Source organism: Bradyrhizobium sp. STM 3562 (assembly GCF_045571435.1).
GTDB lineage: Bacteria > Pseudomonadota > Alphaproteobacteria > Rhizobiales > Xanthobacteraceae > Bradyrhizobium.
The window spans coordinates 1366283-1423953 of the sequence record NZ_CP120694.1; the positions used below are offsets into that span (position 1 = coordinate 1366283).

Consider the following 57671-nt stretch of genomic DNA (forward strand, 5'->3'; position numbering starts at 1 on the left):
GATCGTGCGCTCTTAGCGCCCGGCTCAGCCGTTCAAAGCCTTTCTCGCCGCCAAGCTCCGGATTGAGCCTGGTGTGATCGACAATGTCATAGCCGTGTGTCGAACCGTGGCGCGCCTTCATGAAGGGCGAGGCATAGAGATGCGTGATGCCGAGCGCTTGCAGATAGGGGATGATGTCGGCCGCTTTGGCGAAATCGAAATCGGCGGAGAGCTGCAAGCGGTAGGTCGCCCGCGGGATAGCGGGAGGCATGTCACCCTCCGAGACGCCAGAACACCGACCAGGGCGGCAGACGGTCGCCGGGTTCGCCGCCCCAGATCGGCGAGCCCTGGCTTTGTGTTGCGTGGTGGGTGATCTCGGCGGAGGACAGGTTGGCCAGAAGATGCAGGCGCGCACCATCGCCCATGCGCCAGCTCGCCGTCAACAGGCCGTCCTCGCGCGCCTGAGCCTCGCCAAGGGTCGCGCCCGACAGCCGCGGTGCGATCTCGCGTTGGCGCACCTTGAGCAGCCGCTGCACCAGCGCCAGCCGCGTCTGTCCTGCCGGCGTGTGGCGCGATTGCCAGTCGAGCACGGCGGATTGGAAGGTGGTGATGTCGAGCGGATCGGGGACCTCTTCGCCATAGCGCGCATAGGCCCAGGCATATTCGCGGCGACGTCCCTTGCGGACCGCCTCGGCGAGTTCGCCGTGAAAGTCGCAGAAAAAGGGAAATGGCGCCTTCGAGCCCCATTCCTCGCCCATGAACAGCATCGGCGTCATCGGCGCGAGCAGGGTTACCGTCAGCGCCGCCTCGATGCCCTTTGCGCCAGCCAGTGACTCGAGCCGATCGCCCAGCGGCCGGTTACCGATCTGATCATGATTCTGCAGGAAATTCACGAAGGCCGTGGGCGCGAGATGGCCGCTCGGCTCGCCGCGTGGCCTGCCACCCCAAAACTCCGAGACTTCACCCTGATAGACAAAGCCGGAAGCAAGCGAGCGCGCCATGTCGGTGAGCGGCGAACGCTGATAGTCGCCGTAATAGCCGTGGGATTCGCCGGTCAAGAGCACGTGCCAGACATGGTGGTAGTCGTCGTTCCATTGAGCGCGGTACTTGCCGCGCGGCGGCTCCTCGGCGGTGTCGAGCAGGCTTGCGATATTGTCGCCATTCTCCAGCACAAGATGGATGTGCCGGCCGGTTTCGGCGGCGAGTTCGCCGGCCGCCCGGCTCAAGTCATGCAGCATCGGGACCTCGCCCGGCTCGGTGAGGATCTGGTTGATCGCATCCAGCCGCAAGCCGTCGAAGCGATAGTCGCGCAGCCAATGCAGCGCGTTCTCGATGGCAAAGGCGCGCACCTCCGGCACGCGATAGTCGATCGCGCTGCCCCAAGGCGTATGCGCGTCGGTGAAGAAGCCGGGCGCGTAACGCCCGAGATAATTTCCCTCGGGTCCGAAATGGTTATAGACCACGTCAAGAAACATCATCAGTCCGCGCTGATGTGCGGCATCGATCAGCGCCTTGAGATCGTCGGGATGGCCATAGGCGCTGTCGGGGGCGTACCACAGCACGCCGTCATAGCCCCAGTTGCGCTGCCCCGCGAAATCGGCGAGCGGCATCAGCTCGAGCGCGGTGATGCCGGTCTCGACGAGATGGTCGAGCTTGCCGATCATGGCGCGGTAGCCGCCTTCGCGTGTGAAGGTGCCGACATGGCTTTCCAGTAGCACAACCTCGTGCCAGGGACGTCCGCGCCAGTCGCTTGCGTGCCATTGGAAGCGGTTGTGGTCGATCACTTCGCTCGGCCCGTTGACGTCTTCCGGCTGGAAGTCGGAGGCCGGATCGGGCACATCGATCTCGTCATCGATGCGAAATTTATAACGCGTGCCGGCCTTGAGTCCGGCAACGTCGGCGGAAAACCAGCCGTCCCCGCCGCGCTGCATTAGCTGCGGTTGGTCCAGGATCAGGTCCACGCGGCTTGCGGCCGGCGCCCAGAGGCGAAACATGGCCCCAGCGTCGGTCAGGCTGGCGCCGAATTGCCGCGTTCTCATGCCGAACCCGCAAAGGCCAGCACCGAGCGGGGTGGCGCCTTGTGATCGGCGCCCGCGGTAAAGTCGGCCGGGGCTTGTTTGGCCTCGGTCGTGTTGAGGACCTGTCGCCAGCTCTTGTATTCGGTCATCGTCGGCAGCTTGAAGGCGATCTCTTCGAGGGCGGCATTTAGGACGATAAAGATCGGCGGCCGTCCTTGTTCCAAAGGAGCGAGCACATAGGCGAGAAAACGCCCTTCGGGAAATTTCCAGTCTTCCTCCTTCATTTCTTCGGCGTCCGGCCGCAGCCACAACACGCCGAACGAGCCATCGGAGCGCCGCCCGTCGAGCCAGCGCCGGTTGCGCAACTGCGGAAAGCGGCGGCGCAACTCGGTCATGTGGCCGATAAAATCTATGAGATCGTCACCTTCGCGGCCGAGCCCATCCCACAATACCCAGCCAACCTCATTGTCCTGGCAATAAGCATTGTTGTTGCCGAATTGAGTGTTGCCGACCTCGTCGCCTGCCAGGATGAGAGGCACACCTTGCGCCATAAAAAGGCAGGCTAGCTGGTTCTTCCGAAGCTGACGCCGCAGCGCGAGGATGTCGGGATCGTCGGTCGGCCCTTCGACGCCGCAATTGTTGCTGAGGTTGTCGTTGGAGCCGTCGCGATTGTCCTCGCCATTGGCCTCATTGTGCTTCTGGTTGTAGCTGAACAAATCGGCCAAGGTGAAACCGTCGTGGACGGTGATGTGATTGATGCTTGCGCGCGGCACGCGGCCATCGTGGTTGAACAGGTCGGAGGAGCCGGTCATTCGTCCCGAGATCTCCCCGATCAGGCTGCCTTCGCCGCTCCAGTAACGCCGCATCGCGCTGCGATAGCGGTCGTTCCACTCCGACCATTGCGAGGGAAATGCGCCCACCTGGTAGCCGCCGAGCCCAAGGTCCCACGGCTCGGCAACGAGTTTCACGCTTGCCAGCACCGGGTCCTGGCGCACTGCAGTCAGAAAGGAAGAGCGGCGATCGAAGCCGTTCGGGCCGCGGCACAGCGTGGTGGCAAGATCGAAGCGAAAGCCGTCGACATGGCAAACCTCGACCCAGTATCGCAGCGAATCCATCACCATTTGCAGTACGCGCGGATGACTGAGGTTGACCGACGAGCCGCAGCCGGTGAAGTCGTCATAATAGCGCGGGTTGTCCGGCATCAGCCAGTAATAGGAGGCATTGTCGATGCCGCGGAAGCAGAGTGTGGGGCCGAGATGATTGCCCTCGGCGGTGTGATTATAGACGACGTCGAGCATCACCTCGATGCCGGCATCGTGCAGGCGCGCCACGGTGGTGCGAAAGGCATCGAGCGCATTGTCCTGCGCATAGCGCGGCTCCGGCGCGAAGAAGGCGAGCGTGTTGTAGCCCCAGTAATTGGCAAGCTTCCGCTCCACCAGCGCCCGATCGTCGATGAAGCCGTGCATCGGCAACAGCTCGATCGTGGTGACGCCGAGCCGCTTCAGATGCGCAATCATGGCTGGCGATGACAGGCCGCCATAGGTGCCGCGCAGATTGGGCGCCACGTCTTCGCGCTTCTGCGTCAGTCCCTTGACGTGCGCCTCATAGATGATGGTCTCGTCGAAGGGAATGCTCGGGCGGATTTCGCGGCGGCCCCAGTTGAAGGTCTCGTCCACCACGACGGCCTTCGGCATCCCGCGCGCATTGTCACGACGATCGAAGGAGAGGTCCTCGCGCGGGCTCCCGGTGCGGTAGCCGAAATGCGCGTCACTCCACACCAGCCTGCCCGCGAGGCGCTTGGCGTAGGGATCGAGCAGGAGCTTGTTGGGATTGAAGCGATGCCCATGCTCCGGCTCATAGGGGCCGTGGACGCGATAGCCGTAAAGCTGTCCCGGCGAGACGTCGTTGAGATAGCAGTGCCAGACGTCCTCGCTGCGTTCGGGCAATTCGATACGTTCGAGCTCGCGACGACCCTGGCTGTCGAACAGGCATAGTTCGACCTTGGTGGCGTTGGCGGAGAACAAGGCAAAATTGGTGCCCCGGCCGTCCCAGCTTGCACCGAGGCGGGCATGGGTTCCGGCGCTCAATCGCATGTTTTAGTTTTCCGGTACCAGGAATATCGCTGCCAGCGGCGGGATCGTGAGGCTGAGCTCCGGCACCAGCTCCTCTGACGCGAGAACCTCACCGATATTTCCGACATTGCTGCCGCCGTAATGCGCCGAGTCCGAATTGAAAACCTCGTACCACTTGCCGGCAAACGGCACGCGGACGCGGTAATTATAGTACACGTTTGGCGAGAAATTCACCACGACCAGGCAACGCGCCCGCGCCTCATTGCCCTTGCGCATCCAGGCAAACACGTTGTTGTCGGCGTCATCCGTGATCAGCCATTCGAAGCCAGCGGGATCGCAATCCAGCTCGTGCAGCGCGGGCAGTGCGCGATAGAGCCGGTTGAGATCGCGGACCAGCGACTGGATGCCGGCGTATTTCTTTTGCTCGAGCAGGTGCCAGTCGAGCGAATGTTCATGCGCCCATTCGCGCTCCTGGCCGAATTCGCAGCCCATGAACATCAGCTTCTTGCCGGGATGGCCGAACATGAAGCTGTAATAGGCGCGCAGGTTGGCAAAGCGCCGCCACTCGTCGCCGGGCATGCGTCCCAGGATCGAGCGTTTGCCGTGGACGACCTCGTCGTGCGACAGCGGCAGGATGAAATTTTCCGAGAAGGCGTAGTGCAGGCCGAACAGGATGTCGCCATGGTGATGTCTGCGATAGATCGGATCCTTGCCGATGTAGCGCAACGTGTCGTGCATCCAGCCCATGTTCCACTTGTAGCCGAAGCCCAGGCCGCCGAATTCGACCGGGCGCGACACCTGCGGCCAGGCGGTGGATTCTTCGGCCGCCGTGGTGGCCTGCGGAAAACGGGCGAACACTTCGGTATTGAAGCGGCGCAAGAACTCGATGGCCTCGAGATTTTCTCTGCCGCCATATTTGTTCGGAATCCAGGCCCCGGCCGGGCGGCTGTAGTCGAGATAAAGCATGGAGGCTACGGCGTCGACGCGAAGCCCGTCGACGCCGTAGCGCTCGAGCCAGAACAGCGCATTCGACACCAGAAAATTGACCACTTCGGTGCGGCCATAATTATAGATCAACGTGCCCCAGTCGAGGTGCCGGCCCTGCAGCGGGTTGGCGTGCTCGTAAAGCGCGGTGCCGTCGAAATGTCCGAGCCCGTGCGGGTCGTCCGGAAAATGTCCGGGCACCCAGTCGATCAAGACGCCAAGCCCCTCGCGATGGCAGGCATCGACCAAAGCGGCAAAGTCCTCCGGCTGGCCGAAGCGGCTGGTCGGTGCGAACAGCCCCGTCGGCTGATAGCCCCAGGAGCCGTCGAAGGGATGCTCGCTGACGGGCAGAAACTCGACATGCGTGAAGCCGAGATCGCGGGCATAGGCGGGTAGCTGCTCGGCCAGCTCGCGATAGGTCAGCCACTCATTGTTGCCCTTGCGGCGCCAGGAGCCCAGATGCACCTCATAGATCGAGATCGGTGCGCCCAGCGCGTTGATTCCCGCGGGCAGCGGACGCGGATGCCGAATCTTGGTCTCGTCAAAAACGATCGATGCGGTCTTGGGGCGCACCTCCGTCGCAAAGGCCAGCGGGTCGGCTTTCAGCGGCAGCGGCTGACCCTGCGGGCCGACAATGTCGAACTTGTAGTGATCGCCGACCTTGGCGTGCGGGATGAACAGCTCCCAGTAGCCGACGCCGCGCACGCGCATCGGATGCCGCCGCGCGTCCCAGAAATTGAAATCGCCGACCACGCTGACCCGCCGCGCGTTCGGCGCCAGTACCACGAAGGCGATGCCCTCGACGCCGTCGACTACGAGTGGGTGGGCTCCGAGCTTGTCATAGAGCCGTTGATGCGTGCCTTCGCCGAGCAGATAGAGATCGAAGTCGCTCAAGACGGGAGGAAAGCGGTAGGGATCTTCGAGATCGACGACGTCGTCGCCGAACTGGGCGCGCAATTGATAGCGCTCGGGGCCGTTCGGCAGCGCGCCGGCAAACAGGCCGGCATCATGAATGCGGGCAAGCGATGCGACGTCGCCGCGCTCGCCGATCGCCTCGACCTTGGAGGCTTCGGGCAGGAATGCGCGCACCACGGTCTTGTCGCCTTCCTTGTGCAGGCCGAGGTAGCGGAAGGGATCGGAGTGGCGGCCTTCGATGATCGCGTAGGCCTCCGCGGAGAGCTTGTTCATGAGGCCTCGTGGACGGGTTCGGGGGTCAAGATGCGAATGGCTCCGGTGAGCGGGACGCGCAGCCATTCCGGCCGGTGCGACAGCTCATATTCGATCTCGTAGAATGCTTTTTCCAGCAGGAAGAAGTTCAACAGGTCTTGCGCGGCGCGCGGATCGGCGGGCCACAGCCGCTGGTTGGTCATGATCTCGCGGTAACCGGCTATGAAGGCGGCGGTCGAGCGGTCGCGCCAGTCGGCCAGCGCTGCGGCCAGCTTACCCTGTTCGTCCGCCGCCACCTTCAGCGCGCGCTCGAGCGCGGCCGTCACGGAATAGTCGATGGAGCGGATCAGGCCCGCGACGTCGCGCGCGGCCGGGGCCTTGCGCCGCCGTTCGATCAGCGACCGGCGCGGCTCTCCTTCGAAATCGATGATGAAGATATCGTCCTTGACGATCAGCATTTGGCCCAGATGAAAATCGCCGTGATGGCGGATGTTGAGCCCGTCGATATCGGGCGGCAACAGGGCGCGGAGCTGGTCTTCCAGGCTGGGGTGCTGCGCGAGCAGTTGATCGACCAGCGGACGATCGGCCTCCTTGAGGCTATCGCGGCGCTGCTTCAGCGTGTCGAATACGCGCTCGACCCGCGTCATGACGTCGGCGATCCAGCGCTCGGTATCCTCCGGGCGGGTCGGCTCCGGCGCGAAGTCGGCGAGCTCGGAATTGCTCGCAAGCGCCAGGTGCATCTCGGCGACCCGCCGCCCGGTTTGCGCGATCAGGCGCAGATAGGGCGGCAGTTGTTCGCTTTCGCTCGGATGCTCGCTCGCGGCCAGCACCCGCTGCTCGTCGACGAAGCGATCGAGATAGGCCGACGTCACGGTCCAGCCGTCACCCTGGTTCTGCACGAAGGCATGCACCACGCCGATCGCGCTGTGCTGATCGCCTTCGATGAATTCGCAGCTCCCGAGCAGCGCCGGGGTGTTGGCAAAGCCCGCGACTTCGGTGAGAAAGCGGCCGACCTCGATCTCGGGATTAATGCCAGGCTCCAGCTTGCGATAAATCTTCACGACATAGTCGTTGTCGACCAGGGCGGTGGAGTTGGACTGTTCGGTCTCGACCGCGCGAACGCTGTGGGGCTGATGGATCGGGCGGTCCGAAAATTTAGTGGTCGGCCGGAATTCCAATCTCAGGCCGTTCTCGTCGACTGCAAGGTGCTGCCGCAAATTGCGCAGGAACAGGGCGATGAAGATATGATCGCTCGCAACATCGAGCAGCGTGCCTTCGCGCGCGCCCTGGCGCACGGCCGCCAATGCCTTGGGATTATAGCGCTCGCGATCGAAGCGCACCCATTCGATCTGCATCGGCAGTACGTAGCGGCTGGTGACACCGTGCAGCGTGGTCTCGAAGAATGCGAGCCACGGGCGATTGTCGCCGATGTCGCAGAACGGCACGGCGGACGTCACGTGAGGATGGATTTCCTTCGGGTCGCGCTCGGGGAACCAGCGCGTCCGCGCCAAATGCCCCGGCAGCACGTCGCGCTCGAACACGCCGCGCGTGCGGGCGAGCGACACCCAGGTCGAATTGACCGGCACCACCAACGTCTCGAATTCGGGCAACGCGCGCGGCGGCGGCGGCTCCGATTTATCGCGCTCCTGGAGCTGGAACCAATAGAAGCCGTAGGGCGCGAGCGTGACCATGTAAGGCAGTTCGCCGATCGCCGGAAAGCGCGTGCGGCCGAGCATTTCCAGCGGAATGCGCTCCTTCCAGGGCGACAGGTCGAGCTCGGTCGCCTGCGCGGCGCGCGACAGGTTGGCGACGCAGAGAATGACCTCGTCCTTGTACTGCCTGACATAGGCCAGCACCGCGCGGTTGGTCGGGCGGATGAAGGTCATGCTACCGCGGCCGAAGGCCAGCGTCGATTTGCGCACCGAGATCAATCGCTTGGTGGCGGATAGCAGCGAGGACAGGCTGCGCGACTGCGCCTCCACATTGACCGCCTCATAGCCGTAGACCGGGTCCATGATCAGGGGAGCATAAAGCCGCGCGGGGTCGCAACGCGAGAAGCCGCCATTGCGGTCGGGACTCCACTGCATCGGCGTGCGCACGCCGTTGCGGTCGCCGAGATAGATGTTGTCGCCCATTCCGATCTCGTCGCCGTAGTAGATGATCGGCGTGCCCGGAAACGAGAACAGAAGCGAGTTCATCAGCTCGATCTTGCGCCGGTCATTGTCCATCAGCGGCGCAAGCCGCCGGCGGATGCCGAGATTGATGCGCGCGCGGGGGTCATGCGCGTAGGTCGACCACAGATAGTCGCGCTCGACGTCCGTGACCATTTCCAGCGTCAGTTCGTCGTGGTTACGCAGGAACAGCGCCCATTGGCAGTTCGGCGGGATATCCGGCGTCTGCCGCAGGATGTCGGTGATGGGAAAGCGGTCTTCCTGCGCGATCGCCATGTAGATGCGCGGCATCAGCGGGAAGTGATAGGCCATATGGCACTCGTCGCCCTGGCCGAAATACTCCTGGACGTCCTCCGGCCATTGATTGGCCTCCGCCAGGAACACCTTGTTCTTGGAATATGCGTCGAGCTCGACCCTCAGGCGTTTGATGATGGCGTGGGTCTCGGGCAGGTTCTCGTTGTTGGTGCCCTCGCGCTCGCACAGATAAGGAATAGCGTCGAGCCGGAATCCGTCAACGCCCGCATCGAGCCAGCGCTTCATCACCTGCATTATGGCGCTGACCACGCGCGGATTGTCGAAATTGAGATCGGGCTGGTGCGAGAAGAAACGATGCCAGTAAAACTGTCCGGCTTCCGGATCCCAGGTCCAGTTCGACTTCTCGGTATCGGTGAAGATGATGCGCGTGCCCGCATATTTCTGGTCGGTGTCGCTCCACACATACCAGTTGCGTGCGCTCGAATTGGGATGGCTGCGCCGGGCGCGCTTGAACCATTGATGCTGGTCGGAAGTATGGTTGATCACGAGCTCGGTGATCACCCGAAGGCCCCGCTTCTTCGCCTCCTGGATGAAGCGCTTGAAGTCCTTCATCGTCCCGAAATCGGGATTGACGGAGCCATAATCGGAAATGTCATAGCCGTCGTCGCGGCCGGGCGAGGGGTAGAACGGCAGCAGCCACAGTGTGGTGACGCCGAGATCCTGCAAATAGCCGAGCTTTTCCGTCAGGCCGGCGAAATCGCCGATGCCGTCATTGTTGCTGTCGGCAAAGGCCTTGACGTGCAATTGATAGATGATCGCGTCCTTGTACCAGAGCTCGTCGCCGTCAAGAGCGGTGACGGGTAGCTCTTCGGTATCGATGGCTGACAGCACGTTCATGACGCCACTCATGCAAGGCAGCGGAAGAACAGCGCGGGGTCGCGATCAGGATCGATCCGCAAGCGGATGCCGCCCCAATCCAGCGCGGATCGTTCGCCGGTGACAAGGTTCTCCACTGCGGCCGCGTGCCGGCGCTCGCCGTTCACGGTGACCATCGTATCGCCAAGCGGCAGCCAGAATTCGTGGACGCCGCGCGACAGCGCGACCGCCACCGCCACCGTATTGGTCTGGTCGACCGACTGCTTCACGAACCCCGTGACGTTGCCGTCTTCGATCCCGACGAAGCGCAGGTTGGAGGTCTGCTGCAGCGCCGAGTTCTCGCGCCGGATGCGGTTGAGCTCGCTGATATAAGACTTCATGTTGCCGGGCTTATTCCAGTCGCGCACCTTGATTTCGTATTTCTCGGAATCGAGATACTCCTCGCGGCCCGGGATCGGCTCGTATTCCAGCAGTTCGAAGCCGTTATAGATGCCGTAGGTCGACGAGAGCGTGCCCGCGAGCGCAACGCGCGATTTGAACATCCAGGGCTCGCCGCCCTGCAGATGGTAGGGCAGGATGTCCGGCGTGTTGGTGAAGAAGTTCGGGCGGTAGAAATCCCGCTCTGGGTAGCCAGTGAGCTCGTTCAGATATTGCTCGATTTCCCACTTCTGCGTGCGCCAGGTGAAATAGGTGTAGGACTGGGTGAAGCCGAGCTTCGCGAGGCCCTTCATCAGTTTCGGGCGGGTAAAGGCTTCGGCCAGGAAGATGACGTCGGGATGGCGACGCTGCACCTCCTTGATCAGCCATTCCCAGAACCGCAACGGTTTCGTGTGCGGATTATCGACCCGGAAGATCTTGACCCCCTGATCGACCCAGAACAGCACGACATCGCGCAGCGCGTTCCACAGACTTCCGGCGTCCTCCGATGCAAAATCGGGGTTGACGATATCCTCATATTTCTTCGGCGGATTTTCCGCATAGCGCATCGAGCCGTCGGGCCGCCGCTTGAACCATTGCGGGTGCTCTTTCAGCCAGGGATGATCGGGTGAGCATTGCACCGCAAAATCAAGCGCGACTTCCATGCCGAGCGCGGTGCAGGCTGCAACGAACTCGCGAAAATCCTGCAGGGTGCCCAATTCCGGATGCACGGCATCATGGCCGCCCTCGGCGGCACCGATGGCATAGGGGCTACCGGGATCGCCGTCCGCAGCGGTCACCGAATTGTTACGACCCTTGCGGTTGATCCGGCCGATCGGATGGATCGGGGTGAAGTAGATCACGTCAAAGCCCATCGCCCCGACATCCGGAAGGCGCGCGATGCAGTCCTTGAAGGTGCCGTGTCGGCCCGCGACGGTGCTCTGGCTGCGCGGGATCATCTCGTACCAGGTGCCGTAGCGCGCCCGCGGGCGGTCGATGACGAGGGGAAAGAGCTGCGACCGCGTCAGGTCTGGCCGCGCCTGGCTTGCAGCCATGGCATCCTGCAACTCTGCCGTGAGCAGCGCGGAGGTATCGCCATTCTGCAGGAACAGCTCGCATTGCCGGACGATGAGGGCAGCCGTCTCCGGGTCCGGAGCCTCCGCCTTCGTCAGCATGCCCGCGCCTTCGATGGCATCGACGCTGACGTCGACCCCCGCCTTCTGCTTCAACTCGAAACCGTGGCGCCAGGTCGCGAATTCATCGGTCCAGGCTTCGATGGCATAGACATGGCGACCAAGCGTGTCGGGCACGAAAGCGGCGAACCAGCGATCGTTGCTGTGCAGAGTCATCGGCGTGCGGCGCCACTCGCGCTCATTCTCGGGCCGCCAGATCAGCGCCGCCGCAGTGACGTCGTGTCCGTCACGGTAGATATCGGCCCACACCTCGATCCGCTCGCCGACGATCCGTTTCACCGGAAAGCGGCCGCCGTCGATCAATGGATAGACGTCTTCAATATGGAAGGCGCCGCTGGTCGTGGCGCCCTCGACAATTTGAGCAGTTTTGTTCACGGTGATGCCATAGACATGGAATTGAGGTCCCGTTTCGTCAGACAGACAAGGAGACGCTCGCAACCCATATAAAAAGCCTATTCCCGGCCATTGGTTCCCCGGGGAACGTCGAGGATATCTGAGAGTTAAACACGGCTATCCTCTTCCGGTATTTGGAGAAATTTGCGACGGCCCGCGAGGGCCTCGCGTGCAAAGCGCGTGCCGAATGGACATCTACGCTACAGCCAGAAATCTCGGAATCCAGAGCGAATATATCGACGGTCAAGGTCGCGCCCGTGTGACGGATCAGGCCGCGCTCCAGCTTATTGTCGACGCCATGCCGGCGTCGGCGCCGTGTCGCGTCTTGCCGGGCCCGGTGGTGATCCGACAGGGTCATCCCTCGCAAAGCGAGTTCAGCCGGGAGGCTGCCTTCCCCTTGCGCTGGAAAATTGTCGCGGGCGGGCAAACTGTCGCAGAGGGGCAGGCGGCGGAGCCGGCCGTGCACTGGCCCAATGATCTCGCAATCGGCGTCTACCGCCTGCATCTGGCCGATGCTGCGGGGAGCAGGGAAGAGCTGCCGCTGATCGTAACGCCGCGCCGGGCGTTCGAGGGTGATTTCGACCGCTGCTGGCTGCTCGCGGTCCAACTCTACGGCGTTCGTTCCCAGCGCAACTGGGGCATTGGCGATTTCACCGATCTCGAAGCGCTTCTGAACCTCGCCTGCCACCTCGGCGCGGATGGCGTCGGCCTCAATCCGCTGCATGCGTTGTTCGATGATCGCCCCGCGGATTGCAGTCCTTATGCGCCGAACAGCCGGCTGTTTCTCAATCCGCTCTATGTCGATGTGGAGAGAATCCCCGAATTGCCGCGTGATACGGCTTCGCGCAACGGCGAGACGCTGACGCGGCTGCGCGCGCTCGACGTTGTCGATTATGTTGCGGTTGCCGACCTGAAGTGGTCGGCGCTGCGGCTTGCTTTCGAACATTTCACGTCTAGTCCTGCGCTCGAACGTCGGCGTGATTTTGACCAATTCCGCAAAGAACGTGGCGCGCTCTTGCAGCGCTTCGCCTGCTTCGAAGTGCTGCGGCACCGTTTCGGTATCCCATGGTGGGAATGGCCGGAGCAGTGGCGGCGCCCCAGCGAGGCCCAATGCGCCGACATGCGCGCGGGTGCCGATGGGCGGGAAATCGAATTCATCGAATTCGCGCAATGGACGGCCGATCGGCAGCTCCAAGCCTGCAAGGATTTTGCCGGCCGGCTCGGAATGAAGGTCGGGCTCTATCTCGATGTTGCCGTCGGCGTGCAATCAGATGGGTTTGATGCCTGGAACGAGCAGGACGCGATCTCGCGACAACTCGCCGTTGGCGCGCCGCCCGATGCCCTTAATACCCAGGGCCAGGACTGGGGCTTGGCGGGTTTCAATGCGGCGGGCCTGGAGCTCCACGCGTTCCAGCCGTTCCGCGACATGCTCCGCGCCTCAATGCGCTATGCCGGCGCAATCAGGCTCGACCACGTGCTCGGGTTGAAGCGGCTTTATCTGGTGCCGCACGGCTTCAGGCCCGACAATGGCGCCTATGTGCAAATGCCCTTCGAGGCGCTGCTCGCCGTCACCGCGCTGGAGAGTGTCGCGCACGCCTGCGTCGTCATTGGCGAGGACCTCGGCACGGTGCCGGCGGGCTTTCGCGAGCAGATTGCCGATTGGGGCGTCTGGTCGTACCAGGTGATGATGTTCGAGCGCGACGAGCAGGGACGCTTTCGCGGTATTGATCATTATTCGCCCAATGCGCTCATCACCTTCAACACCCACGATCTCGCAAGCTACGCCGGCTGGCGCTCGTTCAGCGATCTCAAGCTGAAGCGTTCGCTCGGGATCGATCCGGGCGAAAGCGATGAGGCGCGCTGGCACGCGCTCGGCATGCTGGACGAGGCGCTGCGCAGTTGCGGCATCGGAAGGCATGACCTCTATTCGGTCGTGAGCTTGCTGGCGCGGACCAGATCGCGCCTGCTTGCGATCTCGTTGGAGGATTTGTTGGGCGTCATCGACCAGCCCAACATTCCCGGCACCATCAATGAACACCCAAACTGGCGGCAGCGGGTGCCCGTTGCGGTCGATCAGATCGCCTCGGCCGTTGACGTCGCGGCGCTGAAGGCGGCAACGGGGGAACGCACGCACATCAAGGACTAAATCGGGACGGCATCGGTGAACGACATTGTCCTCGAGAATTGAAGATTATGGCCTGATCGGCGATTGCGAAACCGCGGCTCTCGTGGGCCGCGACGGATCGATCGACTGGTTATGCTGGCCTGCTTTCGATTCCGACGCCTGCTTTGCCGCGCTGCTCGGCGACAGGAGAAACGGCCGCTGGAGGATCGCACCAGCCGATCAGATCACGAGATCTTCGCGCCGCTATTGGGACGACACGCTGATTCTGGAGACTCAGTTCGAGACCGCCGATGGCGCCGTCGCGTTGATTGATTTCATGCCGCCACGCGGGAAGGCCTCCGACATCGTTCGTCTGGTGCGGGGCTTGCGCGGAAAGGTCAAAATGCGGATGGAATTGATCATCCGCTTCGGCTTCGGCAACGACATTCCTTGGGTCAAGCGCAGCGAGGACCGCTCCGCGCTGCTTGCGATCTGCGGGCAAGATATGACGGTGTTGCGTACGCCCGTGGAGACGCGGGGCGAGGACCTGACCACGGTCGCCGATTTCGATATCGGCGCGGACGAGACCATTCCCTTCGTGCTCTCCTACGGTCCGTCGCATCTGCCGCCGCCCGACCCGATCGATCCCGCAACTGCGTTGCAGGAAACCGAAGATTTCTGGACCGACTGGTGCGGCCGTTCCACTTACCGGGGCGAGCACCGCAAGCTCGTCATGCGGTCGCTGATCACGCTGAAAGCGCTGACCTACGATCCGACGGGCGGCATCGTCGCCGCACCCACGACCTCATTGCCTGAAAAGCTCGGCGGCGCCAGGAATTGGGATTACCGCTTCTGCTGGCTGCGTGATGCCACTTTCACGCTGCTGGCCGCGATGAATTCGGGCTACACCGAAGAGGCCATGGCCTGGCACAATTGGCTGTTGCGTGCCGCCGCGGGCAGCCCGGCGAACATGCAGATCATGTACGGCATCAAGGGCCAGCGCCGGCTCTGGGAGTGGGAGGCGGATTGGCTGCCCGGCTACCAAGGCGCCCAGCCGGTGCGGATCGGCAATGCCGCGCATGCGCAGCTTCAGTTGGACGTGTATGGCGAGCTGATCGACGTGTTTCACCAGTCGCGCATGACCAAGCTGCAGCTCGGCGAGGAAAGCTGGGGCCTGGAATGCGCGGTGCTCGACCATCTCGCTGATGTCTGGGACAAGCCGGATCACGGTATTTGGGAGCGGCGCGGCGATCCCAAGCACTACGTGTTTTCCAAGATCATGACCTGGGTCGCGTTCGACCGCGGCATCAAGAGTGCCGAGACTTTCGGATTCAAGGCGCCGCTCGAGAAGTGGCGGTCGCTGCGCGAGACCATCCATCGCGACGTTTGTGCGAAGGGCTTCGACAGTGCGCAGAACACGTTCGTCGAATCCTACGGCTCGCGCCTGCTCGATGCCAGCATCCTGCTGTTGCCCTCGGTTGGTTTCCTGCCGCCGTCGGACCCGCGGGTGCGCGGCACGATCGCCGCGATCGAGCAGCACATGATGCGCAATGGCTTCGTCCTGCGCCACGATCCGCGCGAAGCCAGCGACGAGCGACAGCCGATCGAGGGCGCCTTTCTCGCCTGCACGCTATGGCTTGCCGACGCCCATGTGCTGGCAGGAAATATCGAAAAGGCGCAGGTGTTGTTCGATCGGATCGTGAAGATCGCCAACGATCTCGGGCTGCTCGCGGAGGAGTTCGATTCGGACGTCGGCCGTCAGCTCGGCAATTTCCCGCAGGCGCTCACGCACATCGCGCTGATCAACACCGCCCACAATCTGGACGAAGCGCGCATTTCCAGCGAAAAACCCGCGATGCAGCGCTCGCAATAGCTGCCGTATCAGGCTATTTGCGCTCCATGTGCCAGGAGCCGTCCCAGTCGGCCGGCGGCGGCTTGCTCTGGAAATCGTCGATCCGCTTCAAAAGTGCCAGTGAAGGTCCGTCGTTGTCGACCGCCTTGAGCGCGGCCGTGACGGCGCTGCGTGCCTGCGCCCACTTCTGAGCTCTGTAGGCGGCAAGTCCTTCGGCATAACTGTCGCGCAAAGCCAATTGGTCTGGCGTAAGCGCCCCCTTCCTGCCCATGATCTCGAACACCGGCTGCGCATGGGTTTGTCCGACCACGGCCAGGCGGTCGATTTCCCTTACCTCGACCATCGAGCCCGCCGCGGTGATCGTGGCCTCCGAGACCAGCGCGCGGGTGCCGTATTCCTTGTTCACCGCCTCGAGCCGGGATGCGAGATTCACCGCATCGCCCATCACGGTGTAACTCATCATGAATTCCGAACCGATGCTGCCGGCAAGCACCTCGCCCGTGGCAATGCCGATCCGGATATCGCATTGCAGGGAGATCGAGCGCACGTCGAGCAGATCAGGCAGTCGCTTGTGCAAGGTCTCGAGGCTGTCGATCATGTCGATCGCGGCGAGGCAGGCCAGGCCGGCCTGGTCCTTCTCGTCGACGAATGGCGGGCCCCAATAGGCCATGATCGCGTCGCCGATATATTTGTCGATAATTCCCCGGTGCTTCCGGATCGGACCGGACATGGTCGACAGATAGCAGTTTATGATCTTGACGAGGCCTTGCGGCGTGACGCCCTCGCTCAGCGGCGTGAAGCCCTTCATGTCGCAGAACAGCACCGTCATGACGCGGCGCTGCCCCTTGGTGGCGCTCAGCTCGCTGTCACCAGTCATTCCCTCGGCGATCTTGGGATCGAAATATCTGCCGAAAGTTTCCCTGATCTTTTCGTTGCGACGGAGCCGTTCGACCATACGATTGAACGCGGCGGAGAGCTGGCCGATTTCGTCTGTCGTCGAGATGCTGATCGGCCGATCGAGATGACCGGCCTCGACCTCGCGCGCGCCTTGCAGCAGACGGAGCACCGGGCGAGTGATGCCGCTGCTAACCAGCAGGGCAAAGCCCAATCCGATGGTTGCCGCCAGCGCGGTGACCGCCGTGGAGATCAATATGGCTTGTTGCTGCTTGCCGATGATGGTCGACGTGCTGGCATAGACCTGCTTCAGCATGTCGGCGCGTATTTCATCGATCTTCTGCGTGTATTCATCGCGAAGCGAATCGGCTCGTGCAAGCGAGTTTCTGACCTCCGTATAGTTCTTCGCCTCGAGTTGCCGCATCAATGCCGCATCCTCGTCATTCAAGTGACGACGGAAATCGTTGGTGACGTCTTCAATTCGGGTCTCGATGCGGCCCAACGCAGCGTTGTCGGAAGGCGTGCTGGGGTCTTCGATAATGGAGATGATGAGCTTGCGCGCCGCTTCCGCCTCTTGCTCGACCTCCGCATTCTTGCTCTGAAACATACGCAGCCGCGCCGTATAGGCCTGCTCGTCCGGCGGGTTCTGCATCCGGGCGATCATCATCTGGCGCAACGCGAGCGCGCGCTCGAGCGAGCGGATATCGACCCGGGCCAGATGGCCATAGGCGGGTATGTATTTTGCGAGCAGTTCGTCCAGCAGATGGCCGACCGTGTTCGCCATGAACACGGAAAGAACGGACGTAAATATCATCAGGGCGATCAGCCCGATCGCGATTCCGACGATCTTCCTCCTGATCGACGGGCGAAATATCCAGTTCATTGGGCGCCCTGAGGAGCTATCTTGGTAAAAGGCTGGCGCCCGTGACAATGCCTGAATTCCGCTCGCCGGCCAATGAATAGAAGCCCATCCCCAGGGGGCGTGGCGCGCCCGGGCGGCTGATTTTGTGCGATGCAAGGAATGCGAAAGGCGACAGCTACCGCTTCGAATTTTCTTCCAGGATCATCTCCATCGCCATCGCAAATCCCTCCTCGTCGTTGGAGGCGGTGATGCGATCGGCGTGTTTCTTGACCTCGTCGGTGGCATTGCCCATTGCGATGGAAAAGCCGCTGACGTCGAACATCGCCAAATCGTTCTGCATGTCGCCGATGGTGGCAACGGCGTTGGTCGCAATGCCGAGCCGCCTTGCGATGGCCTGGACGAAGGTGCCCTTGTCGTGGCCGGGCGGAGTGACGTCGAGATAGTAGCTCTGGGAGCGGGCGGCGGTCGCCTGGCCGCCCAGGGTTTCTTGCATGATCTGCTCACAGCGGATCAAGAGGTCGGGGTCCGAGCTCGAGCCGACCACCTTGCAGGCGCGCGTGACGTAGGGCGTGAAATCGTCGATCACGGTCGGATCGGCCTTGATCGCGCGTTTCTCGTGCGGAACGTATTCGCCATGGCCGTTGCGTGTGAGCCACTGCTCGTTCGTGAATAGCCAGATGTCGATGCCGTACTGAGCGAACAGATCGAGGCTGCTCTGCGTGGCGGAGGCCGGCAGCAGGTGCTGCTCGATGGGCTTCATCTGTGGGTCGACGATCGAGCTGCCGTTGAACGGGCCGATCGGCAAACTGATTGCCAGCGGTGCGACGAGAAAATGCATGCCGATGGTCGGCCGGCTGGAGGTGATGGTGAAGCCGATGCCGCGCTGGTGCAATTGATACACGGCGGCCTTTGCGCGGTCGGTCAGGGTCTTGTCTCTGGTCAACAGCGTGCCGTCGACATCGGAGACCACGAGTTCGATGCGGTTCATGTGCGGCTCCGGCGCGGCAGGATGGTCTCGGGATGGCCAAAACCGAGCTGGTCCAGGATAGCGTCGACGATGTCCTCCACCGGCGGCTCGATCGAGACCGTCACCGGGCGCTCGTCCCCGCCTGGCGGCTCCAGGGTGGCGAATTGGCTCGCCAGCAGGCCGGCTGGCATGAAGTGCCCCTTGCGGCGCCCGAGCCGCCTCGCGATCACGGGTTCCGTGCCGTTGAGATAAACGATCCGGACGTCAGTTCGACCGTGCACGAGGGTGTCGCGATAGGCCCGCCGTAGCGCGGAGCAGGCGATAACGACGCGCTCGCCGGCGGCGGAGGCACGGTCGATCTCGGCGGCGATGGCGCGCAGCCAGGGCCAGCGGTCCTCGTCCGTGAGCGGCTGTCCCGCGCTCATTTTGGCGACGTTGCTCGGCGGGTGAAAGGCGTCGCCATCCTCGAAACGCCAGCCCAGGCGCGCCGCCAAGGCCTGGCCGATCGTGCTCTTGCCCGATCCCGACACACCCATGACCACCAGCGCGCAGGGTATTTCCTCGCCCTCATTCACCGCCAAAGCTCTCCGGGAGCGCGCCCTTGTCGACCAGCCAGACCGTCTCGCCGATCGATTGCGCGCGATTCGCCGGCAGGTTCTCCCCGGCGAGCAGGCGCGTCAAGATCGCACGCTTCTCTCCGCCTGCCACTTCGAACAGCATTTCGCGGCAGGCGTCGAGTGCCGGGAAGGTCAGGGTGACCCTCGGCACGTGCGGTTCGACCGGCGCGGTCGGCACGCCCACCACCCAGCGCGCGCGCTCGTCAAGCGCGGCATAGCCCGGAAACAGCGAGGCGGTATGGCCGTCGGGCCCGGCGCCCATCAGCACGACATCGAAGAGCGGTTTTGCGCCCTCCAGGTGCTCGGCACCATAGAAGGATTTCAGCTCGCGCTCATAGCGGCGGGCGCACTCATCCGGGCTCGGATGGTCGGTCGGAATGGGATGGATGTTATCCGCCGGCGCGCACCGATCGAGCAGGATCCCTCGCGCCATGCTCATGTTGTGCAGGGGATCGCCGGGCGCGACAAGCCGTTCATCGCCGATGAACCAGTGTACGCGCTCCCAGGGGATCCGCCGGCGATACGGGTCCTTCGCCAAAAGACCATAGAGCCGCTTCGGGCTCGAGCCGCCGGTCAGACAAATCGCGATCCGTCCGGGATTGCTGGCAGTTCTTGTGAGCAGCCGCTCGGCGGCGGTTTGCGCAAGCGCGTCCGGATCCGAAACTGTAATCAGCCGCCGCTGGTCGCCCAAGCCCATTTCAGAGCTTCCGCCAGCTACGGCCGTCGCGCTTCAACAGGTCGACTGCGCCCTGCGGGCCCTCGCTGCCGGCCGCGTAGGATTCCAGCCCCTTCGCACCGGCTTTCTTCCAGGCGTCCAGGAAGGGCTGCACAGCCTGCCAGCCGGCTTCGACGCTGTCGGCGCGTTGGAAGAGAATATTGTCGCCGATCATGCAGTCATAGATCAGCGTCTCGTAACCCGTTGCTGGCTCGGCTTTGAAATAGTCCTTGTAGTGGAACTTCATCTGCACGCCGTCGATCCGGACCGTCGGCCCCGGCACCTTGGTGTTGAATTGCAGAGTAATGCCTTCGGTGGGTTCGATGCCGATCACGAGATAATTTTCGGTGAGCTGCTCGACCGGCGTGCATTGGAACATCGCGAACGGCGCCTCGCGGAATTTGATCGCGACTTCCGTCCGCTTGGCGCTGAGCGACTTGCCGGTGCGAAGATAGAAGGGCACGCCGGCCCAGCGCCAATTATCGATATTCAGTTTCAGCGCGACATAGGTCTCCGTCGTGCTGTCGGGTTTGACATCCTTGATCTTGCGATAGTCCGGGACCTCGGTGTCGCCGATCTTGCCGGCGGTGTACTGGGCACGCACTGAATTTTTCAGCGCGTCTTGTTGGCTCTCGGTCTGGATCGCGGCCAGCACCTCGCCCTTTTCCGTACGGACCGTGTGCGCGTCGAAGCGCGCCGGCGGCTCCATCGCGATCAGGGCCAGGAGCTGAAACAGGTGGTTCGGCACCATGTCGCGCAGCGCGCCGGTCGAGTCATAGAAGGTGCCGCGGTGGGGAACGACCGGAAGCTTCTCCTCGACGGTGATCTGCACGTGATCGATGTGATGCCGATTCCAGATCGGCTCGAACATGCCGTTGGCGAAGCGCAGGACCAGGATGTTCTGGACCGTCTCCTTGCCGAGATAATGATCGATCCGGTAGATCTGGTGCTCGTCCAGGATACGGAGCAGCTCGGCATTGAGGGCGCGCGCCGAGGCGAGATCGGTCCCGAACGGCTTCTCGACGACCAGCCTGCGCCAGGCGCCGTGATCTTCCTTGAGCAGGCCGACGCGGCCAAGCTGTTGGGCAATCGGCGCGAACGCATTGGGCGGCGTCGCGAGGTAAAACAGGCGGTTGCCGCCGGTGTTGCGGTTGGCCTCCAGCTTTTCGATCCGCTCCTTGAGGCGGTCGATCGAGGGTGGATCGCCGGGATCGGCCTCGACCGAGGTCACGCATTCAAGCAGGCGGTTCGCAATCTTGTCGTCCACGGGGCGGGTGGCGAACTGGCGCAGGCCCTTCATGAGGCTGTCGCGCAACGCATCATGCGACATGCCGCGGCGGGCGACGCCGACGACGCAGAATGGATCCGGCAAAAGCCCGCCGGCCGCGAGATTGTAGAGGGCGGGGATCACCAGGCGGTGCGTCAGGTCACCGGTGACGCCGAAGATGACGAAAGCGCAGGGCGGTGGCTTCTGGTTGGGCTGGAAGTCTGTCACGAACGGCCGGCCTTCGGTTTGACGATATCGGGTGCGTTCTGCCGCGCCGGATCGGCGTGCTGTTGCGGCTCCTTATGGCCGCCAAATCCGGCGCGCATTGCCGAGAGAATTTTTTCCGCAAAAGTGTGTTCCTTGCGGGAGCGAAAACGCGCAAACAGCGCCGCGGTGAGGACTTCGGCCGGCACCGCCTCGTCGATGGCCGCGTTCACGGTCCAGCGGCCTTCGCCGGAATCCTCGACATAGCCGGAATAGCCGCTCAGGCTGGGGCTCTCGGCCAAGGCCGTCGCGGTCAGGTCGAGCAGCCAGGAGGGAATGACGCTGCCGCGCCGCCAGACCTCGGCGATGTCGGCGACGTCCAAGTCGAAACGGTGGTCCGGCGGCAGCGCCTCGCTGTTGGCGTTCTTGAGGATGTCGAAGCCTTCCGCATAGGCCTGCATCAGGCCGTATTCGATGCCGTTGTGGATCATCTTGACGAAGTGACCGGCGCCGATCGGACCGGCATGGATGTAGCCCTGCTCGACACGGGGGTCGCGGCCGTCCCGCCCGGGCGTACGCGGAACGTCGCCGGCGCCCGGCGCGAGCTTGGCGAAGATCGGATCGAGCCGGTCGACGACGGCCTTGTCGCCGCCGATCATCATGCAATAGCCGCGTTCGATGCCCCAGATGCCGCCGGAGGTGCCGACATCGAGATAATGGATACCGCGCTCCTTCAGTGCCTTGCCGCGGCGGACATCATCCTGCCAAAAGGTGTTGCCGCCGTCGATGACGACGTCGCCGCTTTCCATCAGCTTCGACAGCGCGTCGATGGTGGCTTCGGTGATGGCGCCCGCCGGTAACATCACCCAGGCGGTGCGCGGCTTCTCGAGCTTTGCGACGAAGTCTTCCAGCGTGGCGGCGCCGGTTGCGCCGTCTTCCGCAAGGCTCGCGACCGCCTTGGCATCCTTGTCATAGACGACGGCCGTATGTCCGTTCCGCATCAGCCGGCGGACGATATTGCCCCCCATACGTCCCAAGCCGATCATACCAAGCTGCATGTGCACACCCCTAAGCCAGCGCCTGCTCGATAGCCGCATCGAGCATTTTCAGGCCCTTTTCGAGATCGCCCTTGAGGTGCACGCGCAGCGCGCGCCGGCCGCGCTCGGTCAGCACGTCGAAATCGCCGCGCGCCTGCGCCGCCTTGATCACGCCGAAGCTGGCCTTCTGGCCCGGGATTTTCAGGTCCTTCGCGTCATCGGCGGTGATCTGCAGGAATACACCGCTGTCCGGACCGCCTTTATAGGCCTGTCCCGTCGAATGCAGGAAACGCGGGCCGAACTCGGCGCAGGTCGCGACATGGCGGTTGTCGCGCAGCCTCAGCCGCATACGCTGGAGCGCATCGATATGTTCGGCGTCGCGCTCGACATAGGCGAGCAGCGCCACATAGTCGCCGCTCTGCACGCGCGACAGGTGCGCTTTCAGCCATGAGCCGAGCTCGCCATTGGCGCCGGCCTTGCGCAGCTCCGCCGCATTGCCGTCGTCGGTGAAGATATCGGCCGCCTTGGAGGCCACCACCGGTTTTTCCGCCGGCAGCTTGCCGGTTTTCTCAAACGCCCCGGTCAATTCGCGGGTCTTGATCTTGGCGCTTTCGACGTCCGGCTGATTGAAAGGATTGATGCCGAGGACGGCGCCGGCGACGGCGGTCGCCATTTCAAAGCGGAAGAATTCCTGGCCGAGGTGCTCGATCGACTTCATGACGATGCGCGCCACCGGGTGCCCCGCCTTCTCCAGCGCCGTGAGCTTGTCGTCGTGGGCGGGATCGTCTTCGCTCTCGGTGCGGATATCGATGAAGAAGCGGTCGTCGCCATAAAGGTGAGGTTCGCCGAGCGGCTCGCCGTCGATCGGGATCAGCCCCTTGCCTTCCTTGCCCGTGGACTCCGCGATCAACTGCTCCGCCCAGGCGCCGAAATCGGCGACCTTCTTGGACGAGATGATCGTCACCTTGTCGCGGCCTTCAAGGCCGGCCTGTCCCAGCGCCAGCCCGAGCTGCACGCCGGGATTTTCATGGGGCGGTACGTCGGCGGCGCAGGAGCGCACCATTGAGAGCGCGTGCGCAATCAGGCTGCGGACGTCGATGCCGGCGGCCGCCGCCGGCACGAGGCCAAAGGGCGAGAGCACGGAATACCGCCCGCCGATGGAAGGGTCGCCGTGAAAAACACGCGCAAAGCCCTGCCTGATCGCCGTCTTCTCCAGCGAGGAGCCGGGGTCGGTGACCGCGATGAAGCGGTGGCCGGCCTTCTTGGCGCCGATCGTCTTGGCGACGCGATCGAAGAAGTAGTCCTTCATCGCATTGGGCTCGGTGGTCGAGCCGGATTTGCTGGAGACGATGAACAGGGTCTTTCCGATATCGACCCGCGCCTCCATGGCGCGCACCTCGGCGGGATCGGTCGAATCCAGGATGTGCAGTTTCGGGAAGCCCGGCTTTTTCGGGAAGGTCATCGCGAGGACCTCCGGCCCGAGGCTCGAACCGCCCATCCCCAGGACGACAGCGTCGGAAAAATTTTGCCCCTTCACGCGCTGGGCAAAGTCCTCGTAATCGGCGACGTCGGCCTTGGCGGGACTGGTCAGCCAGCCCAGCCATTTGTCCTCGTCGGTGCCGGTCCACACTGTCTCGTCGTGGTGCCAAAGCCTGCGGACCTTCGCAGAGGCACGCCATTCCTCGGTGTCCTTGGCGACCGCCTTGCCAAGCTCGCTCGTCAGCGCAAGGTGCTGCGGATCGAGGGCGCCGCCCAATACGGTGGCCCGCTTGTGCGCGACCGCGCCATAGAGCTTGTCGGCGGAGTCGGCGAACAGCCTGACGCCATCCTTCACCAACTCGGCCGTGATGGCGTCAAGCGAGATGCCGGATTTCTCCAGCTCGCTGAGAACCTGCCTCGCCTCCTCGATGTTCTCTTCCAGGCTGTCGCGCAGCTTGCCGTGGTCGCGGAAGGCGTCGAGCGTCACCGGCGGCATGGTGTTGACGGTGTCGGGGCCGATCAGCTCTTCGATATAGAGGACGTCGCTGTAATCCTTGTTCTTGGTGCCGGTCGAGGCCCACAGCAGCCGCTGCGGCCTGGCGCCCTTGGCGGCGAGCTTCTCCCAGCGGGCATCCGCGACGAGCTTCTTGTATTCCTGATAGGCGAGCTTTGCGTTCGCGATCGCGACCTTGCCCTTGAGCGCGGCAAGCCGCTCCTTCTCGGTCGGATCGTTGGCCTTGGCGATCTTCTCGTCAAGCTGCTTGTCGACCATCGTGTCGATACGGCTGACGAAAAAGCTGGCGACGCTGGCGACATGGGAGGGATCGCCGCCGCCTTCGGTGTACTTCTCCAGTCCGGCCAGATAGGCCTCCGCCACCTGCAGATAGACCTTCTGCGAGAACAGAAGCGTGATGTTGACGCTGATGCCTTCGCTGGTCAGTTGCTCGATGGCGGGCAGGCCCTCGGGCGTGGCCGGCACCTTGATCATCAGGTTCTTTCGGTGAACGTCTTTCCAGAGCCGGCGTGCTTCCGCGATTGTGGCTTTGGTGTCGGTGGCGAGATAGGGTGAGACCTCCAGGCTGACAAAGCCGTCCTTGCCGTCCATCGCGTCATAGACCGGGCGCAGCACGTCGGCGGCGTGCTGGATATCCGCCACCGCGAGCTCCTCGAATAACTCAGTCACCGGCCGGTCGGCGCGCTTCAGCGCCTTGCCGATCGAGCCGTCATATTCGTCGGAGGAGCCGATCGCCTTCTCGAAGATCGACGGATTGGAGGTGATGCCTTTGACGCCATCCTCGTCAATCAGTTTTTTTAGGTCGCCCTTGGCGACGAAGCCGCGGGCCAAGAAATCCAACCAGACCGACTGGCCGTGCTTTTCGAGTGCTTTGACGGGATTCATGATGCCTTTTTCCGTTCGAGCTGGTTCTATTTCCGGAACTCCGCCAGCTTTCTGGCGCGACAATGGATTGTCAACCGGCCGACCGCCGCGGACGGAAAATAGTGCCCGAGGGAAGGTAACGCTGGTCGCGCCGCTTCGATCCAGAAAATCTGCCCCGACTTAGCGGCAATTGCGGAACAATTTCGTGACAATGGCGGCCTGCGGCTCTCTCGGCTGCAATCCGATTTCCAAGGCGGTAAGGCGGCCGGCCGCTGCAACTCAGCGATGCGCATCGCGCTGCCCATATCGGCGCGGACGGGATCGCGGGGCTCCCCGCGAGCGAAACGAATGTCGTCATTGTTTTGACGAACGCACAATTGCGGCCGTTGCCGGTATATGATGCCAAGCCGGAACGAATGGCCGGGATTTCGATGCTCTCCGGAGCGTCGCCGCGGCAACTTCCTGCTTGGGAGGTTGATGCCGGCGACCTGCGTCATAGCGGCGCATAAATGCGCGCACAGACCTTGCGGTTCTGTGCCGCGCCAACATTTGTTTATCGAACGCCTCGGCTTTGGTCGTCGCAATCATGTCCTAAGCGTGGCCCGTGCGTGCAGGCCGGCAAACGCCGGCTCCGCGAGAACAAAAACAAGCGCGACACTCCGCAGACATCTTATGCTAATCTTCCAGTATTGCTTCTCTTCCGCTCACCCATTTCAAAACTGGATTGGCGGTGACGAGCGATTGCGTAGGAAATTCGTCGTGCCGCGGGGCGCCGCGTTCGGCTGCCTGCCGCCGACGCTCAAAAGCGTTCATTTCGTGTTCATTTTGGTCGGGCGGAGGCGCCTTCACGCGTCTTCACAAACCGTTGTGCGGCGCAGGGAAAAGCCTCGGAAAAGCATATCTCCGGATTCGTACGGATGTTGCGAACCCGCTACAATAGGCCAAAACTAATGCGTTGGAAGGGTTTTTGCCGAACTATTGAGCGAACTGCTTGTTGATATGGCAATCACTGCATGCGGTTCGCATTGCGAAGAGGAGCTCGGCGAGCGTTCAATAGAGGCAGCGTGCTCAGTTTGATTCGTCGTTGAGCAGGAACGCACCCCTACTCAGCCCGTTTCAAAGTGCAGCGGGACATATCGCGGAGAGAGAGGGATCATGTACAACGATTCTCTATTCAATGCTTTCGCTCGATCGTTCGAGGCGCGAAGCCAGACCGACATGTCGATGGCGGAATATCTGGAATCGTGTCGAACAGATCCGATGCGATATGCAAATTCGGCCGAACGACTACTAGCGGCGATCGGTGAGCCCCAGATGATCGACACGGCCAAGGACCCACGCCTTGGCCGTATCTTTTTAAACCGCACGATACGCAGCTATCCGGCCTTCGCCGGCTTCCACGGCATGGAAGATACGATCGAGCGTATCGTCGGATTCTTCCGCCACGCCGCGCAGGGGCTCGAAGAGCGCAAGCAGATTCTTTATCTGCTTGGGCCGGTCGGCGGCGGCAAGTCCTCTCTCGCCGAGCGGTTGAAGCAATTGATGGAAGTGCATCCGATCTATGTGCTGAAGGCCGGCGATGAGCTGAGCCCGGTGTTCGAGTCTCCGCTCGGTCTGTTCGATCCCGATACGCTCGGGCCGATGCTCGAGGAGAAATATGGCATTCCGCGCCGCCGTCTCACCGGCCTGATGAGTCCGTGGTGCTATAAGCGGCTGGAATCCTTCGGCGGCGACATCTCGCAATTCCGGGTCGCCAAGATTCAGCCCTCGCGCCTGCGCCAGATCGCGATCTCCAAGACCGAGCCAGGTGACGAGAACAACCAGGATATCTCCTCCCTCGTCGGCAAGGTCGACATCCGCAAGCTCGAGACTTTCGCCCAGAACGATCCCGACGCCTACAGCTATTCGGGCGGCCTCAATCGCGCCAACCAGGGCATTCTCGAATTCGTCGAGATGTTCAAGGCGCCGATAAAGATGCTGCATCCGCTGCTGACGGCGACGCAGGAGGGCAATTACATCGGCACCGAAAACATCGGCGCCATTCCTTTCAGCGGCATCATCCTCGCGCACTCCAACGAGGCCGAATGGCAGAGCTTCAAGGCCAACAAGAACAACGAGGCCTTTATCGACCGTATCTGTGTGATCAAGGTCCCGTACGTCCTGCGTGTCACCGAGGAGCGCAAGATCTACGAGAAGCTGATCCAGAGTTCGGAGCTTGCGAATGCGCCTTGCGCGCCGGCGACACTCGATACGATGGCTCGCTTCTCGGTGATGTCGCGCCTGCGCAGGCACGAGAACTCGACGCTCTTTTCCAAGATGCGTGTCTATGACGGCGAGAGTCTGAAGGAGTCCGATCCGAAGGCCCGCAGCGTCCAGGAATACAGGGACGCGGCCGGCGTCGACGAGGGCATGGATGGGGTTTCCACCCGCTTTGCCTTCAAGGTTCTCGCGGCGACCTTCAACCACGATACCCAGGAGGTCGGCGCCGACGCCGTCCATCTGATGTATGTGCTGGAGCACGCGATCCGTCGCGAGCAGCTCCCCGAGGAACTCGAGAAGCGCTATCTGGAATTCATCAAGGCGGAGCTGGCGCCGCGCTACGCCGAATTCATCGGCAACGAGATCCAGAAGGCCTATCTGGAATCCTACTCCGATTACGGCCAGAACCTGTTCGACCGCTACGTCGACTATGCCGACGCCTGGATCGAGGATCAGGACTTCAAGGATCCCGACACTGGCCAGCTTCTGGATCGTGAACTGCTCAATCAGGAGCTGACCAAGATCGAAAAGCCCGCCGGAATCGCCAATCCCAAGGACTTCCGCAACGAGGTGGTCAAGTTCTCGCTGCGGTCGCGGGCCCAGAACGGCGGGAAGAATCCGAAGTGGACCTCCTACGAGAAGATTCGCGAGGTGATCGAAAAACGGATATTCTCGCAAGTGGAGGACCTGCTTCCCGTGATCTCGTTCGGGTCCAAGAAGGACGGCGAGACCGAGAAGAAGCACGCGGATTTCGTCGCGCGGATGATCGAACGCGGTTACACCGAGCGGCAGGTCCGGCGGCTGGTCGAGTGGTACATGCGCGTGAAGCAGGCCGGATAGGCGGAGGCGGATGTCACAGTGGCCTTTCATATCATCGATCGGCGCCTGAACCCGGGAGGCAAGAGCCTCGAGAACCGCCAGCGTTTTTTGCGGCGGGCCAAGGCTCAGGTTCAAAGCGCGGTCAAGAAGTCCTCGCAGGACCGCGACATCAAGGATGTCCTGGAGGGCGGCGAGGTCAGTATCGCGCTCGACGGCATGGACGAGCCGCGCTTTCGCCGCGAGGGCGGCACGCGCGATATGGTGCTCCCCGGCAACAAGAAGTTCGTGGAGGGTGACATCCTGCCGCGTTCGAACGAAGGCGGCGGGAGGAAATCCCAGCCGGGGCAGGGCGACAGCGAAGATGCCTTCCGCTTCGTGCTGAGCCGGGAAGAGTTCGTCAACCTGTTCCTCGACGATCTGGAGCTGCCGGATCTCGCCAAGCGCAAGCTTGCCGATACGGAAAGCGAGGGTCTGCAGCGCGCCGGCTATGCCACTTCGGGCTCGCCCGCCAACATCTCGATCAGCCGCACGGTGAGCCGTGCGCTGATGCGCCGCGTGGCGCTACGCCGGCCGCGGCCCCAAGAGATAGCCGCGCTTGAGGCGGAACTCGCTGAATGCGAGGATGAAGCGCGCCGCGCCGAGCTGATTGCCGAGATCGAGGCGCTGAGGGCTAAAGCCAAACGAATCCCCTTCATCGATCCGATCGACATCCGCTACCGCCGGTTCGAGACCATTCCAAAGCCGGTGGCGCAGGCGGTGATGTTCTGCCTGATGGACGTTTCGGGCTCGATGTCCGAGCACATGAAGGATCTTGCCAAGCGGTTCTACATGCTGCTCTACGTGTTCCTGAAGCGGCGCTACCGTCATGTCGAGATCGTCTTCATCCGCCATACCGACCGCGCCGAGGAAGTCGACGAGCAGACCTTCTTCTACGGTCCGGCCTCGGGTGGCACCCTGGTCTCGAGCGCCTTGCAGGCGATGCATGAGATCGTCCGCTCGCGCTTCCGTCCCTCGGATTGGAACATCTACGCCGCGCAGGCATCCGACGGCGACAACTCGATCTCCGACAGTGAACCCGTGTCCCGCATCCTGACTGAGCACATCCTGCCGGTTTGTCAGTTCTTCGCCTATCTCGAGGTCGGCGAGGCCGGCGGCTATTCGTTCGAAATGCCGGATTCCTCGCTGTGGTCGCTCTACGAGCGGCTGCGCGGGAACGGCGCGGAGCTCTCGATGCGCAAGGTGCGGGACCGCAGCGAGATCTTCCCGGTCTTCCATGATCTGTTTCAGCGCCGCGCCAAGCAGGAGAAGGCCGCTTCATGACAGGGCAACGTCTCTTCGAGGGTGCGGATTGGGACTTTGCCACGCTGCAGCGTATCCACGATGCATGCGAGGAGATCGCGCGCTCCGAGCTCGGCCTCGACACCTATATCAACCAGATCGAGGTCATTACCGCCGAGCAGATGCTGGACGCCTATTCGTCCGTCGGCATGCCGCTGTTCTACAAGCATTGGTCGTTCGGCAAGCATTTTGCCTTCCACGAAGCCTCCTACCGCAAGGGGCTGATGGGGCTTGCCTACGAGATCGTCATCAACTCGTCGCCCTGTATTTCCTACCTGATGGAGGAAAACACCGCGACGATGCAGGCGCTGGTGATCGCGCATGCCGCGTTCGGCCACAATCATTTCTTCAAGAACAACTATCTGTTCAAGCAATGGACCGACGCCGACGGCATTCTCGACTATCTGGAGTTCGCCAAGCGCTATGTGACCCAGTGCGAGGAGCGCCACGGCCATGTCGCGGTCGAGCAGACGCTTGATGCCGCGCACGCCTTGATGTCGCACGGGGTCGATCGCTATCCCGGCAAGAAGAAGCTCGACCTGCGTGATGAAGAAAAGCGCGCGGGCAAGCGCCGCCTGCATGAGGAACGTGCCTTCAACGACCTGTGGCGCACGGTTCCGACCGGACCTGCCAAGAGCAGGCAGGTGCTCAACATCGAGCGCCGCCGCAAGCTGCTCGGCCTGCCTCAGGAAAATCTCCTTTACTTCCTGGAAAAGAGCGCTCCGCGTCTCGCCCCCTGGCAGCGCGAACTCCTGCGTATCGTGCGCCACATCGCGCAATATTTCTATCCGCAGAGCCAGACCAAGGTCATGAACGAGGGCACCGCGACCTATGTTCATTACCGCATCATGAGCCGGCTGCACCAGCAGGAGCGCATCTCCGACGGCAACTTCCTCGAATTCCTGCAATCGCACACCAACGTGGTGTTCCAGCCGGAGTTCGATGATCCTCGCTTCTCCGGCTTCAACCCCTACGCGCTCGGCTTTGCGATGATGCAGGACATCGAGCGCATCGTGACCAATCCGGAGCACGAGGACCGCGAGTGGTTCCCGGAGATCGCCGGCTGCGGCGATGTCGAGGACGTGCTGCGCGGCATCTGGGCCAATTATCGGGACGAGAGCTTCATCGGCCAATTCCTGAGCCCCAATCTGATCCGTCAGCTACGGCTGTTCCACCTGCATGACGATCCGGAAGAGCGCGCCGGCATCAAGGTCGACGCCATCCACAATGAACGCGGCTATCGCCGGATCCGCCGCGAATTGTCGCGCCAGTACGACATCGGCTACATCGACCCCAACATCGAGGTGGTCGACGTCGATCTCGCCGGCGACCGCAGACTGATGCTGCGCCACACGGTCGTGAAAGGCTCTCAGCTCAACGAGCTGGATGCCAAGCGCGTGCTGCAGCATCTGGCGGACCTCTGGAGCTACGACGTGTCCCTGGTCGAAGTCGATGCCAGCACCGACAAGGTTCTGAAGGAGTACGTTCTCAATCCGCGGATACAACCGGCGGCCGCCTGAGTGGGCGGCCGCCTGACCGAAGCGGAAAGCCGGTCACGTAGTCGCCTTCCTGATCGGTCGGGCAGACGGCTCTGTTCACCTCGCCGAGCTTGCGGGGCGATGAGGTGGGCTCTCGAGATCGCGGAGAGTCCTCGTCATCCCAACCTTCTCCCGCAAGCGGGGAGCAGAGGAACGACGTTCTCCGCGTCAATTGAGGGCTGCACTACCGCAAGCTTGCGTTGATCTTGTCCAGCACCGTTGAGCCTGGACACAGCTCCTGCGCTTCGAGCGAGTTGAGCGGCGTATCCACCGTGTTGAGGTGGCTGTGCAGGTCTTCCGCCTCCGGATCGACATAGAGCAGCCCGGTGACGATTTGTCCCTTCGCGGCGTGTTTCTGCAGGAAAGCCTGTGCGGCAACACGGTCGTGCACGTCGTAATCGGCGTCGATCTTGCGCAATGCGAGCTTCGAGCCGTCGTGCTGCTCGACGATCTGCACGGTGCCCGGCGCATAGTCGACTGTGATCGGATCGCGACCGGTGATGACATCGAGCCGGTTCACCGCGTCATTGTGTTCGCGGACATAATCGAAGCTTTTGGTCGAGCCGGCGTGATTGTTGAAGGCGACGCACGGGCTGATCACGTCGATGAAGGCCGCGCCCTTGTGTTGCAACGCGCCTGCGATCACGGGCACGAGCTGACTTTTGTCGCCGGAGAAGCTGCGCGCCACGTAAGTCGCTCCCAATTGCAGCGCGATCGCCACGAGATCGATGGCGTTGTCCGTGTTCATGACGCCTTTCTTGGATTTCGACCCGCGGTCGGCCGTGGCCGAGAACTGTCCCTTGGTCAGGCCGTAGACGCCGTTGTTCTCGACGATATAGGTCATGTTGACGCCGCGCCGGATCGAATGCGCGAACTGGCCGAAGCCGATCGAGGCGGAATCGCCATCGCCGGAGACGCCGAGATAAATCAGGTCGCGGTTGGCGAGATTGGCGCCGGTGAGGACCGAGGGCATGCGGCCGTGCACGGAGTTGAAGCCGTGCGAATTGCCAAGGAAATAGTCGGGCGTCTTCGACGAACAGCCGATACCCGAGATCTTCGCCACGCGATGCGGCTCGATCGAGAGCTCGAAGCAGGCTTCGATGATCGAGGCGGTGATCGAGTCGTGCCCGCAGCCGGCACACAGCGTCGAGATCTTGCCCTCGTAATCGCGGTGGGTGAAGCCGAGCGCGTTCTTCTTCAGGCCCGGGTGATGAAATTTTGGTTTTGCAATGTAGGTCATGACACGGCCTTGCGGAGGGGCGTCACCTTGAGGTGATCCTGGTGATCGCCGATGGCGTTGGCAATGAAGCGCGCGGTGATCGGCGTGCCGTCGTAGTGCACGATTGCCACCAGCCGCACCGGGTCGATACCGTTCTCGTTGATGATCAGCGTGCGCAACTGCCCGTCCCGATTCTGCTCGACCACGTAAACGAAATCATGGTCGGCGATGAAGCTCGCAACGCTGGAATGGAACGGGAAGGCGCGGATGCGCAGGCGATCGAGGTAATGGCCCCGCGCCTCCAATAGTCCGATCGCCTCGTCCATCGCGGGCGCGGTGGAGCCGAAATAGATCACGCCATATTTGGTCGGCTTGCCGGCGTTGGCCTGCAGCGGCCGCGGCACCAGGTCCTGCGCGGTCTCGAACTTGCGCACGAGCCGCTGCATGTTGTCGGCATAAACCGGGCCTTCCTCGGAATAGCGCGCATAGCGATCGCGCGACGTGCCGCGGGTGAAGTAGGAGCCTTTGGTCGGATGCGTGCCGGGCAGGGTGCGGTAGGGGATGCCGTCGCCGTCGACGTCGAGATAGCGGCCGAAGTCGCGGCCCTCCTCGAGCATTTCCGCGGTCATGAGCTTGCCGCGGTCATATTGCCGCGCATCGTCCCATTTCAGCGGACGGCACAGGCGATGGTTCATGCCGATGTCGAGATCGAGCATCAGGAAGATCACGGTCTGCAGCCGCTCGGCGAGATCGAAGGCGGTGGCCGCGAACTCGAACGCTTCCGCCGGATCCTCCGGAAACAGCAGCACATGCTTGGTATCGCCATGCGAGGCATAGGCGCAGGCGATGATGTCGCATTGCTGCGTGCGGGTCGGCATGCCCGTGGAGGGACCGGCGCGCTGCACATCCATGATGACCGCCGGGATCTCGGCGAAATAGGACAGGCCGATGAACTCGGTCATCAGCGAAATGCCGGGGCCGGAGGTCGCGGTGAAGGCGCGGGCGCCGTTCCAGGAGGCGCCGATCACGATGCCGATCGAGGCCAATTCGTCCTCCCCCTGGACGATGGCGTATTTCGCTTTGCCCGTTTCCGGATCGTGGCGATATTTCCTGCAATGCGCGGCGAAGGCATCGGCCAATGACGACGACGGCGTGATCGGATACCAGGCGCATACCGTGGCGCCGCCGTAGACGGCCCCCAACGCAGCCGCGCTGTTGCCCTCGATGAAGATGCGGTCGCCGACCTTGTCCGCTTTCTTCACCCGCAGGCCGATCGGGCATTTCAGGTTCTGCAGCGCCCAGTCGCGGCCGAGATGCAGGGCATGGACGTTGGAGGACAAGAGCTTCTCCTTGCCCTTGTACTGCTCGCCGATCAATTGCTCGACCAGCTTCGGATCCATGTCGAGCAACGCACAGAGCGCGCCGAGATAGATGATGTTCTTGAACAACTGGCGCTGGCGCGGATCGGTATAGGTGGAATTGGTGATCGCGGTCAGCGGCACGCCGATCACCGTAATGTCGTCGCGGAATTTCGACGACGGCATCGGCTTGGTCGAGTCGTAGAACAGATAGCCGCCGGGCTCGATTCCGGCGACGTCCTTGTCCCAGGTCTGCGGGTTCATCGCCACCATCATGTCGACGCCGCCGCGCGCGCCGAGATGGCCGGCTTCGGTTACCCGCACCTCGTACCAGGTCGGCAGGCCCTGGATGTTGGAAGGGAAGATGTTGCGCGGGCTGACCGGCACGCCGTGGCGCAGGATGGCGCGGGCGAACAGCTCATTGGCTGACGCCGAGCCCGAGCCGTTGACATTGGCGAAGCGGACGACGAAATCGTTTACGCTGCTGATCGGCGCTTGCTCGGGCATGATGTACCTGCGTGGACCATATCGATGAGATATTTCTGCATGTCCCATGCTCCGGTGGGACAGCGTTCGGCGCACAGGCCGCAATGCAGGCAGACGTCCTCGTCCTTCACCATGACGCGACCGGTCTTCAGCTCCGTGGAAACGTAAAGGTCCTGGTCGGGGTGCGGCGTGGGTGCTTTCAGCCGGCCCCGCAACTCCGCTTCCTCGCCGTTCTCCGTGAACGTGATGCAGTCCATCGGACAGATGTCGCCGCAGGCATCGCATTCGATGCAGAGCGGTGCCGAAAACACCGTCTGCACGTCGCAGTTCAGGCAGCGATGCGCTTCGCCGAGGGCGAGCTTCACGTCATAGCCAAGCTCCACCTCGGCGCGGATGTCCTTGAGCGCAATCACCTTGTCGCGATGCGGTACCTTGAAGCGCTTCTCCGGCGAGATGTCGTTGTCGTAGCTCCACTCGTGAATGCCCATCTTCTGCGAGGTGACATGCACCTCGGGCAGCGGCCGCTCGTTGACATCCTCGCCGGACAAGAGCCGATGGATCGATAGCGCGGCATCGTGGCCGTGCGCCACCGCCCAGATGATGTTCTTCGGACCGAACGCGGCATCGCCGCCGAAGAACACTTTTGGATGCGTCGAAGCCATGGTCTTCGGATCGACCTTGGGCATATCCCATTTGTCGAACGCGATGCCGCAATCGCGCTCGATCCAGGGGAAGGCGTTCTCCTGGCCGACTGCGACCAGCACGTCGTCGCAGGCGACGGTCACGTCAGGCTCGCCCGAGGGAACGAGGCTGCGCTTGCCCTTGGTATCGTACTCGGCGCGCACCTTCTGGAAGGTGACGCCGGTGAGCTTGCCGTTGTCGTGGGTAAACGCGATCGGCACCATGTAATTGAGGATCGGAATGTCCTCATGCATGGCGTCTTCTTTTTCCCAGGGCGAGGCCTTCATCTCCTCGAAGCCTGAGCGCACGATCACCTTGACATCCACGCCGCCCAGGCGCCGCGCGGTGCGGCAGCAGTCCATCGCGGTGTTGCCGCCGCCAAGCACGATCACGCGCTTGCCGATCTTGTCGGTATGACCAAACGAGACGCTGGAGAGCCAGTCGATGCCGATGTGGATGTTGCTTGCTGCTTCTTTGCGGCCTGGAACGTTGAGCTCGCGGCCGCGCGGCGCGCCGGAGCCGACGAAAACCGCATCAAAGCCGTCGGCGAGCAACTGCTTCATGCTGTCGATGCGCTGCCCGCCCTTGAACTCGATGCCGAGACTGAGGATGTAATCGGTCTCCTCGTCGATCACGGAGTCGGGCAGGCGGAATTTGGGGATCTGCGTCCGCATCATGCCGCCGGCCTTCGGATCGGCATCGAACACGGTGCAGTGATAGCCGAGCGGCGCGAGATCGCGCGCGACGGTCAGCGAGGCCGGACCGCCGCCGACGAGCGCGATCCGCTTGCCGTTCCTGGGCGCGGGTCGCGGCAAATGCTGTTTGATGTCGTCCTTGAAATCGGCGGCTACGCGCTTCAAGCGGCAGATCGCCACCGGATTCTCTTCGACTCGTCCGCGGCGGCAGGCGGGCTCGCAGGGGCGGTCGCAGGTGCGTCCCAGAATTCCGGGAAACACGTTCGACTTCCAATTGATCATATAGGCGTCGCTATAGCGGCCTTCGGCGATCAAGCGGATGTACTCAGGAACAGGTGTATGTGCGGGACAGGCCCATTGGCAATCGACCACTTTGTGAAAATAGTCGGGGGCCGAAATATCAGTCGGTTTCATTCCTACCCGTCCGCGCCACTAGCAACAACCGCGCGGCCTTTATTTCCGTCAGGACGCCGACATGACGTCCATTCGGTTCTCGAATTGCATCATGGACTTACCTTATTGAGATTAGAGCCATTCAACTTCATGCACAAAGGCAAATTTGGCTGATCGTTCGCTTTTGCGTGTGCAGCGCCATAACGTCGCCGTGTATGTGGCGCTGCAGCATGCGGCACAGGTGCGAATTCGCGTTGAATCAGGTCGATGCAATGTCGCTTTTGGCGAGGTCCCACATCAGGTCATAGATGCCCGACGATATCTGCGTCGCAGGCATGGGAGCTGCATTGCCGGTGAAGCGCGCGGCTTGCAGCGAGGCTATCGCGCTGACACTTGTGCCGTCGATCAGCACGAACCAATCGGCAGCGCCTGCTGCGGCCGCCAGTTCGGCCATCGGCCCCGACAACCTCCCATCGCTCTCGAGGAGGTGCATGGAGATGATGCCGTCGAGGTCCTTCGGGTCGAGCCGCGATTGCAAGCTTGCGCGCAGCTCGTCGGTGCGACCTTCTTGCGGGCGCAGCCGCACGATGCCGAGCACGGCGCCCCGGCCGGTACCGTTGCTGATGGTGATGCGCGCCACCGCGCGGATCATGTTCTTGAATCGCGCCATGGTTTTGGCCGACCACGCGGTTGGGTGCGCGAGCTTGTCGCGATAGGCCGGGCTGTCCAGCACCTCGATCGCTTGCGTCGAATAAAGGCAGAGATATTTCGGGCTGCCGATATGCGCGACATAGCGCCTGGCCTCGATGAAACCTTCGATCGCCACGCGCTCTTCCAGATGTTCGCGGTCGTACCAACGGTTGAAGTCGGCCTCGTCGGCGGGATCGATATCCATCGACGTCAGCAGCATGCCTTTTCCGGCGAGCGGCATCTTGTTCTCCTTTGATCTGCTTATCTTGCTGCGCTCTCAATTCCTCGTGGTGAGGAGGCGCGCAGCGCCGTCTCGAACCAATGGGGGCCCCCAGTCTTCGAGACGGCCGTTTCGCGGCCTTCCAGGTGAGGGGAAGCGCCTGATTACGACGTAACAGACGCGCGCTCAATCTTTGCCGCCAGATCCGCGATCGAGCGCATCACGGCGTTGCGGACGCCGGGATCGTATAGCGTATGCCCGGCGCCCTCGACGATGCGAATTTCAGCATCCGGCCATGCCCGCGCGAGCGCATGCGATGTTGCAGGCGGACAGAGCAGGTCGTAGCGCCCCTGCACGATGATGCCGGGAATGCCTCCGAGCCTCGCCGCTTCCTCGAGCAACTGATCCGGTCGCATGAAGCAGTCGTTGTCGAAGTAATGCGCTTCCATGAAGGGCGTCGCGGGCAAATTGCCGTTCGCAGTCAGCGAGGCGGGGTCGAGGCGGGTCCGCGCTGCCATATGCTCGGATAGGATGCGTTCGGTATCGTGCCAGGCGCGCGCGGCCGGTCCGTGAATGGCGGGATCCGGATCGAGAATGCGGCGCCAATAGGCTTGCAGCGGCTGGCGGCGCTCTTCGTCTGGAAGCAGGTCGAGGAAGTCTGCGGACAGCTCGGGATAGAAGCGCGGCAGCGTCTGGCAGAACGCCGTCTCGATCTCGCGATAAGTGCCGAGAAAGGTCGCGCGCAAGGCGATCCCCGAGACCCGCTCGGGATGCGCCTGTGCATAAGCCAGCGCCAGGGTCGCGCCCCAGGAACCGCCGATCACCATCCAGCGTTCAAATCCGAACTTCTCGCGGATCAGCTCCATATCCGCGATCAGATGCGACAGCGTATTGGCCTCGCAGTTGCCCTTGGGCCGGCTGCGGCCCGAGCCCCGCTGGTCGAACAGCACGGTATGAAAACGCTCGGGATCGAGCAACCGGCGGTGATCCGGCTGGCAGCCGCTGCCGGGCCCGCCATGCAGGTAGACCGCGGGCAAGCCGCGTTCGCAGCCGACGCTTTCGACATAGATTTCGTGGCCGTCGCCGACGCCCAGCCATTCCGATGTCAGCGGCGCAAAGGGATCGGCGCGCCTCAGCTTGCCGGCATCGGCGTCAGGCGCCATCGTCGCTCGGCTCCAGCGTGCCGCCGGCGAAATTGCGGTAAAGGAAGCGGTTGCCTCCCGACGCCGCTTCCTGCTCCGCCTGCTTGAAGATCTGCTGGTGCAGCGGCGACAGCGTGCAGGCGGGATCGGTGTTGCCGGCGTCCCCCGTCAACGCAAAGGCCTGGCAGCGGCAGCCGCCGAAGTCGACCTCCTTGAATTCACAGGAACGGCAGGGCTCGGGCATCCATCCCGTGCCCCGATAGCGGTTGAAGGCTTCCGAGTTCTGCCAGATCCAGGCGATGGAATGATTGGAGCGCACGGATTCGAATTGCAGGCCGGTGATGCTTTCCGCAGCGTGACATGGCAGCACCTTGCCCGCCGGCGAGATGTTGAAGAACTGCCGGCCCCAGCCGCCCATGCATTTCTTCGGCCGCAACGCGTAATAATCGGGAATGACGTAGTCGATGGTGAGCACGCCCTTCAGCCGTTCCCGCGCCTCCTCGACGATGCGCGTGGTCTCCTCGAGCTGCGCAAAGGTCGGCATCAAGGCGGCACGGTTTTTCAGCGCCCAGCCGTAATATTGCACATTGGCGACCTCGAGCCGGTCGGCATCGAGATCGACCGCCATCTGGATGATGTCGGGCAACTGGTGCAGGTTCTGGCGGTGCATCACCGCGTTCACCGTGAGGGGCAGCTCCAATTCGCGGGTCCATTTCGCGACCTGGATCTTTTTCTGATGCGCATCCCTGTACCCGGCCACGCGGTCCGCGCTTGTGGCCTCGCTGCCCTGGAAACTGATCTGCACATGGCACAGCCCGGCATCCGCAAGCGCTGCGATCTTGTCGCGCGTCAGCAGCACGGCCGAGGTGATCAGGTTTGTGTAAAGCCCGACGTCGCTCGCATGCCGCACCAGTTCGACCAGATCCTTGCGTGCGGTCGGCTCGCCGCCGGAGAAATGCACCTGCAGCACGCCGATTTCGGCGAGCTCGGAGAGCACCTTCTTCCATTCCGCTGTCGTGAGCTCGGTGCTTGCGCGGTCGAGCTCGACCGGATTTGAGCAATAGGGGCATTGCAGCGGGCAGCGGTGGGTCAATTCCGCCAGCACGGCGAGCGGAATGCCGAAAGCCTCCGCGGTCGTGCTTTGTTTCTCCAGCACCGCGAGCCCGTCATTTGGATCGCGCGCCGTCATTTTGGTTTCAACCAGCTCATCGCTCATGGCGTCTTCTCGCGCGCTTCGGTCAAGAATCCCTTGTCCGCAAGGTCCTGCAGCATGGCGACGACATCGCCCGAAATATCCGCGCGCGGCGCGGCATATTTGGCCGCTAGGCCATCGACGATCGCTGCGACGCTGCGCATCCCGTCGCAGAGTTGCAGCACTTCGACCGCGATCTCGTCCGGCGCCAGCACGCGTTCCGGCGCCAAAATCACCCAGACCTTGCGGGTCTCGTCGAATTTCAGTTTCGCATGCCGCGGCAGCACCGGCCGGCTTGCCTCGCTGATTGTGATGTGCCGCGGTCCCGCCATAGCTTGCCTCGCTAACCCGCCTTGGGCACGAATGCGCCTGGCGGAATGTGGCCGTCAACGTAAGCGTGGTACAGCGCATCGAGCTGCACCCAGAGCACGTTGGTCTTGAAGATCAGCGCATTGCAGACCGCCTCGCGTTGCTCCGGCGTCCTGGCATGTTCTTTGACATATTGCAGAGCAAAGTTGGCATCGCGCGGCGCCTGCTGCAGGCGGCGTCTGAAATAGGCCATGATATCAGGATTGACGAAATCGTAGTGCTGGAGCATGCCGCTGATGCGCTCTTCATGCAGGTTCGGCGCGAACAATTCGGTCAGTGACGAGGCGATCGCCTCGAGCGGCGTCCGGTCGCGGCAGAAATGCACGTAGGCCTCCACCGCAAAACGCGTTGCGGGGAGGATGCCTTCGGTCGATTCCACATAGGCTCGGTCGAGACCTAGGCCATCGGTCAGCTTCAGCCAGCGCTCGATGCCCCCTTCGCTGCCGATGTCGCCGTCATGGTCCTCGATGCGGTGCCGCCATTCCACGCGGATGGCGCGGTCGCGAAAGCGCGAGATCACCACGGCATCCTTGATCGGGATGGTGCTCTGGTAATAGTAGCGGTTGAGCGCCCAGGCCTGCACCTGGCCCTTGTTCAATTTGCCGCCGTGCAACAGCTTATGGAACGGGTGCAGATTGTGATACCGCGCGGCGCCGATCTGGCGCAGTGCATCTTCGAGCTCGCCCGCATTGTTGAGCGAGATGCCTTTGCCGATCGAAAGCGCGGTCATCGTGGTCGCAACATTGGCGTTCACAGCACAATCTCCGTTCCGTCCCTAGGTATTTGCCAGCCCGCGCGCTCTGCGATGGCGCGCTCTTGCGACGTCGAAAGTAACGCCGGGTTGGAGTTATTGATATGCAGAAATATCTTTCTGCCGATACCCAGGCCGGCCAGGCTTTCGATCGCGCCGTCTTTTCCGGACATCGCGATGTGGCCCATGCTTTGGCCCGTCTTGCTGCCGAGGCCGGATGCGATCAATTCGTCGTCGCGCCACACCGTGCCATCGAAGAACACCAGCGGCGCACCGGCGAGCCGCGTTTTCAGTTCGTCGCCGACGTCGGCGACGGCCGCCAGGAAATAGAAATATTTGTCCGTCGCCTTGTCGCTGACGCGAAGTCCGAGCGTGTCGCCGACCTCGTCGCTGCGGCCGCCGGGCAGAGTCTTGTCGCGCAGATACCACGCGACCTTGCCTCGCACGGCGAAGGGCAGGATCTCGATCCCGCTCCCCGTACCGTCGGGCAGTTGAGGCTCGAAGGCGCGATCGATCCCGATCGGCTGTCGCTTGACGTTCGCCTCGCTCAGCACATTGAAGATAGTGTTGGCTTTGAGGATCGCCAATACGTTGGGATGGCCGTAGATGGTGAAAGGCGAGCCTTCGCGCATCGACAACAGGCCCGCCACCGCGTCAACCTCGCCATTGGTCAGGATCACACCTGAGATCGGCGAATGGCGCAGACGGCCTTTCTTCGGGTGAAGCTGCGGAGTTGCGATCACCTGTTGACGCAGATCGGGAGAGGCGTTGATCAGAAACCAGTGCTCGCCATCGGCGCTGATCGCGATGGACGACTGGGTGCTCCTTAGCTCTGGATGGGCGTCCCTGGCCGCCCGGCATACCGGGCATCCGCAGTTCCACTGCGGAACTCCGCCGCCCGCCGCGGCGCCCAGGATGACGACGCGAAGCATGAACCGTCTCCTGGTGATCTATTTCTCTGCGATTCCCTCGGCGCTTGCTCTGCCGATCCAAACGTGACGAAGGTGGACACCGGCTCACGCACGCTTCCTGCAGTCAGGAACGTGCCGCGTCCGGAGGTCCACCTGCATCAAAATTCGAAGTTTTTGCCGGCTGCCCTATTTGCGGGCGGCGCATGCATACATGTTGATTTCCATGCCCACCGGCACTTCGACAATCTTTGGTGCTTTCCAGGCCATTTTGGCGCTCCTTGGTTAGTTGACCGGACCGATTTCCCCCGCCAGTAGTTGGTGAATTTAGCGCTCCAGGAAAGGTTCGCCAATTAAATCTTTGATCAAGAAATCCCCGCGTGCTCTTATTGCATCGCGAAAACACGGAGTGGCCGCTGCAGTGCGTCATAGCCGATGGTTCGCGGGCAGCGTGGCTGTCCCGCAGCCAAGCGCCAAATGTGCGAGGAACTCCGCAATAAAGAAGTTGTGACAGCAGCGAACCTTTCAATTCCATCGCCCGAGCCCCACTGGATTCCCATGCCGAGATATTTTTTCAACACGCGCATCGGCGATGAGCTGATTGAGGATCCCGAAGGGGAGGAGCTGCGGAACGCCGATCGCGCGTGGGAAGTCGCGCGCGCCATGATCCGCGAGCTGTTGCGAAGCGAGGGCGCCGTCGGCCCGCTGTTGAGCGCGGTGATCGAGGTGACGGACGAGGCCGGTGAGGTCGTGCTCGAATTTCCGTTCTCGGAAGCGTTCTTCGACCTGCCGGATCAGTCGGTGACGCGCCACTGACGGGGTATGGCATCGCGCGCCCTTGCGCGAGACCTGAAAAATATCAGAGACTGTTGTTCCGGAAAGGCGACCCGCGCCGGCCCTTGAGTGGCCGGCGTCGAGGATAAGCGCCGCCACACATGGGGAGGACGAGATGAGCGCTCATTCGTCGCCGCGCAGCATCATGCTTGCCGGCGTTTTTGTTGCGGGCTTCGCTGGTATCGCCGTCGCGCAGCAGACTGCGCCGCCGGCAGCGCCGACACAAGCGACGGTCCAGCCGCTGCCGCCGGGCTCACCGCTGATCGGACGACCCGACAATGAGGCGGCCCAGAAGCTTGCCCCCGTAGCGCCGCCGCCGCTTCCTGCCGCACCCGACAAGCTGCCGGTCGCGAAGCTGAAGGCTGCACCCGGCTTCAACATCGAAGTCTATGCCGCCGGCATGGCCAATGCGCGTTCGCTGGCGCTGGGCGACAAGGGGACCGTGTTCGTCGGCAGTCGCCTGGTCGACAAGGTCTATGCCATCGTCAACAATGATGGCAAACGCACGGTGAAGGTGCTGGCCTCCGGGCTGTACCGGCCGAATGGCGTCGCTTTCCACAACGGCACGCTCTACATCGCCGAGCTGTCCAAGATTTCCAAGATCGACCACGTCGAGGATGTCCTCGACAATCCGCCCAAGCCGACCGTCATCTACGACAACCTGCCCAAGGATGAGGCCCATGGCTGGAAGTTCATCGCGGTCGGCCCGGACAACAAGCTCTATGTGCCGGTCGGACAGCCCGGCAACAACGTCCTGCACGACGATGCGCACGGGCAGATCCGGCGGATCAATCTGGACGGCTCGGGCGCGGAGGTGGTCGCGCTCGGCGTTCGCAACACCGTCGGCTTCGATTGGAATCCGGAGACGAAGCAACTCTACTTCACCGACAACGGCCGCGACTGGCTGTCGGAAGACGTGCCCGAGGACGAGCTTAATCGCCTCACCAAGGTGGGCGAGGATTTCGGCGCACCCTATTGCTACCAGGGCAACATCCCCGATCCCGAATTCGGTTGGGGTCATTCCTGCAGCGAATTCACGCCGCCGGTCGGCCTGATGGGCCCGCACGCCGCCGCGCTCGGCATGCGCTTCTACACCGGCAACATGTTCCCGAAAGCCTACAAGAACGCGATCGTCGTGGCGCGCCACGGCTCCTGGAACAGGAGCAAGAAGTTCGGCGGCGACGTCGTCGCGGTGAAGCTCGACAAGGACGGCAAGGTCAAATCGATCGAGCCGCTGATCACAGGCTTTTTGGAGAACAACAGCTATATCGGCCGCCCCGTGGACGTGCTGCAGCTCAAGGACGGCTCGATGCTGGTGTCGGACGATTACAACGGCGCCGTCTATCGCATTACCTACGGCAAGCCCAAGCTCGCGACGCAATAGCCGAGCGGACAGTCATTCCGGGACGCCTCGAAGAGGCGAGCCCGGAATCTCGAGATTCCGGGTTCGGTGCTTCCGCACCTCCTGGAATGACGGAGTGAAATAACTGCGGATGCCAGGACCGGCTGAATGCGAAAAACACTCACAGCGATTGCGTTTGCCTTCATCGCCTCGTCCGCCAGCTCCGAAACCATCAAAGAGCGTGCCGCGCCATGCTTTGCCTGTCATGGCGAGCACGGCCAGTCCGAGACCGAGAACACGCCATCGCTCGGCGGCCAGCAGGCGCCGTACGCGCTGATCCAGCTCTTCATGTTTCGCGAGAAGCTGCGTGTGTTCGAGCCGATGAACGAGATGGCCAAGTCGCTCAGCGATGATGATTTGCGCAGCTTTTCCGATTTCATCGCCAAACTGCCAAGGCCCAAGCCGCCGGCCGATGCGCCCGATGCGGCGCGCATGCAGCGCGCCGAGGCGCTGGTGACAAAATATCATTGCAATTCCTGCCATCATCAGGACTTTTCCGGCGCCGACAACGTCCCGCGCATCGCCAATCAGCGCGAGGATTACCTGGCCAAGACCTTGCGCGAGTACAAGGACAACAGCCGCCATGGCTATGACGGCACGATGGCCGATGTGATGGGCGCGGTGCCGGCCGAGCAGATCTCCGATCTGGCTTATTTCATCGCCCACCTGCGCTAGGACCGGGCACGATCTCGGACCGCCATCCCCGCACAAACGGCTTCGCCGTCGTCGCTGAAGATACCCGGTGGCGAGCGCCTCCAGAGTGACGGTGATCGTTCGAGAGGCGTTGTGGGAGAAGGGCCATCTGGCCAGACCCTCCGCTGGGCGCTACAAGTCAGCCACAACAACGGAGTTGCCTATGACTGACCTCTGGCGCCTGTCGGCTGCCGAACTCGCCGCGCTCATCAAATCGAAGCAGGTCTCCGCAAAGGAGGCGGCAGCGGCCGCGCTTGCGCGGTTGGACGCAGTGAACCCTGAGATCAATGCGGTGATCGATCACCGGCCGGAGGACGTGCTGAAGCAGGCGGGGGATGTCGATGCAAGGATAGCGCGCGGCGAGGAGGTCGGCGCGCTGGCCGGCGTTCCGGTGACCGTCAAGGTCAATATCGATCAGGAAGGCTTTGCCACCACCAACGGGGTGAAACTGCAGCGCGACGCGATCGCGAACAGCAACAGCCCGGTGGTCGACAATCTGCGCAAAGCGGGCGCAGTCATTCTCGGCCGCACCAACTGCCCGGCTTTTTCCTATCGCTGGTTCACCACCAATCTTATCCATGGCGACACCAAAAATCCGCGGGATGCCTCGCTGACGCCGGGCGGCTCGTCCGGCGGTGCAGGTGCGGCCGTTGCCGCCGGCATCGGGCACATCGCACACGGCACCGATATCGCGGGCTCGATCCGCTATCCGGCCTATGCCTGCGGCGTGCACGGTTTGCGGCCGACCATGGGACGCATCGCCGCCTTCAACGCGGCGCTGCCGGAGCGTACCATCGGCCCGCAGATCAGCGCGGTCTCGGGGCCGCTGGCGCGGACCATCCAGGACATCCGGATTTCGCTGGCCGCGATGGCGCAAAAGGACGTGCGCGATCCCTGGTGGGTCCCGGCGCCGCTGGAAGGTCCGCCCATGCCAAAGCGCGCCGCGTTGTGCCTGACGCCTGATGGCCTTGCGACGGTCGCGGAAGTGAAGGCGGCCCTGGTGGATGCCGGCAAGAGGCTGGAGCGTGCAGGCTGGACGGTCGAGGAGATCGCCGATATGCCGCCGATGCGTGAGGCTGCGGAATGGCAGACCAAGCTTTGGCTCGGCGATGGCTACGAGGCACAGCTCGCGGCCGCGGAACGCGAGGGCGACCCCGGTGCCCTGGCCTGCCTGCGCGGCAACCGCGCCAAGGTGGTTCCGTTCGATGCGCCCGACTATTCGAAGGCGTTGACGCGGCGCGCCACCTTGACGCGCGAATGGCTGCAGTTCTTCGAAAAATACGCCGTGCTGCTGATCCCGGTCTCGGCCGAACTGCCGTTTGCCGACAATCTCGACCTCAAGGACGAGGCCTCCTTCGCCCGGGTCTGGCGTGCCCAATTGACAGAGATCGCTATTCCGTTCATGGGCTTGCCTGGGCTGACCGTGTCCACAGGTCTCGTGGGACGGGCTCCCGTCGGCGTCCAGGTCGTCTCCGGCCGCTACCGCGAGGATCTTTGCATCGCCGCGGGCGAAGCAATCGAGGCCGGCGGCGTGCCGCCGATGCCGATCGATCCCGTGAGCTGACAGCACGACGATCATGCCAAGCGTCTATCAGTTTTCGGCCAAGTCGCTCGCGGGCGACGAGATCGCTTTGAAGCAATTCGAGGGCAAGGTGCTCTTGATCGTGAACACAGCGAGCAAATGCGGCTTCACCCCGCAATACGAAGGGCTCGAGGCGATATACCGGGAGTTCTTGCCACGCGGCTTTGCCGTGCTCGGTTTCCCCCGCAACCAGTTCGGCGCCCAGGAGCCGGGCAATGCGAAGGACATCGGCGAGTTCTGTGCAAGCAAGTACGATGTGACCTTTCCCATGTTCGACAAGATCGAGGTCAACGGCCCGCGCGCGCATCCCTTGTACAATTACCTGAAGAATGAGAAATCGGGCCTGCTCGGCTCCTCCATCAAATGGAATTTCACCAAGTTCCTGGTGGACCGTGCAGGCAAGGTGGCGGCGCGCCACGCGCCGACCACAAGACCCGAAAGCCTGAGGAAAGACATCGAGGCGCTGCTGTGAACGAGAAGAACGAGACCACGCCCGCTCAAGCGAGCGAGCAGTTGCCGGACCGCCTATCGGTCGATCCGAACAGCCCGTATTACAATGCGGACATTCTGGCGCGCGACATCGGTGTTCGCTTCAAGGGCGTCGAGAAGACCAACGTCGAGGAATATTGCGTCAGCGAGGGCTGGGTGCGCGTCACCGCCGGCAATGCCAAGGACCGCTACGGCAACCCGCTGACCATCAAGGTGCATGGAACGGTCGAGCCGTACTTCCGCGACAAGAAGTGATCGGACTAAGAACTAAGCAGTATAGCGGCGTCCGGGCGCAGCTTGTAAGACCCGCCGTCATTCCGGGACGCGCGTCAGCGCGAGCCCGGAATCTCGAGATTCCTGGTTCGGCCGCTGCGCGACCGCCCCGGAATGACGGTGCAAAGAAATAACGAAGAACCAACAACCTTTCGAAAGCCTGCCCCCATGTCCGTCCGCATCATCGACGTCCGCGAAGTGACAAAGCCGATCTCTTCGCCGATCCGTAACGCCTATATCGATTTCACCAAGATGACGACGAGCCTCGTCGCCGTCGTCACCGACGCGGTGCGCGATGGCAAGCGCGTGGTCGGCTACGGCTTCAATTCCAATGGCCGCTACGGGCAGGGCGGCCTGATCCGCGAGCGCTTTGCGCCGCGGCTTCTGGAGGCCAATCCGAAGACTCTGCTCAATGAGGCCGGCGACAATCTCGACCCAGATAAGGTCTGGGCGACGATGATGACCAACGAAAAGCCGGGCGGCCATGGCGAGCGCTCGGTTGCGGTCGGTACCATCGACATGGCGGTTTGGGATGCGATGGCGAAGATCGCGGGCAAGCCGCTGTTCCGCCTGCTCGCCGAGCAACACAGGCTCAAGGCCAATCCGCGCGTCTTCGTCTATGCTGCCGGCGGCTATTACTATCCCGGCAAGGGCCTTTCCATGCTGCGCGGCGAGATGCGTGGCTATCTCGATCGCGGCTACAATGTGGTGAAGATGAAGATCGGAGGCGCGCCGATCGATGAGGACCGCAAGCGCATTGAGGCGGTGCTGGAGGAGATCGGCAATGACGCGCAGCTCGCCGTCGACGCCAATGGCCGCTTCGACCTGGAGACGGCGATTGCCTACGCAAAAATGCTGCGGGACTATCCGTTGTTCTGGTACGAGGAAGCGGGCGATCCGCTGGACTTTGCATTGCAGGCGGCGCTCGCCGAATTTTATCCCGCGCCGATGGCGACCGGCGAAAACCTGTTCAGCCATCAGGACGCGCGCAATCTGATCCGCTATGGCGGGATGCGCCCCGACCGCGACTGGCTGCAATTCGATTGCGCGTTGTCCTATGGCCTGTGCGAATATCAGCGCACCCTCGAGGTGCTGAGGACGCACGGCTGGTCGCCGAGCCGCTGCATTCCGCATGGCGGCCACCAGATGTCGCTCAATATCGCCGCCGGCCTGGGCCTCGGCGGCAATGAGAGCTATCCCGACCTGTTCCAGCCTTATGGCGGCTTCCCCGACGGTGTCCGTGTCGAAAACGGCCACATCACCATGCCGGAGGTTCCAGGTATCGGCTTCGAGGGCAAATCGGATCTCTATGCCGAGATGAAGGCGCTGGCGGAGTAGGGCGCTGTCATTCCGGGGCGATGCGAAGCATCGAACCCGGAATGTCGAGCCGGGTTCGGTCCTGCGGACCGCCCCGGAATGACGGTCATCCCTACGAATTTTTTTGAACAATGTTCATATTTATGTTGAACATTGTTCATTTCTCCCTATACTCCAGCTTGCCGCGATTGTGACCGGCCGAATGCGCGCAGCGAAGCGCTGCGCCGGCTGGCATACGCGTCGCGCGACATGGAGAGCGACGGCAATGTCGTATTCGGAAGCCGATCTTCGGGCCGCAGCAAAGGCTGGCGTGATCAGCGCCGCGGATCTGCAGCGGCTGCTCGCGTATCTCGCCACGGGCTCGCCGGCCAGTCTCGCGGCAGCGCCTGTCAAATTCGACGCCGCGCATCTGCTTTGGTACGCGGGCGCACTGATCGTGATTGGGGCCATGGGCCTGTTCTCGACCGTGGCCTTCTCGCAAATGGGCGGTCGCGCGCTCATCGCGTGCGCTGTCGTCTATGCGGCCGGTTTCACCCTGGCCGGCCACCATCTCTGGTACCGCAAGACTCTGCGCGTCCCCGGCGGGCTACTGATCGCGATTGCGGTGTCGATGGCGCCGCTGGCGGTCTATGGCGTGCAGGCCGAGCTTGGCTGGTGGGGCAAGTTCGGCGCGCCCGGGAGCTATCGCGACTTCTACGTCTGGATCAAGGGAAGCTGGATTCTCATGGAAGTCGCCACGGTTATCGCTGGTGTCGTTGCGCTCCGCTTCTTCCGCTTCCCCTTCATCGTCGCGATTATCGCCTTCGCGCTGTGGTTCATGTCGATGGATCTGACGCCCTGGATGTTCGGGGTCGATCATTTCGACTTCGAGATGCGGCGCAAAGTCTCCGTGTGGTTCGGGCTCGTCATTCTCGCCACTGCGTGGGCGGTCGATTATCGCAGCCGCGGCGGCGACTTTGCGTTCTGGCTGCACCTGTTTGGCCTCTTTGCTTTTTGGGGCGGCATCACCGCTACAGAAGGTGCGACCGAACTGGGAAAGGCGGTCTATTGCCTGCTCAATGTCGGCCTTCTGTTCGTCGCGGTGGTCATCATGCGGCGCGCCTATGCCGTGTTCGGCGCGCTCGGCATCGCGCTCTATCTCGGCCATCTCGCCGACGTGGTCTTCAAAGATTCCCTGCTGTTTCCCTTCGCGCTATCGCTGATCGGGATTGCCGTCGTCGCGAGCGGCTTGCTCTATCATCGCACGCAGGATGCGATTGCCGCCTGGGTTTCGGCAAACCTGCCGCAAGCCGTGTTGCGATTGCGGCCCGGTGCGGACCTCCGATGACGAGGTCGTCGGGAGAAGACGGGACGCTCCATGCGCCCAAAAACAGAAAACGCCCGTGGGGAGCGGGCGTTTTCGTGTAGTCGACTTGGGGGTAGTTGGGTCTTCTACATATCCACGTAGCGACTTTGGGGGGCTGGTAAAGAGCTACGTGAATTCCTTTAAACTCCTCTTCAGCGAACCATCGAGGTGTTTGAACTCGTGACCGCTATCGGCTTGCCGGCCTTGATGACACGCGCGGTCTGCGTGTAGCCGTCATCTGCCGCGTTGACGCGAGCGGAGATACCGATGCCCGCGACCACAACGCCGGCCACCAGCGCCACGACCACGATCTTCAGGTGGGTCGTACGATCCGCACTGTAGATCGAGTGGTTCATGGAAGTCTCCTGCCCTTCCTGCCGTGTTGAATAAGTCCGTCCTCTCAGCCGACAGGTTCAACGTCTTGCATGCGGGAAACGTAGGAATAGAGGTTTGAGTTCCCTAGGGGCGATCACAAGGCGGTGAAAAGACGTGAAGGCTCGCGATTGCCTGAAAGCTCAATCCGTAAATAATAAAACAATCTCAATGAGTTGAATGGATGTCGCCGCCTTCTCGCGAGGAATGCAGCGGAATCGCGAGAGGGTAAAAATCAGTTGCCTGTGACGAAAAAGCACAGGCCGTAACTGCTTCGTTTTAAACGCTTCCCACCGTTTTCAGCCGGGCGCGGGGGTGGATTTCGGCCTGCGACAGCACCGTGGTCTGGGCGCGGAACCGCTCGACCAGCGAGCGCACGAAGGGTCGGATCGCGGCGGAGGTGACCAGCACCGGCGCCTCGCCATCGCGCGCGGCGCGCTCGAAGGCATCCCGCACAGCGCCCATGAAATCCGACAACTTCGAGGGCTGCATTGCCAGCGTCCGCTCGTCGCCCTGGCCGACCAGGGATTCCGCAAAGGCCTGTTCCCATTTGGCGGACAGTGCGATCAGCGGCAAATAGCCGTTCGGCGAGGTGTTTTGCGCGCAGATTTGGCGGGCGAGGCGAGCCCGGACATGCTCCACGATCGTCGTCGGGTTGCGCGAGAAGGCCAGAGCGTCGGCGATGCCTTCGAGGATGGTGGAGAGATCGCGGATCGAGATGCGCTCGGCAAGGAGAAGCTGCAGCACGCGCTGGATGCCCGAGATCGTGACCTGGCCCGGCACGATATCCTTGATGAGCTCGCTCTGTTCCTTCGGCAATTCCTTCAAGAGTTTCTGCACCTCACCGTAGGAGAGCAGGTCCGACATGTTGTTCTTCAGGAGTTCGGTGAGGTGGGTCGACAGCACGGTCGCGGCATCGACCACGGTGTAGCCCTTGAGCGAGGCTTCTTCCTTCAGGCTCGCGTCCACCCAAGTGGCCGGCAGTCCGAAGGTCGGCTCGGTGGTGTGGATGCCGGGGATGGAGACCTGGTTGCCGGCGGGATCCATCACCATGAACTGGTTCGGCCAGATCTTGCCGCTGCCGGCGTCCACTTCCTTGATCTTGATGACGTAGGTATTGGCCTCGAGCTGCACATTGTCGAGGATGCGCACCGATGGCATCACGAAGCCCATCTCGATCGCGAGCGACCGGCGCAGCGCCTTGATCTGCTCGGTCAGGCGGTCGGTGCCGTCGGGGCCGTTCACCAGCGGCAGTAGCGCATAGCCGAGCTCGATCTTGAGATCGTCGATCTTGAGTGCGCTCGAGATCGGCTCTTCCGCCGCTGCACCCGCCGTGCCGGCCTTGACGGTCGCCGCGGCCGCCGCCTGCGCTTCCGCCGTCGCCTTGGCCTGCTTCTGCTTGCGCGCGTTCCAGGCCAGCGCGCCGGTGCCGCTGGCAAGCGCGAGGAAGGGAATGGTCGGAAGGCCCGGCAGCAACGCCAGCACGAACATGACGCCGGCGACCATGCCGAGCGCCTGCGGATAGCCGGAGAATTGCCGGATCAGCGCCTTGTCGGCGGCGCCCGACACGCCGGCCTTGGAGACGAGCAGGCCGGCCGCGGTGGAGACGATCAGCGCAGGCACCTGCGTCACCAGGCCGTCGCCGACCGTGAGCAGCGTATAGGTCTGTGCGGCCTCGCCGAAGGAGAGGCCCTGCTGGGCAACGCCGATGATGATGCCGCCGATGATGTTGATGAAGACGACGAGCAGTCCGGCTACCGCGTCGCCGCGGACAAATTTGGAGGCACCATCCATCGCGCCGAAGAAGCCGCTTTCGTCCTCCAGCGCCTTGCGCCGCTCCTTGGCGACTTTCTCGTCGATCAGGCCGGCCGAGAGGTCGGCGTCGATCGCCATCTGCTTGCCGGGCATGCCGTCAAGATGGAAGCGCGCGGCGACTTCGGCGATGCGGCCCGAACCCTTGGTGATGACGACGAAGTTCACGGTGACCAGGATCGCAAAGACGATGATGCCGATGACGAAATTGCCGCCCATCACGAAATTGCCGAACGCCTGGATGACGTGGCCCGCGGCGTCTGTCCCCTCATGCCCGTGCGAGAGGATCAGCCGCGTCGAGGCGAGGCTGAGCGACAGGCGCAGCATGGTCGAGATCAACAGGACGGTCGGGAAGGACGAGAACTCCAATGGCGTCTGGATGAACAGCGACGTCATCAGGATCAGGATCGAGAACGTGATCGAGATCGCCAGGAACATGTCGAGCACGATCGAGGGCAGGGGCAGGATCAGCACCACCAGAATGGTCATGATGCCGAGTGCCAGCGCGATATCGCCGCGCTTTAAGATGCCGCCGATGTCGCTGAGCTTGGGAAACCTGCCGAGCCCCTCCGCGCCCTGGCCTGCCGTGACATCGACCATGCTTGCCGTCTCCCCACGCGAATGCCGTTCGCGCGCCCCAAACGTCTGCGCGGCGGCCGATGGGCCACCGTTCCAAAGGTGAGGCACCGCACTTGCGTCCACGGAGATCTCCGTTTTACGCGGTCGACGACACTCAACTTCACCCGGCAATTTTTGCCTGGTGTATGGTTAGGAAAGGGTTAACGGGAACTTGTTACGCGCCGGATACTGCAGGCGTGTGCCCTGTTGGGGTGCCGCCCCACCGCCCCACGGTCATTCCGGGGCGCCGCGGAGCGGCGAACCCGGAATCTGGAGCTTGCGGCGCAAGATTGAGCGTCCGGTCCGCGCCGCCCAGAGCTTGCGCGCGCAATGACGCCATCGTGAGCCCGACATCGCAAGGTCGCGCCTGTCCGGCGCGCTGTCAGTCTCACTCAGCAGGTTCAGGCACCGCGATCCGCTTCGTTACGGCATCTCGCTGAATCGGAGGCGCAGAAGGACCAATATCCCCAAGTCCGAGACCCTTGATCAGCCCAAAGATCGCGGGGATTACGATCAGCGTCAGCAACGTCGAGGAGATCATGCCGCCGATCATGGGCACGGCGATGCGTTGCATGATTTCCGATCCGGTCCCCGTGCTCCACATGATCGGCAGGAGACCGGCCATGATCGCGGTGACCGTCATCATCTTCGGGCGCACGCGCTCGACCGCGCCTTCCATGATGGCTTGGTGCAGATCGGCGCGGGTCAAGGGCCGTCCGCTCCGCTCGCGCCTCGCCTTGATCCCGGCGAGCGCCTGATTGAGATAGATCAGCATGACGACGCCAGTCTCAGCGGCAACACCTGCGAGCGCAATGAACCCGACGGCGACAGCAACCGAGAGGTTGAAACCGAGCCACCACATCATCCACAGGCCGCCGACGAGTGCGAACGGCAGCGACAGCATGACGATGGCCGTTTCGGTGATCGAGCGGAAATTGAGATAGAGCAACAGGAAGATGATGGTGAGCGTCACCGGCACGACGATTTTCAGCCGCGCGGCCGCCCGCTCCAGATACTCATATTGGCCGCTCCAGACCACATAGTATCCCGGCGGAAAGCGGATGCTCGCGGCAACGGCCTTTTGCGCGTTGGCAACGTAGCCACCGAGATCGCGGTCGCGGATGTCGACATAGATGTAGGTCGCAAGCTGCCCGTTCTCGGTGCGGATCGAGGTCGGGCCGCGCGCGGGATCGACGGCCGCGACCTCGCCGAGCGGCACGGTCCCTCCGCCCGGCAAGGGGACCAGCACATCGTTCGCGATCGCCTTGGGATTGTCCCTGAGGTCGCGCGGATAGCGCATATTGACCGTGAAACGCTGACGGCCTTCGACCGTCGTGGTCACCGTCTGGCCGCCGAGCGCCGTCGCAATCGTGTCCTGCACGTCCTGGACCGTCAGGCCGTAGCGCGACAGCGCTGGCCGGTCCGGCGTGATCTCCAGGTAATAGCCGCCGATGCTGCGTTCGGCATAGGCCGACGAGGTGCCGGGTACGGCCTTCAAGACCTGCTCGATCTGCTTGGCCAGCCTGTCGATCTCGACGAGATCGGTGCCCATCACCTTTACGCCGACGGGGGTGCGGATGCCTGTCGAGAGCATATCGATGCGCGCCTTGATCGGCATGGTCCAGGCGTTTGAGACGCCGGGAAATTGCAAGGCCTTGTCCATCTCGGCAATCAAGCGGTCGACGGTCACGCCGGGTCGCCACTGCTCTTTGGGCTTGAGGTTGACGATGGTCTCGAACATCTCGGTGGGCGCCGGATCCGTTGCGGTCGAGGCCCGCCCGGCCTTGCCGTAGACCGAGGCAACTTCGGGAAACGATTTGATGATGCGGTCCTGCATCTGCATCAGTTCGGCGGCTTTGGTCACGGAAATGCCGGGCAATGTCGTCGGCATGTAGAGCAGGGTGCCTTCGTTCAGCGTCGGCATGAATTCCGTACCGAGCTGTCGCGCCGGCCAGATCGTCAGGGCGAGCATTGCGAGTGCCAGCAGGACCACCAGGATCTTGCCGCGAAGCACGGTCTTGATGACTGGCCGATACAGCCAAATCAGGAGGCGGTTGATGATGTTCTTGTGCTCGGGCACGATCCTGCCGCGCACGAAGATCACCATCAGCGCCGGCACCAGCGTCACCGACAATAGCGCGGCGGCCACCATCGAAAAGGTCTTGGTATAGGCGAGCGGACTGAACAGCCGCCCTTCCTGCGCTTCCAGCGTAAAGATCGGCATGAACGACACAGTGATGATCAGAAGGCTGAAGAACAGCGCCGGTCCCACCTCCGAGGCCGCCTCGATCAGGATCGCGACGCGGGAGCGGCCGGGCTCGGCGCGTTCGAGATGCTTGTGCGCGTTCTCGATCATGACGATGGCGGCGTCGACCATGGCGCCGATCGCAATCGCGATACCGCCGAGACTCATGATGTTTGAGCCCAGGCCGAGCAGCTTCATCGCGCCAAACGCCATCAGCACACCGACCGGCAGCATGACGATCGCGACCAGGGAGCTGCGGACATGCAGCAGGAACACGACACAGACCAGCGCGACGACGATGCTTTCCTCGACCAGCGTGTGTTTGAGCGTATCGATCGCGGCATAGATCAGGTTGGAGCGGTCGTAGACCGGTACGATCTCCAGCGATTTCGGCAGGCTGGTCGCGATCTCCGCGAACCGCTTCTTGACGTTATCGATCACGTCCAGCGCATTGGCCCCGAAGCGCTGCAGCACGATGCCGCTCGCGACCTCGCCCTCGCCGTTGAGCTCGGTGAGTCCCCGCCTTTCGTCGGGGCCGAGCTCGACGCGGGCCACATCGCGCAACAGCACCGGAGTGCCGTTGCTGGTCTTGAGCACGATGTTGCCGAGATCGTTGATGTCCCTGAGATAGCCTTTGCCGCGGATGACGTATTCGAATTCCGAAAGCTCGACGGTACGGCCGCCGACGTCGGTGTTGCTGGCGCGGATGGCCTCGCGCATCCTCTGCATGCTGATGCCGCGATCGCGCATGCGCTGCGGGTCGAGGATCACGTTATATTGCTTGACGAAGCCGCCGACGCTCGCGACTTCGGCCACGCCTTCGGCCTTGGCCAGCGCGAATTTCAGATTCCAGTCCTGGATCGTCCGCGTGTCCGCCAGGTTCAATTCCTTGGACATCACGGCATATTGATAGACCCACCCGACGCCGGTGGCGTCAGGACCGATGGTCGGGGTCACGCCGACCGGCAGTCGCGCAGCGGCGCTGTTCAGGAACTCCAGCACCCGCGATCGCGCCCAGTAGATGTCGGTGCCATCCTCGAAGATGACGTAGACGAAGGAGACGCCGAAGAACGAGAAGCCGCGCACGACCTTGGATTTCGGCACGGTCAGCATCGCGGTGGTCAGGGGATAGGTGACCTGGTCCTCGATCACCTGCGGCGCCTGTCCCGGATATTCGGTGTAAACGATCACCTGCGTGTCCGAGAGATCGGGAATTGCATCCAGCGGCAGATGCATGAGCGCATAGAGGCCTGCGGCGGCCGCAAAGCCGGTCCCAAACAGGACCAACAGCAGGTTGCGGGCCGACCACGCGATGAGGCGGGAGATCATTGCTGCTCTCCCATGTTTTTCGTATCGCCCGAGGGTGAAACGACCTGCGGCGCGGCTTCCGCAAAGCTCTTCAGCGCCGCCTTCAGGTTGCTCTCGGCGTCGATCAGGAAGTTGGCGGAGGTGACGACTGCCTCGCCCGCGCTGAGGCCTTCCGTCACCTCGACATAACCGTCGCCACGGCGGCCAAGCTGGACGGCGCGTGGCTCGAAGCGGCCCTCGCCCTTGTCGACCAGCACGGCCTGCCGGCTGCCGGTATCGAGCACCGAACTCTCAGGTACGGCGATCACCGGCGTCCGATCGCCGGTGCCGATGTCCGCATCGACATACATGTCCGGGAGCAGGTCGAGGCCCTTGTTGACGAGCTCGATGCGGATTCGCGCCGTCCGCGTCTCGCGGTTCACTTGCGGATAGATCATGCTGATCGAGCCCGAGAATGTGCGGCCGGGAAAGCTGCGCGCGCGCACGGTCACGGGTTGGCCGAGGGCGATGCTGCCGAGATCGCGTTCCGCCACGTCCACCAGCGCCCATACGACCGAGGTGTCCGCAATCCGAAACAGCACATCGCCGGGCTGCGCGCGCATGCCCTCGATGGCGTTACGCTCAAGCACGATGCCGTCGCGGGGCGCCGGCCATTGAATGGCGATCGGCGCGACATGGGTCTTCTGCATGGTCGCGATGATTGCCTCCGGGACGTCGAGATTGAGCAGCCGTTGCTTTGAGCCACGGCCGTAGAGTTCGACCCCTCCGGTCGTCTTGGAATCGATGGTTGCGAGATATTCGGCTGCGGCCGAGGCGATCGCCGGGCTGTAAATTTCCATCAGCGGCTGACCTGCGGAGACGCGCGCGCCGGTGGTGACGTCGGCGACCTTTTGCACGTAGCTTTCGGCGCGCATCGCGATGACGGAGATGCGGCGCTCGTCGAGCTGAATCGTACCGGGTGCCCGGACCCGTGTCCGGATGATGCGGCGTTCGGCGGGTTCGGAGGTCACGCCGGTGCGCTGAATCTTACCCGGGGAAAGCTTGATCGTGCCGTCATCGACGTCATCGCCCTCATGGACGGGAATGTAGTCCATTCCCATCGGATCCTTCTTCGGTACCGGCGAGGTGTCCGGCAGGCCCATCGGATTGCGGTAGTAAAGAATCTTGCGCGACGCCTCCGCAGCTTTTGGTTCCGGCGCGGGCTGATCCGAGGATGGCTCCTCGTCATCATAGACCGGCAGGTAGTCGCGGCCACCGCTGTCCTTCTTGGGATCGGCCGACCAGAACGGCGCGCCGGTCGGATCGCGATAGTAGAGGATCTTGCGCTCGGCGGCCGCCGCCGGCGTCGTGAGATGCGACTGGATCGGCCATAATGGCCGCTGTGCCGCCCAGTAGCTGCCTGCGCCGAGGCCGATGCCGAGCGTCAAAGCCGTGAAGAATCGGAGCGTGGTCATGACGTGTGCCTGCAGATCGTGAGTGATGGCTGCGTTCGAAGCTCGGAGCGCCCGCAAGGGAGCGCTCCCGCGTCTCACTTGGCGGCCTTGATCACGACGCTGCCGGTTACCGTCTCGGGCTCGCCCTGCACCTTGGCGGAGAGACTGAGCTGGTAGCGTCCTGCCATCGGCAGATCCGTCTTGAAGGCGTAGACGCCGGGCTCTTTCGCGGGCAGCGGAGTCACCCTGGATTGCATCTCGGCCATTCCGTCCGGCGCCATGTCGACGCGCGTGCGGATGATCACCGCGTCCGGTACCGGCTTTCCAGACCGCTTGTTGATCAGGCGGACGGCGACGGTGACATCGTCGCCTTTCTTCATGTCCGCATTGACCGCCTCAAAGACGTAGTCGCCAGCGGCCGCAGAGGCCGCGGAAGCAGCAAGGCTCATGACGGCGGCAAGCGCCGCAATGCGCGTGAACTTCAACATTATTCTTCTCCTCAAGAGGTCTGGTCTCAGCCGCGGCGTTGAGACGGCGCGCGGCAAGCGTCATCGCGCGCGAGCGCAGGCGCTCACGCATTCGGCGTTTCAAGAGACGGTCAGACTCGAGGAGGTCGGAACGGCGGACTGCTGCTGTGCAAAGCAGCGACCTGGTCCACAGGGATCGGCAGCGGCCGTCCCGCCACCATTGGCAGATCCAGAAGGGTCATGGGGGCGTTGGCAAGACCTGTCGGTGGGGCCGTGCAGCAGGCGACCGGACACTGATGCGCAGGCTGGTCGCACGGCTTGGCTTTCATGGGGTCCGGACAGCACTCGTCCATCGCGCCCATCGTACCCGACATGTCGGTCACCATGGCCATCTCCATCGTGTCCGCTGCGCCTGACATTTGGTCAGGGACGTCTTGTGTCGGATTGACGATAGGAGCGGCGAATCCCGCAACCGGCAGCATGGCCACCGAGAGGGCGATCATTACGGCGATGATCGTTCGA

The 57671-nt window shown here is 62.8% G+C and carries 42 protein-coding genes (2 of these 42 running past the window's edge); 13 read left to right on the forward strand and 29 right to left on the reverse strand.

All coding sequences use genetic code 11. The annotated features are described in order from the left end of the window. The 6 genes in view from treY to P6U23_RS06380 are tightly spaced (at most 8 nt apart) and all read right to left on the reverse strand, a layout consistent with a single transcriptional unit that may run on beyond the window. Nucleotides 1-250 carry the 5' end (the start) of a malto-oligosyltrehalose synthase gene (gene treY / locus P6U23_RS06355; protein WP_407178716.1) on the reverse strand. Its footprint begins 2543 nt before the window's first position, so the window shows 250 of its 2793 coding nt (coding positions 1-250); the start codon lies at nucleotides 248-250; the stop codon falls past the left edge of the window. A gap of 1 nt (nucleotide 251) precedes the next feature. Further along, entirely contained in the window at nucleotides 252-2018 is a 1767-nt protein-coding gene (treZ, locus tag P6U23_RS06360; protein ID WP_407178717.1) for a malto-oligosyltrehalose trehalohydrolase, read from the reverse strand. After that, nucleotides 2015-4090, reverse strand: coding sequence for a glycogen debranching protein GlgX (gene glgX / locus P6U23_RS06365; protein ID WP_407178718.1), 2076 nt, complete (start codon nucleotides 4088-4090; stop codon nucleotides 2015-2017). The genes treZ and glgX overlap by 4 nt, the downstream gene beginning before the upstream one ends. A gap of 3 nt (nucleotides 4091-4093) precedes the next feature. Beyond that, nucleotides 4094-6241, reverse strand: coding sequence for a 1,4-alpha-glucan branching protein GlgB (gene glgB / locus P6U23_RS06370; RefSeq protein ID WP_407178719.1), 2148 nt, complete (start codon nucleotides 6239-6241; stop codon nucleotides 4094-4096). Next, on the reverse strand, nucleotides 6238-9543 hold the full coding sequence (gene treS / locus P6U23_RS06375; protein ID WP_407178720.1) for a maltose alpha-D-glucosyltransferase: 3306 nt from the start codon (nucleotides 9541-9543) through the stop codon (nucleotides 6238-6240). The genes glgB and treS overlap by 4 nt, the downstream gene beginning before the upstream one ends. Before the next feature lie 8 nt (nucleotides 9544-9551). Beyond that, the gene (locus P6U23_RS06380) at nucleotides 9552-11507 is read right to left on the reverse strand and encodes an alpha-1,4-glucan--maltose-1-phosphate maltosyltransferase (RefSeq protein WP_407178721.1); all 1956 of its coding nucleotides are present in this window, start codon (nucleotides 11505-11507) and stop codon (nucleotides 9552-9554) included. 205 nt (nucleotides 11508-11712) lie between these two features. On the opposite strand from P6U23_RS06380, the gene malQ reads away from it, so the two are divergent. After that, entirely contained in the window at nucleotides 11713-13671 is a 1959-nt protein-coding gene (gene malQ, locus P6U23_RS06385) for a 4-alpha-glucanotransferase (protein WP_407178722.1), read from the forward strand. A gap of 25 nt (nucleotides 13672-13696) precedes the next feature. Continuing rightward, nucleotides 13697-15502 (forward strand): glycoside hydrolase family 15 protein, encoded by a 1806-nt coding sequence (locus P6U23_RS06390; protein ID WP_407178723.1) that lies wholly within the window; start codon nucleotides 13697-13699, stop codon nucleotides 15500-15502. Between the two features lie 13 nt (nucleotides 15503-15515). On the opposite strand, the gene P6U23_RS06395 is transcribed toward P6U23_RS06390, so the two are convergent. The 7 genes from P6U23_RS06395 to P6U23_RS06425 all read right to left on the reverse strand — a co-directional run bounded on the left by P6U23_RS06395 (nucleotide 15516) and on the right by P6U23_RS06425 (nucleotide 24922). Next, a complete protein-coding gene (locus tag P6U23_RS06395; protein ID WP_407178724.1) occupies nucleotides 15516-17258 on the reverse strand; it encodes an adenylate/guanylate cyclase domain-containing protein in 1743 nt (580 codons plus the stop codon). A gap of 154 nt (nucleotides 17259-17412) precedes the next feature. Beyond that, the gene (locus P6U23_RS06400) at nucleotides 17413-18225 is read right to left on the reverse strand and encodes an HAD family hydrolase (RefSeq protein WP_407178725.1); all 813 of its coding nucleotides are present in this window, start codon (nucleotides 18223-18225) and stop codon (nucleotides 17413-17415) included. Then, nucleotides 18222-18779, reverse strand: coding sequence for a gluconokinase (locus P6U23_RS06405; RefSeq protein WP_407178726.1), 558 nt, complete (start codon nucleotides 18777-18779; stop codon nucleotides 18222-18224). The genes P6U23_RS06400 and P6U23_RS06405 overlap by 4 nt, the downstream gene beginning before the upstream one ends. Then, the gene (pgl, locus tag P6U23_RS06410; RefSeq protein WP_407178727.1) at nucleotides 18772-19518 is read right to left on the reverse strand and encodes a 6-phosphogluconolactonase; all 747 of its coding nucleotides are present in this window, start codon (nucleotides 19516-19518) and stop codon (nucleotides 18772-18774) included. The genes P6U23_RS06405 and pgl overlap by 8 nt, the downstream gene beginning before the upstream one ends. Nucleotide 19519: 1 nt before the next feature. Next, nucleotides 19520-21031 carry a glucose-6-phosphate dehydrogenase gene (gene zwf / locus P6U23_RS06415; RefSeq protein ID WP_407178728.1) on the reverse strand — a complete coding sequence of 504 codons (1512 nt, stop codon included), beginning with the start codon at nucleotides 21029-21031 and terminating at the stop codon, nucleotides 19520-19522. After that, nucleotides 21028-22065, reverse strand: coding sequence for a phosphogluconate dehydrogenase (NAD(+)-dependent, decarboxylating) (gene gnd, locus P6U23_RS06420; protein WP_407178729.1), 1038 nt, complete (start codon nucleotides 22063-22065; stop codon nucleotides 21028-21030). Before gnd ends, zwf begins: the two co-directional genes overlap by 4 nt. Nucleotides 22066-22075: 10 nt before the next feature. Further along, on the reverse strand, nucleotides 22076-24922 hold the full coding sequence (locus tag P6U23_RS06425) for a bifunctional transaldolase/phosoglucose isomerase (protein ID WP_407178730.1): 2847 nt from the start codon (nucleotides 24920-24922) through the stop codon (nucleotides 22076-22078). A gap of 1134 nt (nucleotides 24923-26056) precedes the next feature. Here P6U23_RS06425 and P6U23_RS06430 point away from each other — a divergent pair. The 3 genes from P6U23_RS06430 to P6U23_RS06440 are packed head-to-tail and all read left to right on the forward strand — an operon-like array spanning nucleotide 26057 to nucleotide 30837. Next, complete coding sequence (locus P6U23_RS06430) at nucleotides 26057-28000, forward strand: PrkA family serine protein kinase (RefSeq protein ID WP_407178731.1); 1944 nt, start codon at nucleotides 26057-26059, stop codon at nucleotides 27998-28000. 18 nt (nucleotides 28001-28018) lie between these two features. After that, nucleotides 28019-29299, forward strand: a complete 1281-nt coding sequence (locus tag P6U23_RS06435) for a YeaH/YhbH family protein (protein WP_407178732.1) — start codon at nucleotides 28019-28021, stop codon at nucleotides 29297-29299. Then, nucleotides 29296-30837, forward strand: coding sequence for a SpoVR family protein (locus P6U23_RS06440; RefSeq protein WP_407178733.1), 1542 nt, complete (start codon nucleotides 29296-29298; stop codon nucleotides 30835-30837). The genes P6U23_RS06435 and P6U23_RS06440 overlap by 4 nt, the downstream gene beginning before the upstream one ends. 202 nt (nucleotides 30838-31039) lie before the next feature. Here the strand turns inward: P6U23_RS06440 and P6U23_RS06445 are convergent, their stop codons facing one another. The 10 genes from P6U23_RS06445 to pqqA all read right to left on the reverse strand — a co-directional run bounded on the left by P6U23_RS06445 (nucleotide 31040) and on the right by pqqA (nucleotide 41229). Beyond that, on the reverse strand, nucleotides 31040-32095 hold the full coding sequence (locus P6U23_RS06445) for a 2-oxoacid:ferredoxin oxidoreductase subunit beta (RefSeq protein ID WP_407178734.1): 1056 nt from the start codon (nucleotides 32093-32095) through the stop codon (nucleotides 31040-31042). Then, nucleotides 32092-33939 (reverse strand): 2-oxoacid:acceptor oxidoreductase subunit alpha, encoded by a 1848-nt coding sequence (locus tag P6U23_RS06450; protein WP_407178735.1) that lies wholly within the window; start codon nucleotides 33937-33939, stop codon nucleotides 32092-32094. The genes P6U23_RS06445 and P6U23_RS06450 overlap by 4 nt, the downstream gene beginning before the upstream one ends. Further along, nucleotides 33909-35708, reverse strand: a complete 1800-nt coding sequence (locus P6U23_RS06455) for an FAD-dependent oxidoreductase (RefSeq protein WP_407178736.1) — start codon at nucleotides 35706-35708, stop codon at nucleotides 33909-33911. Before P6U23_RS06455 ends, P6U23_RS06450 begins: the two co-directional genes overlap by 31 nt. Nucleotides 35709-35946: 238 nt before the next feature. Next, on the reverse strand, nucleotides 35947-36618 hold the full coding sequence (locus P6U23_RS06460) for a hypothetical protein (RefSeq protein ID WP_407178737.1): 672 nt from the start codon (nucleotides 36616-36618) through the stop codon (nucleotides 35947-35949). A 143-nt stretch (nucleotides 36619-36761) separates the two neighbouring features. Next, a complete protein-coding gene (gene pip / locus P6U23_RS06465) occupies nucleotides 36762-37760 on the reverse strand; it encodes a prolyl aminopeptidase (protein ID WP_407178738.1) in 999 nt (332 codons plus the stop codon). Further along, the gene (gene pqqE / locus P6U23_RS06470; protein WP_407178739.1) at nucleotides 37750-38955 is read right to left on the reverse strand and encodes a pyrroloquinoline quinone biosynthesis protein PqqE; all 1206 of its coding nucleotides are present in this window, start codon (nucleotides 38953-38955) and stop codon (nucleotides 37750-37752) included. The genes pip and pqqE overlap by 11 nt, the downstream gene beginning before the upstream one ends. Continuing rightward, complete coding sequence (pqqD, locus tag P6U23_RS06475) at nucleotides 38952-39263, reverse strand: pyrroloquinoline quinone biosynthesis peptide chaperone PqqD (RefSeq protein ID WP_407178740.1); 312 nt, start codon at nucleotides 39261-39263, stop codon at nucleotides 38952-38954. The genes pqqE and pqqD overlap by 4 nt, the downstream gene beginning before the upstream one ends. Before the next feature lie 11 nt (nucleotides 39264-39274). Next, entirely contained in the window at nucleotides 39275-40030 is a 756-nt protein-coding gene (gene pqqC, locus P6U23_RS06480; protein ID WP_407181351.1) for a pyrroloquinoline-quinone synthase PqqC, read from the reverse strand. 20 nt (nucleotides 40031-40050) lie between these two features. Next, nucleotides 40051-40983 (reverse strand): pyrroloquinoline quinone biosynthesis protein PqqB, encoded by a 933-nt coding sequence (pqqB, locus tag P6U23_RS06485; RefSeq protein WP_407178741.1) that lies wholly within the window; start codon nucleotides 40981-40983, stop codon nucleotides 40051-40053. Between the two features lie 165 nt (nucleotides 40984-41148). After that, nucleotides 41149-41229, reverse strand: a complete 81-nt coding sequence (gene pqqA / locus P6U23_RS06490) for a pyrroloquinoline quinone precursor peptide PqqA (protein ID WP_012029362.1) — start codon at nucleotides 41227-41229, stop codon at nucleotides 41149-41151. Nucleotides 41230-41517: 288 nt separating this feature from the next. Here pqqA and P6U23_RS06495 point away from each other — a divergent pair, with 288 nt between their 5' ends. The 8 genes from P6U23_RS06495 to P6U23_RS06530 all read left to right on the forward strand — a co-directional run bounded on the left by P6U23_RS06495 (nucleotide 41518) and on the right by P6U23_RS06530 (nucleotide 48876). After that, nucleotides 41518-41775, forward strand: a complete 258-nt coding sequence (locus P6U23_RS06495; RefSeq protein WP_407178742.1) for a DUF6894 family protein — start codon at nucleotides 41518-41520, stop codon at nucleotides 41773-41775. Nucleotides 41776-41908: 133 nt separating this feature from the next. Next, on the forward strand, nucleotides 41909-43177 hold the full coding sequence (locus tag P6U23_RS06500) for a PQQ-dependent sugar dehydrogenase (RefSeq protein ID WP_407178743.1): 1269 nt from the start codon (nucleotides 41909-41911) through the stop codon (nucleotides 43175-43177). A 126-nt stretch (nucleotides 43178-43303) separates the two neighbouring features. Beyond that, nucleotides 43304-43870 (forward strand): c-type cytochrome, encoded by a 567-nt coding sequence (locus P6U23_RS06505; RefSeq protein ID WP_407178744.1) that lies wholly within the window; start codon nucleotides 43304-43306, stop codon nucleotides 43868-43870. A gap of 181 nt (nucleotides 43871-44051) precedes the next feature. Further along, on the forward strand, nucleotides 44052-45452 hold the full coding sequence (locus P6U23_RS06510) for an amidase family protein (RefSeq protein ID WP_407178745.1): 1401 nt from the start codon (nucleotides 44052-44054) through the stop codon (nucleotides 45450-45452). A 13-nt stretch (nucleotides 45453-45465) separates the two neighbouring features. Next, a complete protein-coding gene (locus P6U23_RS06515) occupies nucleotides 45466-45942 on the forward strand; it encodes a glutathione peroxidase (RefSeq protein WP_407178746.1) in 477 nt (158 codons plus the stop codon). Then, nucleotides 45939-46214, forward strand: a complete 276-nt coding sequence (locus tag P6U23_RS06520) for a DUF3297 family protein (RefSeq protein ID WP_407178747.1) — start codon at nucleotides 45939-45941, stop codon at nucleotides 46212-46214. The genes P6U23_RS06515 and P6U23_RS06520 overlap by 4 nt, the downstream gene beginning before the upstream one ends. A gap of 186 nt (nucleotides 46215-46400) precedes the next feature. After that, complete coding sequence (locus P6U23_RS06525) at nucleotides 46401-47570, forward strand: mandelate racemase/muconate lactonizing enzyme family protein (protein WP_407178748.1); 1170 nt, start codon at nucleotides 46401-46403, stop codon at nucleotides 47568-47570. Between the two features lie 244 nt (nucleotides 47571-47814). Continuing rightward, a complete protein-coding gene (locus tag P6U23_RS06530) occupies nucleotides 47815-48876 on the forward strand; it encodes a hypothetical protein (protein WP_407178749.1) in 1062 nt (353 codons plus the stop codon). 170 nt (nucleotides 48877-49046) lie between these two features. Here P6U23_RS06530 and P6U23_RS06535 read toward each other — a convergent pair whose 3' ends face one another. The 6 genes from P6U23_RS06535 to P6U23_RS06560 form a co-directional block, all read right to left on the reverse strand. Continuing rightward, on the reverse strand, nucleotides 49047-49250 hold the full coding sequence (locus tag P6U23_RS06535) for a hypothetical protein (protein WP_407178750.1): 204 nt from the start codon (nucleotides 49248-49250) through the stop codon (nucleotides 49047-49049). A 295-nt stretch (nucleotides 49251-49545) separates the two neighbouring features. Then, the gene (gene flhA, locus P6U23_RS06540) at nucleotides 49546-51678 is read right to left on the reverse strand and encodes a flagellar biosynthesis protein FlhA (protein ID WP_407178751.1); all 2133 of its coding nucleotides are present in this window, start codon (nucleotides 51676-51678) and stop codon (nucleotides 49546-49548) included. A 406-nt stretch (nucleotides 51679-52084) separates the two neighbouring features. Further along, entirely contained in the window at nucleotides 52085-55270 is a 3186-nt protein-coding gene (locus P6U23_RS06545) for an efflux RND transporter permease subunit (RefSeq protein WP_407178752.1), read from the reverse strand. Beyond that, nucleotides 55267-56703 (reverse strand): efflux RND transporter periplasmic adaptor subunit, encoded by a 1437-nt coding sequence (locus P6U23_RS06550; RefSeq protein WP_407178753.1) that lies wholly within the window; start codon nucleotides 56701-56703, stop codon nucleotides 55267-55269. The genes P6U23_RS06545 and P6U23_RS06550 overlap by 4 nt, the downstream gene beginning before the upstream one ends. A gap of 74 nt (nucleotides 56704-56777) precedes the next feature. Continuing rightward, nucleotides 56778-57170, reverse strand: coding sequence for a FixH family protein (locus tag P6U23_RS06555; protein WP_407178754.1), 393 nt, complete (start codon nucleotides 57168-57170; stop codon nucleotides 56778-56780). Between the two features lie 110 nt (nucleotides 57171-57280). Continuing rightward, nucleotides 57281-57671: the 3' portion of a hypothetical protein gene (locus P6U23_RS06560; RefSeq protein WP_407178755.1), read on the reverse strand. It continues 11 nt past the right edge of the window; only the last 391 of its 402 coding nucleotides appear in the window; the start codon falls outside the window, past its right edge — the gene reads right to left on this strand; its stop codon occupies nucleotides 57281-57283.

Bases quoted from the DNA above. Each gene is read 5' to 3' on its own strand.
- P6U23_RS06455 (WP_407178736.1), bottom strand. From the start codon at position 35,708: ATGAAACCGACTGATATTTCGGCCCCCGACTATTTTCACAAAGTGGTC.
- P6U23_RS06510 (WP_407178745.1), top strand. From the start codon at position 44,052: ATGACTGACCTCTGGCGCCTGTCGGCTGCCGAACTCGCCGCGCTCATC.
- malQ (WP_407178722.1), top strand. From the start codon at position 11,713: ATGGACATCTACGCTACAGCCAGAAATCTCGGAATCCAGAGCGAATAT.
- treS (WP_407178720.1), bottom strand. From the start codon at position 9,543: ATGAACGTGCTGTCAGCCATCGATACCGAAGAGCTACCCGTCACCGCT.
- P6U23_RS06535 (WP_407178750.1), bottom strand. From the start codon at position 49,250: ATGAACCACTCGATCTACAGTGCGGATCGTACGACCCACCTGAAGATC.
- P6U23_RS06500 (WP_407178743.1), top strand. From the start codon at position 41,909: ATGAGCGCTCATTCGTCGCCGCGCAGCATCATGCTTGCCGGCGTTTTT.
- pqqD (WP_407178740.1), bottom strand. From the start codon at position 39,263: ATGGCGGGACCGCGGCACATCACAATCAGCGAGGCAAGCCGGCCGGTG.
- P6U23_RS06430 (WP_407178731.1), top strand. From the start codon at position 26,057: ATGTACAACGATTCTCTATTCAATGCTTTCGCTCGATCGTTCGAGGCG.
- P6U23_RS06440 (WP_407178733.1), top strand. From the start codon at position 29,296: ATGACAGGGCAACGTCTCTTCGAGGGTGCGGATTGGGACTTTGCCACG.
- P6U23_RS06545 (WP_407178752.1), bottom strand. From the start codon at position 55,270: ATGATCTCCCGCCTCATCGCGTGGTCGGCCCGCAACCTGCTGTTGGTC.
- pqqB (WP_407178741.1), bottom strand. From the start codon at position 40,983: ATGCTTCGCGTCGTCATCCTGGGCGCCGCGGCGGGCGGCGGAGTTCCG.
- P6U23_RS06395 (WP_407178724.1), bottom strand. From the start codon at position 17,258: ATGAACTGGATATTTCGCCCGTCGATCAGGAGGAAGATCGTCGGAATC.
- flhA (WP_407178751.1), bottom strand. From the start codon at position 51,678: ATGGTCGATGTCACGGCAGGCCAGGGCGCGGAGGGGCTCGGCAGGTTT.
- P6U23_RS06495 (WP_407178742.1), top strand. From the start codon at position 41,518: ATGCCGAGATATTTTTTCAACACGCGCATCGGCGATGAGCTGATTGAG.
- P6U23_RS06400 (WP_407178725.1), bottom strand. From the start codon at position 18,225: ATGAACCGCATCGAACTCGTGGTCTCCGATGTCGACGGCACGCTGTTG.
- glgB (WP_407178719.1), bottom strand. From the start codon at position 6,241: ATGAACAAGCTCTCCGCGGAGGCCTACGCGATCATCGAAGGCCGCCAC.
- P6U23_RS06505 (WP_407178744.1), top strand. From the start codon at position 43,304: ATGCGAAAAACACTCACAGCGATTGCGTTTGCCTTCATCGCCTCGTCC.
- P6U23_RS06555 (WP_407178754.1), bottom strand. From the start codon at position 57,170: ATGTTGAAGTTCACGCGCATTGCGGCGCTTGCCGCCGTCATGAGCCTT.
- pqqA (WP_012029362.1), bottom strand. From the start codon at position 41,229: ATGGCCTGGAAAGCACCAAAGATTGTCGAAGTGCCGGTGGGCATGGAA.
- gnd (WP_407178729.1), bottom strand. From the start codon at position 22,065: ATGCAGCTTGGTATGATCGGCTTGGGACGTATGGGGGGCAATATCGTC.
- P6U23_RS06515 (WP_407178746.1), top strand. From the start codon at position 45,466: ATGCCAAGCGTCTATCAGTTTTCGGCCAAGTCGCTCGCGGGCGACGAG.
- P6U23_RS06425 (WP_407178730.1), bottom strand. From the start codon at position 24,922: ATGAATCCCGTCAAAGCACTCGAAAAGCACGGCCAGTCGGTCTGGTTG.
- pqqC (WP_407181351.1), bottom strand. From the start codon at position 40,030: ATGACCGCGCTTTCGATCGGCAAAGGCATCTCGCTCAACAATGCGGGC.
- P6U23_RS06530 (WP_407178749.1), top strand. From the start codon at position 47,815: ATGTCGTATTCGGAAGCCGATCTTCGGGCCGCAGCAAAGGCTGGCGTG.
- glgX (WP_407178718.1), bottom strand. From the start codon at position 4,090: ATGCGATTGAGCGCCGGAACCCATGCCCGCCTCGGTGCAAGCTGGGAC.
- pgl (WP_407178727.1), bottom strand. From the start codon at position 19,518: ATGGGCTTGGGCGACCAGCGGCGGCTGATTACAGTTTCGGATCCGGAC.
- P6U23_RS06525 (WP_407178748.1), top strand. From the start codon at position 46,401: ATGTCCGTCCGCATCATCGACGTCCGCGAAGTGACAAAGCCGATCTCT.
- treZ (WP_407178717.1), bottom strand. From the start codon at position 2,018: ATGAGAACGCGGCAATTCGGCGCCAGCCTGACCGACGCTGGGGCCATG.
- P6U23_RS06450 (WP_407178735.1), bottom strand. From the start codon at position 33,939: ATGCCCGAGCAAGCGCCGATCAGCAGCGTAAACGATTTCGTCGTCCGC.
- pip (WP_407178738.1), bottom strand. From the start codon at position 37,760: ATGGCGCCTGACGCCGATGCCGGCAAGCTGAGGCGCGCCGATCCCTTT.
- P6U23_RS06445 (WP_407178734.1), bottom strand. From the start codon at position 32,095: ATGACCTACATTGCAAAACCAAAATTTCATCACCCGGGCCTGAAGAAG.
- pqqE (WP_407178739.1), bottom strand. From the start codon at position 38,955: ATGAGCGATGAGCTGGTTGAAACCAAAATGACGGCGCGCGATCCAAAT.
- P6U23_RS06460 (WP_407178737.1), bottom strand. From the start codon at position 36,618: ATGCCGCTCGCCGGAAAAGGCATGCTGCTGACGTCGATGGATATCGAT.
- P6U23_RS06550 (WP_407178753.1), bottom strand. From the start codon at position 56,703: ATGACCACGCTCCGATTCTTCACGGCTTTGACGCTCGGCATCGGCCTC.